The organism is Corynebacterium vitaeruminis (assembly GCF_001054325.1).
GTDB classification, from domain to species: domain Bacteria; phylum Actinomycetota; class Actinomycetes; order Mycobacteriales; family Mycobacteriaceae; genus Corynebacterium; species Corynebacterium vitaeruminis_A.
This window is the reverse complement of sequence record NZ_JVVM01000022.1, coordinates 1-57671: the sequence shown is the minus strand read 5'-3', so window position 1 is coordinate 57671 and position 57671 is coordinate 1. Positions and strand designations below refer to the sequence as shown.

Below are 57671 nucleotides of genomic sequence, written 5' to 3'. Positions count from 1 at the left end.
GTGGCTGGCCACGGCTTATATATTGGGCGCAGCTGTGATGACGCCGACCGCCGGGTTCTTCATCCGTCGCTTTACGACGAAACCCCTGTACTTAATAACGACCTCGACGTGGATCATCGGTGGCATCATCACCGCTACCGCACCCAATTTCGCGGTGCTCCTTATCGGACGCGTCATCCAGTCCGTAGGTACTGGCCTGCTCGTGCCGATTGGCATGATGATTGTTCTGACCGTGGCTCCGCGCCCGAGGTTGGGTACCTTCATGGGACTCATGGGCGCTATGACGACGCTGGGCCCGTCGATCGCTATCTTGGCTTCCGGTATGATTCTGGAGTTTTCGTCGTGGCGCGCCCTGTGCTGGGCGTTCACCATTCTGGCGGTGATTTGTGTTCATCATCGGCATGACCACCGCGTACAACATCTCTGAGAACGTCAAGGCAACTCTTGATGTGCCTTCCGTGACCTTGGTGGCTATCGCGCTGCTCGGCCTACTCTACGGCATTTCCACTATCTTCAGCCCCGCAAAGCTGGTGGCTGTCGTTTCGCTGGTCATCGGCATCGCGACGCTTACGCTCTTTGTGAAGCGCCAGAATTCCATCGATGACCCGCTGGTCAACCTTAAGCCGCTCAGCGTTTTCCCGTTCACTGCGGGCGTGATCATTAATGTCATCGCGCTGATCATCGTCTTCTCCATGAACATCCTGGTTCCGATGCACCTGCAGTCGATTCAGGGAGCTACTGGCCTGCAGGCTTCCCTCGTGTTGTTCCCAGCAATTCTGTTGGCAGTCATTTTCGGCCCAGTTGCAGGCAAGATTTATGACTCCAAGGGCGCGAAAATCATCCTGCCACTCGGCATGCTGTTGATGGCCATATTCTCGCTGACCACCGCGTGGGCAATGGGCCAAGACACCCTGTGGCTTATTACCCTGCTGTATATGCCCGCCATCCTGGGTTCGGCTCTCGCTATCGGGCCAGTGCAGTCTTTCTCCTTGTCCGCACTCCCCCGCTCGTTGAATCCGCACGGTGTCACTATTTTCTCCACGTCATTCCAGGTGGCGGGCTGTGTCGGTACCGCGCTCTCAACCGGCATCTACGGCGCGTTCGTGGCTTCTGGCGCCGGGGCTGCCGACTCTGCCAATGCCGCGAATCGCGGCTTCCTCGTCGTTGGCGCAGTCCTCTTCGTGCTGGCAGCAATCGCCGTGGTTCTTGGCTGGACCGGCACCCGCGCGAAGGTGTCCAACAATGTCGCAGGCACCGCCGCAGAGACCAGCAACCAGGAGGCTACTTCCTTGGCATCCGATTCTTTGGTTGCCAAGCTGATGCAGGAAGACATCTACTTCTTGTTACCGAATAACACGATTCGTCAGGGGCTCCACATGTTCGTCGATAAGCGAATTTCCGGCGTACCGCTACTGAAAGACAGCCGTAAGCTGGCGGGTTTTGTCTCGGACGGCGACGTGCTGGATGTGATTGGCGACTCCGTTCCCGCATTCACGACTCCGTACGCACTGTTGGCGCACAACGATTCGGCGGAGTTTGGAACTGATGTCGCCGAGGTGCTTAACCGCCCGATTTCCTCCATTGCCACCAAGCCGGTAATCACGGTGAATGTCCACGACGACCTTGGGCACATCTCTTCGGTGCTCGCGGATAAGCACCTGAAGAAGGCTCCTGTCGTCGCTGATGACGGCACGGTTGTGGGAATCATCAACCGTTCCGACATCAACCGATACCTCGTATCGACGTTCGTGGACGCGGCTGAATAAGGCCGGGTGGCTAGGAGTTGTTTCAAACAACTCCTAAACAACTCGCTGCAAAATTCGCCCAAAATCAGTGCATCAATGCAGGCAAGAAAGTTGTTTGGAGTTGTTTGAAGTTGTTTATTACTCGACCGTCTACGCAGAAACCCAACGGACACTCGGGCCTCGCGTTGGACTGCCGTCGGCAATTTTCGCTTTGCCCAAATCCCGGAGGTGGCGAAGAATGCGGCTCACTGACTCACGCTCTACGCCTAGTTCACTTGCAACTTCACGAGCGTTTAAGGACTGTCCTTCGCGCAGCTGAGCAATAATCCAGTCCTCTGTCGTCACGGCTGCAATCGCTGTGGAATCTTTTTCTTCAAAGGCCGCTCGAGCTCGGGCGGACAGTATCCATTCCGGGGCATCTCTCAATGGTTCCAGGAAGCCCTGGTTTGCATACCATCCCAAGGTTTCTTGGGCCTGCGCTTCCGAAACTTGCATGAGTCGAGCGGCCGTGGATGTCATTAGAATCTGGTTATTGGCTAGATGACGTGCCACCAAGAGTCCATTCACACTGTTGAAAATCGCCTCTCCGAATTCGGCGCGCAACAGAAACAGCGACTTTATAAAACCCGAATCTACGTTTCCGGCAGGCAACATGACCTCAACAAACGGCCCATCAGCATTCAAACTGGGGGCTTGCCTGCCACTAGCGAGCATAGAAACCCACATACGGTCAAAGCCGCGTGAAGATTCTTCAGCAAGCCCCAACTGCCGCAATGCACCCATCAGAATCGGGTTGCGTGGAATCGATTGGGTAGTCAGAATCCTCTCTTCCGGCACTCCTACGGGGAGACCACCCGGAGACCACACAGTTAGGCTGGTCGGGGACTGGTCAACGACGATTGCCGTGGTTGCTCCCCAATCACGGTGAGCGAATGCATTGGAAATAATTTCGTCTACCGCGGTCGCTGGAAACGCCGGAATAGGAAATTCTTGCCCATTCGGAAGTTGCACTCGCGCAATTTCTTGCGATGTGTGAGCCTTAATCAACACACGTAGCTGCTCAGAGGCGGTAATCAATGGTGCAGAAATCTCAGTTACTTTTGGATCTCCACTCGGCACGTTGCGGAGAAGATGCCGCACTACCGTACGGTTATGAAGTGGCTGCATGAAGAGGATTTCCGCCGCAAATGTTAGCCCACCGTCGGCCGTAAGCAATCCCAACTCACTACAAAGCTCAAGACCTGTCTGAGGCACGGGCGAGCCGTCACCCAAAGCATGCTTCCGGTTGGCAAGAAGGTTTTTAGCCTGCTCAATAGCTTGAGAGTCGAAATCTTCAGTCCCCCGTCGCGAAACAGTAGCGCTTAGGTCCGGGTTCGAACGGGAGAGGTGAATGCGACGGCGCTCGTCCTCCCCCAAAGGCTCACAACTTTTACCGACACGTTTACTTGCTTGACCTTTAGAGCGCTGATACAGCGCCATCCCCCGCGGAATGCGCAAGGCAATCAGGCGCTTACCGCAGCGCTCAATTTCAAAAGCTTCAACTTGGATATGAGGCTGCGTCTTGCTGTAAATCTTTTCCACCAACCAATCACATGAGCGATCAGTTCCAGTGAACGCAGCGGGCCCCGATTGCTTGTCATTAACACCGAGGACAATGTAGGAAACACCACCGTCAGCGTTGGAAAAACAAATAACCTCGTCGACAAGAAATTCCACTAACCCTGCATCGGGATTCTTGCTCTTTGGATGGACAGCAGGGTCTTCTTTGAAATCCAATACCTGGGATTCCCAACTGCCGGCGCTGTCTCCGGTCTCAATCGCCGACAGTGCTTCCTCTACAACCTCAAACGCCGAATCGAGCATGGTCCCAGTTTACCAAAAGTTGTTTTACAGTTGTTTCAAACAACTCTGTAACAACTCGCTGCAAAACTCGCCCAAAATCAGCACATCAATGCAGGTCCGGATAGTTGTTTCGAGTTGTTTGAAGTTGTTTATTACTCGACCGTGCACGTAATTAATTACCGAACACGCGACTCCCGCGCCCCGCGCCAGGTAATAATCGCGCCAGCCGCCGCAATCAACACGATGCCCAGCGCCATAGACCAGGTCACTCGGTCACCGGAAAACGCCCAACCCAGGATTGCACCGATGACCGGGTCCAGTGCAAAGAGCGTGCCGACGACCGCTGCTGAGACAATCCCCGCAGCGATGGTGTCCATCACGTAGGGAATGACAGCGCCAATGAACCCAGAAATAACGATGGTGGCCCACATCGAACCGTCGACAAGCGGTGCGGCGGAAACTGAGAAGGGCGCGAGCACAATTGCTGCGACGACCACTGACAGCGCCAGGTCCGGCATGCCACCGCCCTCCGAACTGCCCATTCGAGCGGAAAAGAGCGTGTAAGCGCCGAAGAAGATCGCGCCGATTGCGGCGTAACCAATGCCGACAGGGTCCAGGTCATTGGAGGGCTGGGCAATCAGAGCGACGCCGATGAAAGCGACGATGGCCCACAGGCGAGAGCGCCACATTTTCAGCCCCAGGAAGGACACGACACAGGGGCCGAGGAAGTCGATGGTGACGGCAACGCCCTGCGGGAGGCGGGCGATGGCTGCGTACACCATCATGCTCATCATGCCCATGGCGACGCCGTAGACCACGATGTTGATGGCGCGGGCGCGGGTCATTCCGGACAGCTTCGGGCGGAACAGGACCACCATGATGATGGCCGCGGCGCTCATACGAAGGCCCGATATGCCCGGCGCGCCGACCGTGGAAAGCATGTCCGTGACCAGCACGGCCGCGGTCTGGGTGCCAAGAGAACCGATGAGGACCAGAATTACGGGCGCCACCGGCAGGGTGAGAAACCTGTTCACACCCTGCAGCAATGGCCCTTGTTGGGGAACCTGCCCAGTCCCCTGCTGGAGAATCTCGGTTTGGCTTTTCTTACGCGACACTCGCGCAATACTAGTGCGGACGCCGCAAGCGGCAAACTAGTGCCCGCGCTCCTGCTCGATTGCTTCGCCGTCGTTGAAGAACGGCGCGACCTTGTTGTCGAACATCGACAGTGCGGAGCCGATGGCCATGTGCATGTCCAGGTACTGGTAGGTACCCAGACGACCACCGAAGAGGACCTTGTTCTCCTGCGCTTCTGCTGCAGCGAGCTTGCGGTAGGCTTCCAACATCTCGCGATCTTCCGGAGTGTTGATCGGGTAGTACACCTCGTCGCCATCGTCGGCAAAGCGGGAGTATTCCTTAACAATTACCGTCTTGTCCTTGACGTAATCGCGCTCCGGGTGGAAGTGGCGGAACTCGTGGATACGGGTGTATGGCACGTCCGCGTCGTTGTAGTTCATCACTGGGGTGCCCTGGAAGTCGCCGGTGTTGACAACCTCCATCTCAAAATCCAGGGTGCGCCAACCCAGCTTGCCCTCTGCGTAGTCGAAGTAGCGGTCCAGCGGGCCGGTGTAGACAACCGGGGCGTCCGGGGAGACAGCGCGCAGCTCGTCACGCACCTCGAACCAGTCGGCATCGACAACCACGTCAATCTTGTCGGAGGTCACCATGTTTTCCAGCCAGGCGGTGTAGCCGTCGACAGGCAGACCTTCGTAGGTGTCGTTGAAGTAGCGGTTATTGAAGGTGTAGCGAACGGGCAGACGGGTGATGTTTCCGGCCGGCAGGTTCTTCGGGTCGGTCTGCCACTGCTTGGCGGTGTAGTGCTTGACAAAGGCCTCGTACAGCGGGCGGCCAATCAGGGAGATGGCCTTTTCCTCAAGGTTCTTCGCGTCCCGCGGATCCAGGCCGTCAGTCTGATCCTTAATCAGCTGGCGAGCCTCGTCCGGGCTGTAGTACTTGCCGAAGAACTGGTTAATCAGCCCCAGCCCCATCGGGAACTGGTACGCGGTTCCCTTGTACATAGCGAACACGCGGTGCTGGTAGTCGGTGAAGTCGGTGAACTGGTTGACATAGTCCCACACCCTCTTATTAGAGGTATGGAACAGGTGCGCACCGTACTTATGCACCTCGATGCCGGTCTCCGGCTCTGCTTCCGAGTAGGCGTTGCCGCCAATGTGGTTGCGGCGCTCGACGACGAGCACGCGCTTACCCAGCTCATTGGCGGTCCGCTCAGCAACGGTCAAACCGAAGAAACCCGAGCCGACCACGATGAGGTCGTAGTTGTTGTCCTTGATGTCCTGTAGGGACTTCGGAGCAAATTCATTGGCAGTGGTGTTCTTTTCGCTACTCACGCCTTAAAACCTATTGCATTTCCATCCGGTTTGCGGGTGTACACGCGGGCTTTACGACGTCCACGTGAGTGCCGCCCAACGTTCTTTTGGTCACATTATTTGATAATTTTCTCAAAATTAACGAGGAAACACAGGGGTCTCACTAGATTTTTTTAGTCACACTGGTAACATCCTTCTCAGTATTTTCCGTTGCTTTGCAACTTTCCTTCCACTCGACCCCGGGGGAGTCCCGGGTTGATAACCCTGTACCCCATTTTTTGGAGCTTTTACCGTGCCAACTCGCCGTCGCATCAATGCCCCGTCGATGGGCCGCCGCACCTTCCTCTATGGTCTGGCAGCTACTACTGCCGCAGCTCCCCTAGCTACATGGGGTATCCGCCAGGCTCCTACCCTGGTTGAAAGCCCTGGCACTGGCCCCATCGCGGCCAAGATCTCGACATCGCCGCTGGTTGACGGTGTCACGATGATGATTGACGACGCAGCCGTCGGCACGCATACCATTACCGACGCCCTGCACCCGCTTCGCGGATTCGTGAAGGACATCACCCGCGACGAACCGTTCTCCCAGTTCGCACTGACCTGGCCGGGCGATGACAATCTGCAGCTCTACGTCCGCGCCGAGCGCGAAGACGGCAGCTTTGGCCCGTGGTTTCACGCTGATTCCCACGGTCCGATGAACAACTCCGGACAGTCCGGCACTGAGCTGCTGTTCGTTGAGCCCACCAAGCGTGTGCAGGTGTCGACTGTCGGACTGAACCTCCTCGAGGGGCTGGATCCGCGCAGCATCATTGGTATCGACAACCTTGACCCCGCCACTATCGGCGGTGCCCTGCAGGACATTGTCAGCGCTTCGGCAGCATTGTCCCTCAATGCTGTCCAGGCAGTTTTCATCGACGGTGTGGAGCAGGTTGGCGAGGTTATTCAGCCGGTTGCGTACGAGTCGTCGATTGCCGGTGCACCGAAGGTGATTAGTCGTGCAGCGTGGGGCGCAGATGAGTCCATGCGCAGCGGCCCGAGCTCTTACAGCACCTTCAAGGGCACTTGCATCCACCACACCGCGGGCTCCAATAACTACTCGGAGTCGCAGGGCCCGGCCATTGTCCGCGGCATTTACGCCTACCACGCAAAGACGCTGGGCTGGGGCGATGTAGGCTACAACGCGCTGGTCGACAAATACGGCAACATCTACGAGGGTCGCTACGGTGGCCTGGACAAGAACATCGAGGGCGCGCACGCAGGTGGCTTCAACAACGGCACCTTCGGCATCTCGGTCATGGGCAACCACGACCAGCTGCAGATTCCGGATGCTGCCATCACCGCACTTGGCGAGATGGTCGGCTGGCGCATGAAGGTCGGTGGCGTCGATCCGATGTCCACCGCCGCGCTGACCAGCTCCGGTTACTCGAAGGCGCGCTACGGCTCCGGTCAGACCGTGAACCTCCCGGCCATCTTCGGTCACCGCGACACCGGCTACACCTCGTGCCCGGGCAACTTCGGCTACCAGCAGATGGACGACATCCGCGCAGCAGCAAAGGCCAAGTTCGACGGCACAGGCGGATTGGGTATTACCGGCCGCTCTGCGGATTCGGATAACCAGGGCGGAGAGGCCACCAGCACTCCGCCGATTCCGGGCACCGGTGAACAGGGCGACAACGGCGGTTCCCTCGGAAACGTGGAAACGCCCACACCAGGACAGGTTCTTGGCGAGTTCCTAACTGATTCCCTGCCAGCCAACCCTGCCGAAGCTACGCAGGCCTGGTTTGCGCCCCAGAACTAAATCGCCCCAAGAAAAGTCCGCATAACCACATCACATTTGTGGCATAGCACCCAGTTTCCAGCTATCACCCAGGAGTTATTACCGTGTTTAGTCGCCGCCGCCGCATTAATCGCCGCGCAGGTGCCAAGCAATCCTTGGTACTCGCTGCCGTGGCGACCCTTGCCCTGACACCAGTCGTCGTTGTCGGCGCTGGAGCAGCTTATGACCTCATCGAGGACAATGGCGCCAGCCCCATCGATCCCGTTGTCCAGAGCAAGTCGCTTGCAGACAGCGTCTCCGTTCTCGTTGAAGACGCAGCGATTGCAACGCAGTCGCTTGCCGACGAGGCTCATCCCAACCGCGGTGTCGTCAAGGAAATTACCTCCGATACCGAGTTTTCCCAGTTTGCACTGACTTGGGCCGGTGACCCTGATATCGCCAGCTTCGTCCGCGCTGAGCGCGCCGACGGCTCCTGGTCCGATTGGTTCAGCGTCGACCCGGAATATCCCGCTGAGGGCAACGGCAACGGCCTGAACGGAACGGAGCTCGTCTACATCGAGCCGACCAAGCGTGTTCAGGTTTCCACCCACGGACTCAATATCTTCGGCCCCGGTTCCGGTGTGGACCTGAAGGACATCAAGGGTGCCGAAAAGCTGGACATGTCCAAGATTAACCTCGATGAGGTTAACGCCGAGGGCGCCAAGAAGGCCGTGGAGGATGCAAAGGAATCCGCTGAGGATGCGGCCAAGGATGTTGCCAAGGCCGCTGAGGATGCCACTTCCGACAACCAGCAGACTCCGGATGCCGCCCCTGAGGACGCACTCGATGACTCGGCTACCCAGAGCGTTACCGGCACCGCAAATCTGGAGTCGCCGAACCTCCCTGTGAAGTGGACTGACATCGAGCCGGTCGCCGATGAGCTGCCAATCGACCAGGTCGACGCAGTGCTTATCGACGGCCAGGCTGCCGCATCCGGCATCGATCCAATTGTGGATGCCAAGAACGTCACGGGCATGCCGAAGGTCATTACCCGTGCCGGCTGGGGTGCCAACGAGAAGAACCGCTGCAAGGGCGCGGACTACGACAGCAAGCTGGTCGGTGCCACCGTGCACCACACCGCTGGTTCAAACAACTACACCGAGAGCCAGTCCGCTGGCATCGTCCGCGGCATTTACCAGTACCACGCACAGACTCTGGGCTGGTGCGACATCGGATACAACGCCCTGGTCGACAAGTACGGCAACATCTTCGAGGGCCGCTACGGTGGCCTGGACAAGAACGTTCAGGGCGCCCATGCAGGTGGCTTTAACACCGGTACTTTCGGCATCTCCATGATGGGTAACTACACCTCGGTTGCCCCGAGTGAGGCTGCGTTGAACTCCGTGGGCAACATGATTGGTTGGCGTCTGAAGGTCGCCGGCGTCAAGCCGACCGGCCAGATTCAGATGACTTCGGGTGGCACCAGCTACTCCAAGCACGGCTACGGCAAGCAGGTCACTCTGCCGACCATCTTCGCGCACCGCGATGTTGGTAACACCACCTGCCCAGGTGATGCTGGCTACGCCCAGATGGGCAAGATCCGCTCGATTGCCGAAAAGAAGTACAACAGTCTGACCAGCGGAAAGATTGACAATGAGGGCCCCAACGGTCTGATTGACCTCCTCGTTCCGCAGGATGAAAAGGGCGATAAGACCGCCGAAGACGCAGATTCGCAGTCGACCGAATCGACCGATTCTACTGATTCGACTTCGCCGACCACCTCCGCCACATCGGATGCGTCGGGTACCACTTCTTCAACGGTATCGACCACCGAGTCGACCACCTCGACCACCTCGACCACCTCGGCATCCGCGGGCGCTTCCACCACGTCGAGCACCGAGAAGTCCTCGAGCGCATCTAGCACCGAGTCGACCACCTCGGCCACCTCGACTACTTCGGAGCCAACCGACGCTACGAGCACCAGTAGCACCGCTACGGCTGAACCCTCCACGCCGTCGGCAAGCGAGCCGAGCGACTCCCCTTCCCTGACCACACCTGACTCCCCGTCCTCGCCGAGCGCACCGCACGAGCAGCAGAAGGCACAGGCTCTGGAGGCAGTCGCGGGTGCACGTTCGATGTTGGCCTCCGCGCTGGGCATGCTAGGTGCGCCTGGTCTGGGACAGACCGCCGATGCGATTCTGGGTGCCGTCGGACGCTCGATTGAAAATGGTCCGTCGATCGCTGACCTGCCAGTTCTGGTTGATCAGATTATGACGATTAACGAGCAGAACGACCTGGCTGCCGAATGGCGCCACGTCACCGAGGAAATGGGCTCTGTCCTCGGCTACGCAATGTCCGGCATTCAGAGCGGTTCCACCGTGGCGAACAATGCTGGCCAGGCCGATGCCGTGCGCTACGTGAAGTTCTCCAACGGTGTGATCACCGACTCCGACACCACCGGCGCCCACGCTATTTGGGGCAAGATTGCCGATGAGTGGGCTCGCCAGGGCTTCGAGGTCGGCAAGCTGGGCGCTCCAACGAAGACCCAGGTGGTCGATGGAAACGTCGAGCGCGCTGAGTTCCAGAATGGTTCGATCACCTTCGACCGCACCACCGGCGAAGTCAAGACCGAGCTGAAGTAAACGCTGCAGTAGACCTGAAGCAGACACGGCCGGGGCGCTGGTGAGCTAGCTAGCGGGGTGAAAACCGCAAGGCTAGCTAGAACCAGCGCTCCAGCACACGAGCAACACCGTCATCATCATTGGTGGCGGTGATTTCGTCTGCAATCTCCTTGACATTGTCAGCCGCGTTACCCATAGCCACGCCCGTGCCCGCCCACGACAGCATCTCGATATCGTTGGGCATGTCGCCGAAACAGACCACATCTTTCGCGGTTGCTCCGACCAGTTCAGAGACATATTCCAGCCCGGCACGTTTGGTCACGCCCGGCGCGGACACCTCTAGCAGTCCATCCGGCATGGAGTAGGTCACGTGCGCCAGGCTCGCGTCAATTGCAGGGGCGACCAGCTCATATAGCCGTGCACTGTGCACATCGGAGTTACGCAGCAAGAGTTTGGTCGCAGGCTCTGACAGCACAGTCTCTTCAGTAAGCTCACCATGCTCATCCGATTCCCACGCATGGTCATAGGACGGCGCCACCACAAAAAGCTCATCGATGGCGTCATTCGCCGACGTCCCAGCGCGCTCTGCCGCAATCCCGATTCCGCCGATGGATCGCGTCGCTTCGCGCGCATGCTTGACGACGTATCGTAGCGTCTCCGGCTTCAACGTGTTGGCGGCAACCACTTCATCACGGCTGGAGTCATAAATCACCGCACCATTGGCGCATACACACAGCGGCCGAACGGGAAGCTGATCGAGCACTGGTTGCAACCATCGAGCCGGCCTTCCCGTGGCCAGCACTAACGGGGTTCCGCGGCGGAGCATTCGGGCGACGGCTTGCCGCAGACGCGGTGTTACCCGCTCCCGTGAGTCAATGAACGTTCCGTCAATATCCGAAGCTACGAGTAGCGGATGTAGTCTCTCGGTCACTTCGAACTACTTGCCGTCCTCACTGTTGTCATCTTCACCGTCGTCGCAGAACCGGTCGTGCAACAACTGCAGGGTCGCGATTACTCCCCCATGCTCGACAGTGTCGATTACCCAATCTGCGTTCTTCAGCAGGGACCAGTCCGCATCGGCCATAACCACCGGCATGCCGACGCGCTGTGTTGCCTCCTCAAAGTTCGAGCGACCGGCAAAGAGCATCGCGGTCTCTTCCTTGCGAGTCTGCTTGCGCAGTATGCTCGCCACCGCATTGGTGACGTCCATCTTGCTGGCGTCCTCCGGAAGTTCCACGACCTGCAGGTCAAGGGACTCCAAAGCCGACAGATTCGGCTTATCTCCCGGTTCGTGCAGAACGACGATTGTGGCTCCGGCATCGCCGAGCTGCTGCAAGACATTCATGGTTTCTTCGCTGATGTTGCCCGCGTCGTCGGCAAGCGATGCGGGGTAATCGAAGATGAACGTCTCCGGCTGGGCGGTGATGAGCCTGTTCAAGCGCTGCGGAAGCTTGTCGCGAATCATCTTCGACTGACCGATGAGACGGTAGACGCTCTGCTGGGTCTGTTCGACACCGGAGGCGGAGGCTTTCTCGAGCTGCACGTACGTTTCGCGGAATGTTACGCGCATCGAATCCGTGGCAGCGCGCACGGAGTCCTTACTCTCTTTGGCGCCGGCGACGACATCGTCAGCCATCTGTTCCACGGACTGACGGAACTGCGTCAACAAGGCGGTCGTCTGTTCTTTTCGGCGAGCGGACTCCGCGCTCATGGTTTGACTCATCGTTTGCGAAGCCCCACTGAACTGCTGCTTCGTCTTATCGCCGAACTCACGTGCGCTATCGCCAAATTCACGTGCGGACTCAGCCAGCTTGTCCTTAAAAGCGGCCAAGTCACTGCGCAAATGACGGATGCGCTGACGCTCTTCCTCGACCTTGAGGTCTTCTTCCTGTGCCTCTTCGAAAGTCGGCGCGCCACCGCCGAGACGTGCCGGCACCCAGTAGGCGCCCTTCGGCAGTGGCCCTTCTTCAGCTGCGTACTCGTCCCAGAGCTGACGAACGCCCTGATCCATGATTTCGTGCAGCTTCTCGGTTTCCTCTACCGGATCTCCCTCCGGGTGCCACGGTGGCAAAACCGTAATATGAATCGGAGTATTGCTGCGTCCGAGATGCTTGGGGTGCCCCTTTGTCCACACGCGCTGGGATCCCACAATCAGCACGGGGATGATGGGCTTGCCGGTGCGCTGCGCCATACGCACTGCGCCGGATTTCAAATTCTTGACTTCGAAACTGCGCGAGATAGTCGACTCCGGGAAGATGCCTACCAACTCGTCATTTTCCAGCTTCTTGCAAGCCTCTTCGAAGGATTTGGAGCCGTCGGTGCGGTCGACCGGAATGTGCTTACAGGCACGCATGATTGGTCCTGCGACCGAGTGATCGAAGACTTCCTTCTTCGCCATAAAACGGACATAACGGCGGTACTTGCGGAAAGGAATACCGACATAGGTGAAGTCCATGTATCCGGTGTGGTTAGTAACCAGAACAGCGCCAGAGTCCTTCGGCACGTTTTCCCAGCCTTTAACGGTGAACTTCAAACCTTGGGCAAAGAAGACGGTGCGCGCCAATCCGATAATCGTAAAGTACACAGGATCCTTGAACATGGCTTTTACTCTACAATCTTTCGCACCCCTTAGCGGGGCAATATGCGTCGGTATCTAACACTCGCCTGATACTCGCGAATAAATGTCGTTACAGACCAATATCCATGTGTAAATCCGAGCGCAGCCCGAGCCGTCGCCCTCACATACACCACGCACCCGACATGCACCCACTGTCCACCCATTAGCCATCTTTGGCACCCCCATTATGGGGGTTTCTATCGCCAGCCGACTTTTATTCTAAAAGCAGTAAACCTCTATTAACATAGCCATCTACCTGCGGAAAATCGGACAACATTTCAGGCGCGATTTTCTTGGCTTTTCACCCCATTGTTTATATCTACGTAACCGTAGGTTAGCGCTTACAAGTAGGCGATTTTTTGGTAACGTGAGCCGTGAGCCGAGAAATTCTCTTCGACGAAAAATCAACGCCCCCACCGGGAAGGATTGGAAAATGTCGTCCTCTTCATCTCTCGCCCCATCTGCAGTTCTAAACAAGGAACAGCACGAAAAGACCTGGGAGAAATTCGGTAACGAGCAATACGATGTCGTCATTATCGGCGGCGGTTCCGTAGGCGCTGGCGCTGCGCTCGACGCCGCTACCCGTGGTTTGAAGACTGCAGTCATTGAAACCCGCGACTTCGCAGGCGGTACCTCCAGCCGCTCCTCCAAGATGTTCCACGGCGGTCTGCGTTACCTGCAGATGCTGGACTTCCGCCTGGTTGCCGAATCCCTGCGCGAGCGCGAACTGTCCATGTCGCACTTGGCGCCGCACCTGGTCAAGCCACTGCGCTTCGTCTTCCCACTGACTCACCGTGTGTGGGAGCGCCCGTTCATGGCATCCGGCTTCTTCCTTTACGACGTCATGGGTGGCGCCAAGCAGGTGCCGATGCAGAAGCACTACTCCCGCAAGGGAACCCTGAAGCAGGCTCCGGGCCTGAAGGAAGACGCAGTGGTCGGTGGCGTTCGCTACTACGACACCCTGGTTGACGATGCCCGTCACACCATGACCGTCCTGCGTACCGCCGCTCACTTCGGCGCTGATGTCCGCACCTCCACTCAGGTTGTCGACTTCGTCAAGGAAGGCGAGCGCATCGTCGGTGCAAAGCTCCTCGACACCGACACCGGCGCTACCACCACCATCCGCGGCAACGTTTTTGTCAACGCCACTGGTATTTGGTCCGATGAGATTGAGAAGCTGGCTGGCGTCACCGGCAAGTTCCGCGTCCACACCTCCAAGGGTGTCCACATTGTTATTCCGAAGTCCGCTCTCGAGGGCTCGGTGGCAATGACCTTCGTGACCGAGAAGTCCGTCCTGTTCGTTATCCCGTGGGGTGAGTACTGGATCATCGGTACCACCGACACCGACTGGACCATGAACCTGGCCAACCCAGCAGCTACCCGCGCTGACATCGACTACATCCTCGATCACGTCAACGCCAAGGTTCGTCGTCCGATTACTTACGACGACATCGTCGGCGTCTACTCGGGTCTGCGTCCGCTGGTGGAAGGTGACTCCGACTCCACCACCAACCTCTCCCGCAACCACGCTGTTGCCCACGTTGCTCCGGGCATGGTCTCCGTCGCAGGCGGTAAGTACACCACCTACCGCGTCATCGGTGCCGATACCATTGACGCTGCAGTCCAGGATGTCCCACGTAAGGTACCGGAGTCCGTCACCGCTGATGTCCCGCTACTCGGCGCTGATGGTTACCACGCACTGAACAACCAGAAGGCAGAGCTGGCCAAGCAGTTCGGTATCACCGAAAAGCAGGTCGAGCACCTGCTCAACCGCTACGGCTCCCTCATCTACGAGGTTCTGGCTCCGGCAGCCGAGGACAAGTCCCTGCTCGAGCCGCTGCAGGCCGCTGAGCAGTACATGCGCGCTGAGGTTCTCTATGCAGTGACCCACGAAGGCGCAATGCACCTCGACGACATCCTGGAGCGCCGCCTGCGTGTCTCCATGGAGTACGCACACCGTGGCGTCGACAGCGCCCGGGCCACCGCGGAACTGGTTGCCCCAGCTCTGGGTTGGGACAAGGAGACGATGGAGAAGGAAATCAAGGTCTTCATCGAGCGCGTCGAAGCAACCCTGGCAGCTGAGCATGAACTGACCGACAAGGCCGCTAACGAGATTGCAGCCCACGCAGTGGAGACTCGCGCAGACGTCGACGTCAGCCTCGACCGCTAGTTCATTTCCCACCCTCCCCTAGGTGGCCATACGAGTTAGCTCTTGAATGGCCACCAGCGCTGTAGCCACAACGAAATAGATTCCTTCTTGGAGAACGGCTTCGCACTTCAAAGGGCTGATGGGGTCGAAATAAAAGTGCCGGCGAAAAATAGTTTCTCGCCGGCATTTCTTATACCTAAAGAATTCTACGTTGCAAGATTCATCGTGACCTTGCCCGGTCACGACTCACAGAGAGTTTCTACATCTCATGGAGACAATCACAGGATCCCAGGCATTCCTCTGGGAGTTTTTCGGAACCGCCATTCTGATGCTTCTCGGTAACGGAGTCTGTGCCTCTATCAACCTCCGGACAACTCGCGCTGCAAATGCAGGTTGGTTGGGCATTGCCTTTGGTTGGGGTATGGCCGTTTTCGCTGGTGCATCTATTGCCGACGTATCCGGTGGGCACCTGAACCCAGCGGTAACCGTCGCGCTGGCCTTCAACGGCACCGTGGGATGGGACCTGGTTCCGTACTACGTCACGGGTCAGCTGTTGGGTGCATTCGTTGGCGCTATCCTCGCTTGGGCTGCATTTAAGCAGCTGTTCGACGCCAATGGTGTCGATGACAACGGCAACCCGACCAATGCAAATGCCGAGACCGGTGGCAACTTCTTCACCGCACCGGTTCATCCAAATAACTTCTGGAATGCCGTCACCGAGTTCATCGCGACGTTCGTTCTGCTCGCATTCATCCTGTTCGGCCCAGCCGGCGGCGAACTTGGTCCGCTGACCTACTTCGGTGTCTCGTTCATCATTGTGTCGATTGGCCTTTCCCTTGGTTCCCCGACCGGTTACGCCATCAACCCGGTTCGTGACCTCGGCCCCCGTTTGGCCTACGCTTTCGTTCTTCCAATTAAGGGCAAGGGCGATCCGAACTGGGCCTATGCATGGGTTCCAATCGTCGCACCGATGCTGGCAGCCGTGGCTGCAGGCGCTCTTGCCTTTGCCATCGGATAACGGGAATATGAGAGTAATCGCACAATAAAATAGCGCAAGTCTGAAAACTCACATCTACACACAATTTCGCTAGGAGTATCCCCCATGATGCACAGCAAATACGTCCTCGCCATTGACCAGGGAACCACTTCCACCCGCTGCATCATCTTCAACCATGACGCAGAGATCGTCACTGTCGCTCAGATGGAGCACAAGCAGATCTTCCCGGAAGAGGGCTGGGTCGAACACGACGCTCAGGAGATTTGGACCAACACCCGCCGCGTAGTCAGCGAAGCTCTCGCTGACGGCGACATCTCCTCCCAGGACATCGACGCAATCGGTATCACCAACCAGCGCGAAACCACGGTCGTCTGGGACAAGCACACTGGTGAACCGGTTTACAACGCCATCGTCTGGCAGGACACCCGCACGAATACCATCTGCAAGGAGCTCATGGGGGATGAGGGCGCGGACCGCTGGCGTGAGACCACGGGCCTGCGCATCAACTCCTACCCGGCTGGACCGAAGGTGCGCTGGATTCTCGACAACGTCGAGGGCGCTCGCGAAAAGGCCGAGGCTGGCGACCTGCTCTTCGGCACCATCGACACTTGGCTGCTGTGGAACCTCACCGGCGGCGCAGAGGGCAACAACGGCGAATCTGCAGTCCACGCAACGGATGTCACCAATGCTTCCCGTACTCTCCTGATGGATCTCAAGACCCTCGAGTGGGATGAGGATATTTGCCGTGAGGTTGGCATTCCCATGTCGATGCTGCCGGACATCCGCCCGTCGGTAGGCAACTTCGGCCGGGTTCGAGCCCGCGATGCTCTGTCTGGTCTGCCCATTACAGGTATCCTCGGCGACCAGCAGGCCGCTATGTTCGGCCAGGGTTGCTTCGGCGAGGGCGATACCAAGAACACCTACGGCACTGGCCTGTTCATGCTGATGAATACCGGTGAGAACCCGAAGTGGTCCGAGCACGGCCTCATCTCCACTGTCTGCTACCAGGTCGACGGCGAGAAGCCGGTCTATGCCCTCGAGGGCTCTGTCTCCATGGGTGGCGCTCTTGTTCAGTGGCTGCGTGACGAGCTGCAGATGATTCCAAATGCCGCTTCCATCGAGAACAAGGCAAAGAGCGTCAAGGACAACGGTGGCGTGTACATCGTGCCGGCCTTCTCTGGCCTCTTCGCCCCTCGTTGGCAGCCAGACGCCCGTGGCGTCATCGTTGGCCTGACTCGTTTCGTCAACCGCAACCACATCTCCCGCGCTGTGCTGGAAGCCGCTGCTTATCAGACCCGTGAGGTTCTCGACGCCATGGTCGCAGAATCTGGCACGGACATCACGACACTGAGCGTTGATGGCGGCATGACCATGAACGAGTTCCTCATGCAGTTCCAGTCCGACATCCTGGATGTCACTGTCACGCGCCCGAACAACATTGAAACCACGGCTCTTGGTGCTGCATACGGCGCAGGTCTGGGCGTTGGCTTCTGGTCGAGCCTGGACGAGGTCAAGGCTCACATCACAATCGACAAGAAGTGGCGTCCGAAGATGGAGGCCGAAGAACGCGATCGTCTGTTCCACCAGTGGAATCGTGCTGTTGAGCGCACCTACGGCTGGGTCGAGGATGGGGATGCTGAGGAGGCACCGAAGCCCGAGTAGCCCCGTAAAAGCTCGGAAAAATCATACCGATTTTTCCGAGCAAAATTGTTATAATAAAATTGTTATAATCACTTACACCTCCTCGATTGAAAATAGAAAAGAGCAATCATGCGTCGCGCATCGATTTTCACTGCGAGTGTGACCACCGCCCTAACGCTGGCACTGGCCACTCCGGCAGCATCAGCAGCCCCAACGGATTTCATTAAAAACCCGCTGGAGCCAACCCCTGACCCTCAGTCCACTGCGATGGTCGAACTGCCAACTACCCCGGCGCCGACCACTACAGTTGACGGTCGCCACGTTACAGTGACCGACGGCTACATGACCTCGGAGGATGGCAAGGGCACTCAGATCTACTGGAAGTCCAACACCATTCCGAACGCCAAGGCCACTGTCGTCGTCGTGCATGGTGCTGCAGAGCACCTGGGTCGCTACGAGTGGGTAACCGGCAAGCTTCTGAACGCCGGCTACAACGTCTACCGCCTCGACCACCGCGGTCACGGCCACACGGGCCAGGTTGAGGGCACTCCAGTTGCTCGTGGCCACATCGATGATTTCCACTCGCTTGTCGATGACCTGCACATGCTTGTAGAGAAGGCCAAGACGGAGAACCCGAGCACGAAGACCTTCCTGCTCGGCCACTCCATGGGCGGTCTTGCTGTGGACTTCCACGGCATCAAGTACCCAGGCAGTGTCGACGGCATCGTCGCCAATGGCGGTGGCGCTCTTTTCAACCCCTACGGCGGCACTGAAAAAGGCGAAACGATTACCCCAGAAGCCATGACCGATGTCGAGCGCGAAGCACAGCCGACGATTTACCAGCGTCTGCCGTTCCAGGACATGACTACTTTCAACACGCGCATGCTCAAGGAAGTACCGAACCGTACCGAGATGCGCGTCCCATCGCTGCCGGGCACTGACCTGATTCAGGTTGGCAACCCGCTGGGTGCGAAAACCTCTTCCTCCCAGGCAGTGCGTGATGAATACGGCACTGATCCGTACAATAACTCCAAGCTCTCGCTCGGCATGGCTCAACAAATGGCGTTTGCCGCCACCTACAACGGCACCAACTCCGTCGACTTCGTTGAGCCGACCCTGGTCATGATGGGTGGCCAGGACGAGATTGTGCCACCGTTCTTCTCGCGCGACTGGTACAACGGTATCTCGTCCACCGACAAGCAGCTGATTGAGTTCGAAGGCCAGTTCCACGAGGTATTCAATGAACCGGCACAGCACGAGGCCATTGCGACGGCTATTGCCTGGCTTGATGCGCGCATCTAATTGAGCGCTAAATAGGAACCGAACCGCTTCCTAGCTGTTACGAGTTCTTCATAGAGCTAACCCGGTGGGAAGAGGGGCGATTGTCTTTTGACAATTGCCCCTCATTTTTCTTTGTTCTGTTCTCTCTACGTGGCATAGGCATGCAGTACTTGGCAATACAAACTACCGGGGGTATAGTTGGCATTACAAGGTACTAGGTATGAAAAGGCTTCTGCTCGAACAGCTTCCTTCTACCGCCGAAAAGAAAGCACAACGCCATGCCCAAACGCCCACAAACCCAACTGAAAAAAGGGGTACTTGAGCTCGCCATTCTCAAGCTGATTTCTCGCGAAGAAGTCTACGGCGCGGCACTCGTCGCAAAGCTCAACGCCTACCCCCACCTCAGCGCGCCCGCAGGAACCGTCTACCCCCTACTCTCGCGGCTTACCACCAACGGCTTGATTAGCAATCGCTGGGAGGAATCCCCCAAGGGGCCGCCCCGCAAGTACTACTCACTAACAGACAAAGGACAGCAAACACTCACGCAGCTACATCAGGACTTCATCGATCTATCCGCCGACATGACCGCACTATTTTCCGAGGAGCCCCAATGAACACCTACCTCACCGCCATTGACCACAAACTGCGCGAAATCGGCATATCGCACGCACAACGTAAGGCGATCATCGCCGAGCAGGAGAGTCTTCTGCAAGAGCTTAACGACGTCCACGCGGACCTGGCCGAAGAGCTGGGAACGGCGACCGACTACGCCAATTGCGTAGCCGAACAAGTTGGAGAACCAAGCACCTTGCGTAGGTACCTCTCCAAACCGCTTCGGGTATTTTCCAAGCAAGGTCGCGCTTCCCTGTGGAACGTGGACGACCCGCGGATCCTCCAACCTCACCTGCTGGGTTTCGGCTGGTCTATCAATTGGGCTGCAGTAGCGACCAAGCTGGGCGTTGTCCGCCCGGACGATATTGACGGTGAGGTTATCTCTGAAATTCCGGCTCGCGCACTGCAGGCGACCGCTTTTCTCCCCGCAGCCGTGACGGTTGCGCACGGAGTCGCACTGGCCATGTCCTGGAAGCAGTTGCCTTCCGAAGTCCACACAAAATGGAAGCTAAACAGCGAGGCAGTTCAAAAGACAGCACCGAAGGAAACTCTGCTTCTTCCCTTCGTGGTTTCTACAGTCGGAGCTGGATTCTCAGCTGCTTCGCTGCTCAAGGCAGATGACCGCGAAGATACTCTGCGCGTCGCGTCCCTAGGCGCGCTCGCAAGCACAATTGCGCCATCTCAGCTGATCGGCGTTCTCACGGAAGAAAACTCCAAACTCAATCCGGCTCTAATCCAAGCTGGCGTTGCAGTGGCATCGGTCGCGGCTTCGGCCGCATGCCTTGCACTGCCACTCAGAGCTGGGCTGAAGGCCACGTGGCAGAAAACTGGGGTGTCGTAAACCATGTCGATGTAATTCGGGCAGGTCAAAGCGTTACTCCGCAGCCCGTCAGCACCGGCCTGCTCGCTATTGCAATCGAAGTACTTCACAGCTAGGAGCTGTAGGCCAACAGCTCCTAGTAGAAGACGTTGCCTCTCCGCCTAGGATTCCCCTTTTCCCGCCGACGCAACCCGACCGCTTAGTCGGAGCATTGTAGCCGCAGCTCCTACATAATCGGCGCAATCGCCATCAATTCCGATGCAATAGCCGGAATAATCGCAAGACCGCCGGAAAACCAATACCCCAGCTTGCCCATTTCTAATGGTGCGCCCAAACCAATCTCAATCGAGGAAAAATCATTAGTCTCCCGCGGCTTTCCTCGGACAAGCGCGCAATAAACAATTGCCACGGCAGCCCACAGCATGGAATACATGGGGCTCATCGGCATTCCTGGAAGGAATTGTGCGGCCATTCCCAGGACGGTCACAACGCTCAGTATCGCCACTCGCCACGGCAGCTGACCTGGCGCTTCGAGCCTAGTCGCCCGCCATACTGCAGAGGCAAGCACCGCCCAGCAGAGTAGTACAAGTGTGCGCCCACCATTTCCAATCAGCGGGACAACCGAAAACTCCGCCAATGCAATCGCAACAAATAGCAACGGGATATACCCACGCCGCACCAGCCTGCGCAGCATCAACACCGGCAAGGAAGTTTGCGCGAACGACCGCTCCTTGACCTTGGCATTCCGCAGCCAGGAAGCAGCGTAAATATTCGATGCCAGCTCCGCATTAAAGAACATCAGGGTCACACGAGTCATCGATTGTGTCACGCCATTAGAAAGCACCGTCGCCAAACGACGTGGTCGTGCAACCCCAAGGACATATCGGAAAACCCCGCCAATGCCGAACCCAAATACGGTGAACACCAGCACCTGGAGCCAGCCATCGCGGTCAATGCCGGGAAATCGACGTGCGGGGCGATACTCCCATTCCCAGCGGTCGCGGTCAACGGACCTCAGCGGAGCCATTCGTTCCGCAAGGATGGCCAGCAATAAAACAATGCCGACAATTCCCGCTATTTGGTAGGCGCTCGGTAGATCCATCGTAAAGCCTGCGAAACTCACAACCGGATCTCCCTGTCTGCATCCTCAATGAGGCATGGCGAATGCGATGCCACAATCACTGTGGCCCCAGACTGCGCCATGTGACGAAGCTGCGTGCACAGCAGCTGAGTCCAATCCCTATCGAGGTGTCGCTCGGGCTCATCCAACACCACAATCGGAGCCGCGACCGCCAATTGAATTCCCAAGTTTGCCCGCTGCTTCTGACCACTCGAAAGCCGACTGGGCAACGTGTTGGGCAGCTCGGTGACATGCCAAGGCTCCAACCGACTCAGCAGCGTATCCATGTCTACACCTGCGCGCAGTGAAACCAGGCTAATGTGCTCGCCAAGCGTGAGGTCCGGTAGAAATGCTGGATCAGAAATGCTGGTCACACAGCCAGCGCCTTGCGGGCTTGACGGATCAACGAAAGTTTCTTCGCCCTCGCAAGCAACTCGCACAGTACCTTCGATTGGCTCTATCTCACCAGCAATGGTGCTGATCAACGTGGTTTTTCCAGCGCCATTTGGGCCGGTGATACTGACGAATTCCCCCGCACCGACTTTCGCAGTGATTTCACCAAGAATGCTGTTGTGGCCAAACTTGCAATCAACTTCGAGAGAAGTTTTTCCTGGTTCAATCATGCTGCTGTTATCCGCCCTCTTTTTTACCGGCTTCGTGACAATTTATTGGCTCAATCCCCCACCTACTTTTTAGCGCAGCCCCCCCCAGCTACGTCTTGGGAATTGAAAATTGGCCCAGCCCACGCGAACCCAGCGAGCCGACGCGAACCTATCGCCGGCCAGGTCGACAGCATGCTGGAGGATTTCCCTGCCTCCGAGGCCTTGAATCGAGTATGCCGGAAATCGGTATCAAGACCGCAGCACAGATCTTGCTTTCCATCGGTGATGGATCCGACTTCGCATCCTCTGGCCACCTGGCCGCCTATGCAGGAATTGCTCCTGTGACACGAAAATCAGGCCCACCAACACCAGTTGATGGGCCCAATAACCATGCCTAAACCTACCCCTAAGAGTTTCACTTAAAAACTCCGATTTAGGCTTGGCAAGAACATAGGGACACCCCCCTAGGGCACTTCACGACACCTATGGCACCTCATGCCACCTCCACAGCTGGCATGAGGTGCCATAGGTGTCGTGAAGTGAGTGTGTGGCTGTGTCGGGGCCGCACCTACTTAACCGGCTCGAGAACTTCCTTGCCCATCATGAACGGACGCAGAGCCTCCGGAATCACCACAGAACCATCGGCCTGCTGGTGGTTTTCCAAAATAGCGACCAGCCAGCGCGTCGTGGCCAGCGTGCCATTCAGGGTGGCGCAGTACTGGGACTTGCCATCGGCATCGCGGTAGCGGGTCTTCAAACGACGAGCCTGGAAGGTCGTGCAGTTCGAAGTCGAGGTCAGCTCGCGGTAGGTGTTCTGAGTCGGCACCCACGCCTCGGTATCGAACTTGCGGGAAGCGGATGCACCCAGGTCACCACCAGCAACATCGATGATGCGGTACGGAACATCAACCGCGGCCAGCATCTCACGCTCCATGTTCAGCAGCTTCTGATGCTCTTCCTCCGCCTGCTCCGGCGGGCAGTAGGAGAACATCTCCAGCTTGTCGAACTGGTGCACGCGCAGAATACCGCGGGTGTCCTTGCCGTAAGAGCCCGCTTCACGACGGAAACAGGAAGACCAACCCGCGTAGCGACGTGGCCCCTCCGACAGGTCAATAATCTCGTTGGAGTGGTAGCCGGCCAACGCGACTTCCGAGGTACCGACCAGGTAGAGGTCATCTTCCTGCAGGTAGTAAATCTCATCGGAGTGCGCACCGAGGAAGCCGGTACCCGACATGGTCTCCGGACGAACCAGCACTGGCGGCACCATCAGCTGGAAACCGTTCTGAATTGCCTTCTGAGCAGCCAGGTTCATCATGGCCAGCTGCAGCATGGCACCGTAGCCGGTCAGGAAGTAAAAGCGGGAACCGGAGACCTTGACGCCACGCTCCATATCAATAAGCCCCAGCGACTCACCGAGGTCCAGGTGGTCCTTGGGCTCAAAGTCGAACTGTGGAATCTCACCGATTTCCTCCAGCACGACAAAGTCATCTTCGCCACCGGCGGGCGCACCGGTAACGATGTTGCCAATCAGGTACTGCAGACGCTCGACCTCAGCCTCAGCTTCCTTCTGCTCCGCTTCGGCTGCCTTCACGGCGTCGGAAAGCTCCTTGGCCTTCTCCAGCATGGCCGGGCGCTCTTCCTTCGACGCCTGACCAATCTTCTTACCGAAGCCCTTCTGCTCCGAACGCAGCGCGTCCGTGGAGGCAATAACCTCACGGCGCTTAGCGTCAGCTTCCAGCAGCTGATCGACCAATGTCGGATCCTCACCACGGGTGCGCTGGGACTCGCGGGCTACTTCAGGGTTTTCGCGGAGAAATTTGAGATCAATCACGTCCCCCAGAGTACCTGGTTTACGTCGGCAAGCAGGCACAAGGCATGTTAGAGCGCCGCTTCCGCTCCTGAAGCGACCAGCAGCGTGCCGAGGACGAGGAAGATTGCGCCGGCAACGGTGTCAATCCACGGCCCTGCCAGCACCATTCGCTTGACGACGGCATCCGTCGACACCACGATCGCGATAAATAGGAAGAAAGCGATTTGGGAGGCGATTAGCACCAGCGTACAAAGCACGAGCGTCCCCACGGATGCGCCTGCGGGAATGAATTGTGAAAGCACTGCCGTGAGGAAGAGAACAATCTTCGGATTCGACATGTTGGTGAAAAAGCCCTGGCGGAACGTTGCCTTCGGCGACCGGAGCGCCTCGCTTCCCAGCGCTGGTGCGGCACCGGCGCGCAGTTCGCGGAGGGTATTGATGCCTGCCTTGGCCATACTGATGCCCATGTAAATGAGATAACAGCCACCGACAAGCTGGATTACGCCCATCAGCAAAGGATTGGCGGTGATGACAGCTGCGAACCCAAACACTGTGAGGGTCATCCAGATAGTGGCACCAGTACTGATACCCGCAACCGCTGCGATGGCGTGCTTGCGGGATTTGGTGGCAAGGCGCAGGATTAAGAAGACGTCAGGCCCTGGTGAGGCCATACCAATAATGTGGACGCCCAGCAGGCTGAGTAGTGCAGTCCAGGTCAAGACTCGTGTCCTCGGGTAGCGAACAAATACCGGACTATTGTAGTGCTTAAAGCTTTCGAACGAACTCGGGCAGGGCATTGGCGCCAAAGAACCAACGCTTATGGGGCGTTGTCGCATTTGGCGTTGCCTTGTCCACAGGCTCGTTGCCAGTGCACAATGGGGGTCACTATGGCTGATGACAATATGAACCAGGATCGCGAGCACGCTGCCGCCACAGACACTGACTCCGGTAGCGGTACTGGAACAGATGCCAGCGCTGGTGCATCCCCCGCAGCCAGCAACGATGCTGACGTTTCCGGTAACTCGCGTGGAAGCTGGGGAATGCGGGCTTTGTCGACAGCAATGCTGGTCGGTGCCGCGGGCATGGCATTCGCGCTGCAAGCGGGAGTCATCGAGCCACCGAGCGGGCCACTTGGGGGCAAGGGTTCGTCGGCAAGCGCGTCATCGTCGACAACGACGACCATCGTTGACAAGGAGACGACGGCGTTCACCAGCGCAACCGCGGGCAACTGCCTGGACTGGAACCTGGCAGAAGATTTGAATGTTTCTGACTTCCGCGTTGTTCCCTGCGAGCAGCCGCACGCTTATGAGGTCGCCAAGAAACTGAATCTCGCCGACTACGAGGAACATCCGGGGCAATACGCCAAAACTGCCAACTACCCGACAGCGGACAATTTGGTGGCGCTGCAAAATGGCGTGTGCCGCGAGACTGTGACTGAATACCTGGACGGCAAGTACGACCCAGACGGTCGATTTATCACGGCGCCGATTATTCCTTCGCCCAGCCAGTGGGAAAAGGGTGACCGAACCTTCCTGTGCGGTATCCAGATCGTCGATGAAGACGGCAACACGGCGCACATGTCCGGTCCTGCAGCAGGACAGGACCAGTCCCGTGTTTTCGAGGGCGGCCGCTGCGTGACATTGGACGAAAACGGCGCCATCCGCCAGGTGCCGTGCGTGGAAGATCACCTGATGGAGTCGACTGGAATTGTCAATCTTCGCGATCACTTCGGTGAGAATATCCCGACTGACCAGGAGCAAAATGATGTGCTCGCCGAGCAGTGTGTGACTCTCGCACAGAATTACCTCGGTGGCGATGATGCCTTGTACAACTCCACACTGCTGCCATTTTGGACATCACTGTCGCAGGAGTCGCTCAATGCTGGCTCGCGCAGTGTGAACTGCTGGTTGATTAAGGACAATGGCCAGGGCGGGTTCTCCACTCTCAACGGCCACGCTAACGAGTCCTTCACTATCGACGGCCAGCCGCCCGTGGCTCCGCCACCGCGGAATCCACTGCGGGAGGAGCAGGGTGACGCTGGCGCTGGCGCTGGCACAGGTGACGTCGGTGACGCCGGTGCTGGCGATACTGGCGCAGGCGCTGCGGATAACGCAGTCGCGCCCGCAGGCCAGTAGGACAGTCGGCCAGTAGGGCAAGAGGAAAGTACGACAGGTTGCGAGGCAGCACCATAGATGGTTGACGTTAACCCGGAGCGGTTCGATGCACTTGTCGATGAGGCCATCGACCGCATCCCCACGCAGTTTCTCGACCAGCTCGATCAGGTCATCATCCAGGTCCACCCGTATAACCTCGACGAGCCCACACTCCTGGGTCTCTACGAGGGAATACCTCTGACCGAGCGCTCCAACAACCACTGGGGTCCGCCTGACCAAATCAGCTTGTATCGCGACATGCTCTGCCACATCAGTCACACCGAAGAGGATCTGGTGGAGCAGATTCGGGTCACTCTCCTGCATGAAATCGGGCATTATTTCGGCCTCGAGGAAGAGGATCTGGACCGCCTCGGCTACGGATGAGTCCGTCTCCCCTGCACAGCCTCGTCCCTCTCATCTTCTTCCCGGCAGCTTTCTTCCCTGTAGCCTTGACGCATGAGCGACAACGCCAGCGAGAAGCCAGAAATCAGGGTCGGCGATAGGGACCGCAACGCTGCTATGGAGCGTCTCGGCAATCATTTCGCTGATGGCTACTTGGATATCAATGAATTTTCCAAACGCACCGAAGCTGCTGCTGTCGCAAAAACCCGCGGCCAGCTGCAAGCACTCTTTGCAGACCTCCCCGCTGAGGTAGCTTCCGATAGCTCACAGGACGCCCCGGCTACCCCGCAGCGCCAAAGTGCCGATCAAGAGTTGCAAACTCTGATGAAAAAGGGCCGTCAGCTCAACATTGTTGACTCTGCTGCAGGCGTTATCGTATGTATCACTATCGTTTTGATGTTTTTCACCGATATCGATAACGCGTGGCTCGGCTTTATCGTCGCTGCGGCTGTGGCCCTTATCGGGCGCGCTGCACTGAACATCAATGATGACGAAGAAAAACTCCTCAACGAAATCAACGAAGAGGAATCCAAGCGTCGTGCTGACCGCCTCCGCCTGGCAGCTCAAAAGCGCCGCGAGATTCAGGAGGGCCAGCAGTAACTGTCAACAATAACGGTTGCCACCTAGCTGCCCTTTAAGGCAACTCGTTGTCGCCCCAGCGACGCACATCCCACGTGCCCGGTTCAATGCCAGCACGCTTGCCGACGCCCGCAGCGTTCGGAACCAACTCAATTCGTTCGGTATTGGCAATGCGGTATCGCAGTGCGTATTCCGGATCCACCCCGGTCAGATACTGCCCAACCAGACGGATGGCCGCACCGTGGCTGACAATGACGACATCCTTGCGGTCATTGTTCTGGGATTCTCCGTCTACCGCTGCTGCTTGCTCCAGCAGCTGCTGTAGCGTCGGCAGGTAGCGATCCAGCACGTCAGCGCCGGATTCACCGCCGGGAAGGCGGTACTCCAACTCCCCATTGAGCCACTGGTAAAAGGCACGCATGTACTCCATGTGCGCATCGCGGTCATTGCGTCCTTCCAGGTCACCGGCCTGAATCTCGTGAAGACCACCCTCGTGGCGAATGCGAACAGACGTCTCTCCGAGATGGTGCAGACTTGCAACCGCGCCTGCACCGGTTTGGCGGGCACGCAGGGCATGAGATGTGACGATGTCACCGACTCTGTGGACGTCGGGAAGCAAAAGGCGTCCCAGACTGCGTGCCTGCCTCACGCCGAGGTCGGTGAGCGGTGCGCCCGGCAATGCGGTGTCCAGACGGCGATTGATATTCCCTGTGGTCTGCCCGTGACGGATGAAAATGATGCGCTGCGAGTCAACCGGCATGACAGATTCGGGACGGTCGGGGCGGTCATCGAGGAAAGGCAGCTGTCCAACTGGATTTTCGGGCACGGCGGGTGTCATGTTTCTTACCTTCGTCCTTCCTTAAGTGCGTCGACCCATTCGATTGACTGGGAGATGTCCGGTGGCGGGGTCATAATGCTGCGCCGGCCACCCTCAGCGACCGGCCAGGATCCCAGATAACGCAGGTCTTCGGCATATTCGTGCAGTGCCGCGAGAGCGGCGGCAACCTGCGAATCATCAACGTGGCCGTTGCAGTCGATGTAGAAGCGGTAGAGGCCGAAGAGCTCGCGGGTCGGCCGCGACTCGATGCGGGTGAGATTAACCTGTCGCACTGCGAACTCATTCATGGCGCGCATCAGTGTGCCGGGCTGGTTCGGCAGTGTGAAGGAGACAGAGGTGCGGTCGGCGCCGGTGCGCGGTGTCGGCACGCCGGGGCGTCCCACCAGCAGGAAACGGGTGCGGGCGCCACGCACGTCAGCGACCTCAGTGGCCAGCGCCTCCAACCCGAGCAGCTCACCCGCGCGAGCCGGGGCGGCGCAGGCATCGTGGGTGCCCTCCGCGACCTGGTGAGCCGCCGCCGCATTGGAGCTGGCCTGGTGAACTTCCACACCCGGAAGGTTGGCATCCACCCACTGTTTGACCTGTGGATACGCCACGGGATGTGTCGTGAAAGTGCGCACCTGCTCCGCCGCCGTACCGGGGCGAACCAGGATGGAGAACACCACTCCGACCTCAGTTTCGCGGAAAACCTGCAGCTCCGGACCAGCGGTCAGGGCGTCAAACGTTGGTGTGACCGGGCCGTCCACACTGCTTTCGATGGCGACACAGGCATAGTCCGCCTCCCCTCGGCGCACGGCTCCGAGCGCGGCTGCGGGGCTATCCACCGGCACCGCATCGACTGCGGATTCCCCTGCCGGATCGATCTCCCCGGCACGCGCCATATCCCACAGCGCCTGCTCGGTGAATGTGCCCGCAGGACCCAAATAAGTAACCGTCGTCATAAGCTCAGATTAGAGGGCTTCTACACTTATTGCATGACCTCTTCTTCCGAGATGCCCGCCCGTGCCCTCACTGAAGCCGTGCGCAGTGGCGCAATCTCGGTGTCGGAAATCGTTTCGGAATTCGCCCCGCTTGCCGACGAAGCCGCGACCGATCCCGCTCGTTTCGGTATTGTCACGTCCTTGGCCGAGCACGCTGTCGACCGCGTACGCAGCCTCACTGCTGAATCCGAATCCGCCCGGCGCGCTAGCCACGGTCTCCCGCGCGACCTCCTGGGACTTCCAGTGGCGGTCAAGGATCTCTTCACCATCGTCGGTGTCGAATGCACAATGGGATCGACCAACTTGGCTTTCACCGCCACTGAAACCTCCGAGCCAGTGGCGAAACTTCTGGCTCGTGGTGCCGTTCTCACGGCAACCACGCATACCTCCGAGGTCGGGATGACGGCCTACACCGAACCGATCGGCTACGCGTCTCCGGAAAACCCCTACTTCACCGCGCCTGATCAGCTGTCTAGCCCGCCGGATACCACGCCGCGGACTCCCGGCGGCTCCTCTGGCGGCAGTGCGGTGGCTGTCGCAACTGGTGTCGTTCCCGCAGCTCTGGGCTCTGACGGTGGCGGCTCCATCCGCGTGCCAGCCGCCTGCTGTGGCCTCGTCGGACTGAAACCAGCACACGATATTGCGGGTGGGAATCTCTCCACGCCTGCCTTCCTCACTCGCACAGTCGATGACGCAGCGCTGCTGGCCGGGTTGCCACTTTCCCCAACCCAGCATGCTTTCCGACGGTCCCAGCGCCCCCTTCGCATCGGTGTTACTGTCAGCCCTTTTCATGCTGAGGTGGACGTCGATAAGCGATGGGCAAACGGTGCGTGGGCGGCAGCTGACCGTCTTGCCAACGCCGGGTACGACGTGGTGGACGTAGCTAGCCCCTATGACCCGGCAGGTCCGGACGTGTTCAAGATCTTTCGACGGACCATCACGCGAATGGCCACGAAATTACCGCGCGCGGACTACTCCGAGATCGTGCAGTGGATTCGCGCCTGTGGCCAGGAGATTTCCGCAGCGGAGGCGGCGGCGACACATCAGCAGCGGATGGCTCTGCCCGGCGCGATTCGATCGCGTTGGGAAGTCGATGCGGTGATTACGCCAACGCTGGCGTTTGATCCGCCACGTATTGGGCATTTCTCTGCGTTGGCGCCGTGGGAGGACTTTGACGAGCAAACCCGGTGGACACCGTGGTTGTCACTGTGGAATTTGACTGGGTGGGCAAGCGTGTCAGTGCCGATTACTCTGCCGGGCTCCAGCGGTGCCAGCGCGGAGCTCCCCGCCACCAGCGTCAACATCGGTGCGGTGCGGTGTGGTGAGGCAGAGCTGCTGGAGATTGCTAGCGTGCTGGAGGGTTCTAGCGCCGGCTAGCGCACGTACTTCGCCGCCATTGCCGCCGCCTGCCCGGCGTATCCGCCACCAAATAGCACTGCGTGCATGAGCACGGCATAGAGCTGGTGGAGTTCGCAGCTCTCCGCGAATCCCGGCACGGGATGTACGGACTCATAGCCACGCAAGATCTCGTCGAAGTGCGTTGCCCCGAATAGCGCCAGCAGCGCCAGATCCTCCTCGCGGGCTCCGCCGTGCGCCGCGGGATCAATCAAAATCGCGCCATCTGCATCCCACATGAGGTTTCCCCACCACAGGTCACCGTGGACACGTGCAGCGTCTGTCTCGTTGTCGAAATCTCCAGCCAAGAGTCGGTCAATGAGCTGGTCAAAGACATCTAGCTGGCGGTTATTGTAGGAGTTTTCCAACTTTCCCAGCGCAGGCAGCAGACGTCCTTTCGCCCAGTATTCACCGAAGCTTTCCCGTGGAGTCAGGTCCATCTGCAGCGGCTGATCCAGTGGACCGAAGTAGCCGTGTCCCTCCCAGCCATCGGGGCCGGCGCCCCAGCCAGCGGCGCCCAGATTGTGGGTAATAGCCAACGATTTTCCAAACTCGTACGCTGCCTGCGGATCCGGTGCCGTCGACTGAACTCGACGCAATGTCAGAGCATGCCCGTTCACGTCCAGCACATCCACGACGCGCGCACCACCGTCAGTTTCGCCCTCGCGCAGCCAACCCAGCCCCGCCGCCTCACAGGCGAAGAAATCCCTAGGGACACCATGTCGGCTCTTGACATAAACATCCGACTCGTTGATTACACGTTCGTTGTTCTGGTTCATTGCGGACATATTTCCAGCATATTCTTCTTCGTCCCCTACCTCTTTCAGTACCTCGTATGCACGCTAATGCCAGCACTACCAACATTTGTATTGCTGTCTCGGTTCTCTAAGTGCACTGTCGTTGCCTATTCTTAATTGTCATGGAAGGCAACTTCGACGACTCGCGCATTGCCCGCGACCGATACGGTCGGCCGCTTAAAGATCGCTATGGCCGCCCCATCTACCGCCGTGTGGACGAGGCGTCGCCGAAGCATGCCCGCCCCCGTGAGGCCGATTCGCGTGGCGCTTCACGACGGCCCATCCCTCCCCGCCCCGGCTCCTCTTCTCGGGAAGGGGCAGCTCGTCCTGTGCCTACGTCTCCTCGCAGGCCCATGCCTCAACAGAAACGTCGCCACGCGGAACGTAAGCCAGTTGAGCGCCAGCAAACACCGCGCCGACCGGTAGCCCGCCAGCAACCTGAACGTCAACAGGCGTCGCATAGGCGACCTGCGCCTCGGCAGGCGCCACTGGACGAAACGCGTATTGAGTCCCGTCCGCCGATGAACCGCGCAGGCGTCGGTCGTGCCGATAACTATCGCCCCGGCAGCGATCCGAGGTTCCCCCCACCCGGCTATAACCCGGATGCGGAGTTCCGTCCTTCCTCGCGGGGTTCGTCGCAGGACTACTACGGCGCCTCACAGACAGCGGGCTCTGACCGCGGCGGTCGAAATGGCGGTCGTGGTGGCAATCGTGGCAGCGCCGGTGCCAGGTCTGGTTTCCGCATGCCACGCATTCGGCTCCCTCGCATGCGCTTTAAGTCGATTGTCCTAGTTCTCGTCATCTTCCTCGTTGCCATGATGGCGCTTGTCGATATCCGTCTGACCAGAGTGGATGCCTTCTCTGGACTGGCGGACCGCCCTTCCAACACGATGGCTTCTAACTGGTTGCTCGTCGGTTCGGACTCTCGTACGGGCTTGTCGGAGGAAGATGCTGCCAAGCTGTCGACGGGCAGTGGTGATTTCGGCCAGCGCACTGACACCATCATGATTGCCCACATTCCGGTGTTCGGTAAGCCAAAGTTGGTCAGTATCCCGCGTGATTCCTTCGTGGATATCCCGGGCAATGACAAAAACAAGATCAATGCGGCGTTCGCGTTTGGTGGGCCCCAGCTGCTCATCGACACTGTAGAGAAGAACACCGGAATTCACATCGACCACTATGCCGAGATTGGCTTTGGTGGTTTCGCCGGTGTCGTCGACGCTGTCGGTGGCATCGAGATGTGCCCTGAAGAAGCCATTGACGATCCGCTGGCGGGCCTGAATATTCAGGCTGGTTGCCAGAAGTTCGATGGCGCTGGTGCTCTGGGCTACGTGCGCACGCGCGCTACCGCGCAGGGAGACTTGGACCGCGTGCAGCGGCAACGTGAATTTATGGGTGCGCTGATGGGACGGCTGAAGTCGCCCGCAGTGTGGCTTAACCCCTACCGCTGGATTCGCCTGGCCAATGCCGGCACTAAGGCCATGTTTGTCGGCGATGGTGACCATGTCTGGCATCTAAACTGGCTGTTGTTGCGCATGCTCTTCGGTGCCGATTCCCTTACCGTGCCCACCTCAGGCGCCATGGATACCGATTATGCGGGCAATGTGCTGCTCTGGGACGAAATTGAAGCTCCAACGCTTTTTGCGGAGCTGAGGTAGCCAAAAGATAGCTAAAAACAGCTTCTGGCGTCATAGAGACAAACAACGCGTGTGGCTCAGCTTTTCGCTGGGTCACACGCGTTAGCTCTTCAAGCTAGTTAGGACTCGCTGCCTAACCGTCTAGTTCCGAATGGTCACCTGACGCGACACGATGGTCTCACGGGACTTGCGCTCCTCGGCGGTCAGGGGCTCTTCGCTGGCCAGCGCTTCAGCGATACGCTTGTCGGCCTCTTCCACGGCGGCAGTCCAGTGGTCGTACGGCTTGGTGTTGTCCAGGTCCCAGACCGGCACCAGCACGCCATCGGTACGGAAGACACCAGCGAACTTCGTGCCCTCGCCCAGCGAGAGGTTGTCCGCAGCGTGCACGCGTGCCAAGGCATCCAGCAGCGGCTTCTCATCTTCACGACGCACCCAGCGGATGTGAGCGCGCTCGCCCGGATCAATCCACCAGACAGCACCAGCGACCTTCGCGTCCAGGCGGTACGACGGCAAAACTGCGTCGTTAGCCACGGCCAGGTTCTGCTCAATCATTGGGGTGCGCTCGGTGCCCTCAGGAATCCACCACTCAAAGTCCTGGTGGACCTCCATGTTGTCGAGATCCACGGCGGTCAGAACGTCGGTAAGCGGTGCGGCCTCGCCGTCGGTGGCGGCGGAGAGCTGCTGACCCGACTCTGCGTCGCGAGCCCATGCCAGCGCACGGGAGAGATCTGCAGCGCCGTCATTGGTGCGAGCCTGCGTCTGCAGCGCGACGAAAGCCTCATTGCCCTGGTCAGCGGCGCGCGTCAGTGCGGCAACGCCACCTGGCAGCACGGTGCAGAGCTTGATGTCACGCTCGGCGCCAGCAACCGTGACCGGAATGACCACAGCCGGGGCGAACTCGCGAACAGCCACGATGTCGGCCTCTTCATCGTAGTCCTTGAAAGGACGCGGATTGCCCAGCAGTGCCGCACGCTCAGCGGCGCGGGCGGCCAGCTTCGCCTGGCGACGGCTCATGCCCTCCGGGGCCTGATTATTCTTCTTACGAGTTTTCTTTCCCACAAGGCCACAGAATACCTATTCGCCGCCCGTACTTCGCGACTGCCTCGGCTACTTATAAAAATCGTCGACGAAATCGCTCGCCGTTCCTTCGAAAAGCTGCTTGTCGACGGCCATTGCGCCCGCCTCCCCCTGCTCATCGGTAGCTTCGCTGGGGATGAAGCCCTTGGACCAGAAACCGGGCTGAGTGCGCTCGCGACCGGCCCCAACGGGAATGTTGCGATGTACTTCCTCGGGAGCCAACACATAGCGGAGTAGCCGCGCCGTAAGGGCAGTGGCGATACAGGCCAAAACGGTGATGATTCCGGCCTGAAAGTACGTCCGGGATACGTCGGCGGCGATGAACCAACCCACTGCAAGTGGCCACAAAACACAGGCCAGATACCAGATAAAGCGACCTGGCCCCATCACGGCAGTGACTCCTGTCTCTGCCAGAGCCGCTACCGGCCCTGTGATGTTGCGCACTGGCCACATGTGCATTGTGCGCACATCGGTTGCCGTGCGAGAGAGCAGTGGGCGGGCATAAGTGGCGCGGTCGCCCAGCGCCTGGAGGGTCTTGTAGACCGAAAAACCCAGGCCAATCAGGGAAACCATTCCGCAGAGACCGAAAGCCCATGCTCCCAATTCGCCGAGGAGGGAAACCACCAGATCCTGACCTGGACTCAGAATGCTCATCCAGACAAACACGGCAAATGCGGCGAAAACCCCGGCGCCACTCATCGCCCACCGAAAGACACTGTCCGCGCGCTTGCGAATAATCTCATCGGCCTTCCAGCGCGGTGTCGCACCGGTGATGGTCGAATCCGCCACAGGTGGTTGCCAAGCCTGCTGCGGTGGCATCACCACCTGTGGCGGCATCTGCTGCATGTGCTGTTTTGGAGACGGCGGCGGCACGGCCCACCCCGCGTTTTCTGCCTGTTCATTAGACATCTTCCGCAGGGCTCCTCTCTCGCGTCTCTCGCGCGTGGCCGGCTTTCTTCCGCAGTCATTTCGCCCGCGGTGTTTTTAGGTGCGCTCCCCTAACCTACCTAAATTAGCCCGACTACCAGTTCAGCCAATAACTAAGCTACTAGTCCGACCAGCTGCGAATCTTCCGCAGCATGATGCGGCTCTTGCGCTGCGAGCGACCCATCTTCCGTGCCAGGTTGTTCAAAATGGCGATGGCCTCGGTGATGTGCGGACCCTTGTTCAACATCACGCACTCAGCACGCAGGGCGAAGGCCGCGTCGGTAATCTCCGCGCGAGACGGCAGGCCCGCCTTTGCCATGTTCTCCAGCACCTGAGTACCCAGAATGGTCGGCACACCGGCTGCCTGCGCCAGCGTCAGAATCTGGCCTGGAACCTCGCCCATGCGGTCGAAGCCCAGCTCCACAGCCAGGTCACCGCGAGCAATCATCAGACCGGACTTGGCGCGCTTCATGCTGGTGATGATAATTCCGGGCAGATTCTGGAACGCCGGAATCGTCTCAATCTTCAGCACAATGCCCAGGTTACGAGCCCGCCATGCCAGATCCTCACGCCCCTCAGCCTCATGCTCTGCCGCAATCTCGTCGAGCACCTTGTAGACGTACTCTGCATCCTCCTGCGTACGGATAAAGCTCACCGCAGCGATATCCGCATGCTCCACCACGAAGCGCAGGTGCTCGATGTCTTCGTCGGTAAGCGAATTGAGCGGCAGGTCGGTGTTCGGCAGATTGATGCCCTTATGCGCCGCCAGCGGCTGACCATTCGGCTTCGTACGCAGGACACGCAGCCGGGCATCGACGTGACTATCTTCGCTTGACGACGTCTCGGAGACCTCAACCACCTCAGCGCCAAGTGCACCGTCGTCGAAAAGTACCGGATCGCCCGGTTTCAGAGCTGCCACGGCAGACGGCAGCGAGCAGGAGACACGAGGAATCTCGTCATTTGTGCGTGGAATGGTGGTGATTTCCTCGCGGCTGGTGAGAATAAACTCATCACCGGTGTAGAAGCGCAGCTTTTGCACGGTCGGTGGCACACCACCAGCGCGCGTGACCTCGTAGTTGCTGCGCAGGTGTGTGCCCTCGGCGATCCAGGCGTTCTTTTCGCCCTCGGCAAGGACAGCCTCGACCTCGCCCTCGGCGTCGGTGTCGATGCGCACAACGGTGAAGTGACGCTTGGCCGAGCGGGAGTCATGCAGCGTGATGACGTCCTCGAGCTGCAGCTGCTCCAACCAACCCTGATCTGCTTCTAACGGCAGAGCTGGGCGACCCGGCAGATCGCTCGGAGCTGGCTTAGGGTTCTCGTCCAGACGGGGTGTCAGCCAAATCTTGGACTTGGCGATAACCGTGCCGGCGTCGTCACGCATAACGCGAGCACGGCCCACGCGGGGCCCCGGTTCGATGTCGCCGGTGCGCAGCTTCGGGCCAGCCAGATCCATGGACACGAAAATACGGCGACCGACCTTCTCAGCTGCAGCATTGACGTTGTCAATCATGCGACGCCACTGCTCAGGGCCGTCGTGGGCGCAGTTGATACGGGCGAGATCCATACCGGCGACAGCGAAGTTTTCGACCAGTTCGGCATCGTCGGCAGCCTCGGCTGGCAGGGTCACCATGATGTGCGAAGTGACATCCTCGCGCTCCTGGCCGAATAGCTCGGTGGCATTGTTATCCAGAGCGATATCCGCGCCCGCATCATCAGCGATGATGCGGGCAACATCGATACCCGAGGTTCGGCCCGCCAGTGCCAACAGCGCGTTGAGAGCTAGCTCGAGGCGGCCTCGAGTGAAAGTCTCCACCGTAGTCAGGCTGGTCACGCCGAGGTCGTGCAGGCTGTTCTGCAGCTCACGAATGTCAATTGTGCGCAGGTGTGCGTAGTGCAGCAGGTTTTCCGCATGGCGACGGCGCTCTTCCGGCACATCTGAAAGTAATGCAGATGCCTCCGCCGAGACGTCGTCCAACTCTGTAATCAGGTCAGTGACCTTGCTGATGAGGTCATCCAGACGCGGTACGCCCGCATCGCTTTCAATGTTGTCAGTTGCTGGGGCTTGAGGGCTCTGCGCTGCCATAGAGAAAGCACTCCTGTGTTTAAGACGAAGCGTCGGCCAGAGTCGGCCACGCGGGTCAATGAAAGGTAGGCACTCTCATTCTCAAATGAGATGGCCGAAAGCGCATGTCGAGAAGACATCTACTTTCGCTACCGGCACCTACTTCCAGAACGGGTCCTGCACCTCACGGAGAGTCTGAACAGACTTGTCCAACTGCTTCTTTTCGTATTCATCCAGCTCAATCTCGATAACACGTCGAATGCCTCGGCGGTTCACAATGGCTGGTGTGCCGATAAAAACGTCCTCATGACCGTACTCGCCCTGCAGGTATGCGGAGACCGGCAGAGCTACTTCTTCGTTTTGGAAAATGGCGCGGGTGATGCGGGCCAATCCCATACCGATTCCGTAAGAAGTGGAGCCCTTGGCATCGATAATCTCGTAGGCGGCATCACGGGTTCGGATAAAGATGTTCTCCAGCTCGTCGTGAAGCGCGGGGTCGGCAGCGAGCCTCTTGGACAGGCCGACGCCTGCGACATTGGCGCTGGACAATACTGGCAGCTCGGAGTCGCCGTGTTCACCGATGATGTAAGCGTGCACACTCATCGGGGAAACATCGTAGTATTCACCCAGCATGTAGCGGAAACGTGCGGTGTCCAGGATGGTGCCGGAGCCGAAGACACGATTGTGTGGCAGCCCGGAGTACTTCCAAGCGGCGTAGGTGAGTACGTCGACGGGGTTGGAGGCAATCAGCAGGAGCCCATCAAAACCGCTGGCCATAACGGAATCGACGATGGACTTCATGATTTTCATGTTCTTGTCCACCAGCTGTAGGCGAGTCTCGCCCGGCTTTTGTGCTGCGCCTGCGCAGATGACCACCAGCGCGGCGTCGTCACAGTCGGCGTACGTGCCCTGGGTGACTTTGGTGCGCGACGATGCCCACACGACGCCATGGTTTAAGTCCATGACGTTGCCCATCGTCTTCTTCTCGTCGATGTCAATGATGGCCAAATGGTCGACAGTGCCCTGGTTGACTAGCGAGTACGCGTATGCCACGCCCACGTCGCCAGCACCGATGAGCACAACCTTATTTCCTGTGGATAGCTTCATAGCTCTCGGATCCTTCTCAACCGATTCGGAAAAGTTGCGACACTCCACAGGTTACGCGTTGCACAGCCAACTGGCGCGGGATACATAACCCCGAGGAAAAAATTTTGCCATGATGGGAGTCATGGGATTCCTGCGTCGCGCATTTACTTCAATTGCGCCCTCGATTGCGTCTACGAGCAACACAGCTGCAGCTCAGCCAATCGCGACCGCCAGGACAGTGCAAGCGGCACGAGCAGCGCGAACAGGAATTACAGGAATAACCGGCACAGCTGGCACAGCCAAAGCGCTGGGCGCAGTTGGCACCGGTAGCCTGATGGCCGCGAAGGTCTTTCGCGAACGGCTCCTAGGTACCGGCCCTGGCACTATCCGCAGCGCACTACGGGCGGGCATTCCTTCAAACCCCGGTTTGATTGGTGCAGAAATTGCGTCCTGGGCTGCCTTTAGCCCCTCGCTGATGCCGCGCACGCGAACGGCCACCGTTACTGTGACTTTCCTGGCACAGCTGGCGGGCCATGTTACTGGTGTGGCCGTCGGCTATGGCTACAACACGACGATGCGGCGTCTGGCCACCACTCCACTCAGTCGCTTTGCGCTGGCTCCCCGGCACGAACGCGCGCTGGCTGTGACCTGGCATGTGGCCACCACGGCCACCACCGCGGCGCTGTGGCTGCGTTCCATTTCCCAGCAGCGCGAAATCGGCCGACTGGTGGGCAAGGATGAGCAGGAGTCCGCACGTAGCCAACTCGCCTCCACGATCATTGCCAGCGGTCTCTACCTGACCACCCGAGGCCTAACCGCTTTAGCCAACCGCGGCTATGACTTGCTGCGGGACAACCTCCGCCCCTGGCTGCCCCGCGGTCTCGCCCCAGTCCTCAGCGGCGCCATCGTCGGTGGCGCCGTGGCCGCCAGCATTGATCGACTGCTCATCCGTCGGACTTTCGAATCCATTGCCAAGAAGTCTCACTACCTGAACACGCTGGTCGTTCCCGGCCGCATGCAGCCGTGGGAGCCAGAGCGTTCCGGTAGCCCGTGGTCGCTGGAGCCGTGGCACGCACTTGGCGCCGAGGGGCGCGTCTTCGTCGCCGAAGGCCCCCGTGCCCGCGACTTGGCAGCGGTCACCGGCAAGCCACTCTCCGAACTGCAGGAGCCTATCCGCATTTATGCGGGCAAGGTGCCCGGCCGTTCGCTGCGGGAACAAGCGGAGCTCATCATCCGCGAGATGCACCGCACTGGCGCATTCCGGCGTGATCACCTAGTTGTCTTCACCACTACCGGCACTGGTTGGGTGCCACCATGGTCGGCGCAGGCCGCAGAGTTCTTGACGCTTGGCAACTGCGCCACCGTCGCTCTGCAGTACTCCGACCTCCCCTCTCCAGTGGCCTGGCTAACGGACCACGAAACTCCACTCGCAGCCGGTCACACGCTTATTCACCGGGTGTTGCAGGAAGTGGACAAGATGCCGGAAAACGACCGGCCAAAGGTCTATGTCGCCGGTGAATCCCTCGGCGGATTCGGCGGTCTCGGCGCATTCGAGAATTCCGCCGACATGCTCGCGCGTGTCGACGGTGCCGTCTGGACTGGCGCACCACAGTTCTCCGCGATGTGGAAAGAGCTGACGCACCGTCGTACAAAGGGTTCCCCGGAAATCGCTCCGGTGATCGACGAGGGTCGCAACATCCGCTTCGCTACGCGCCCCGACGAGCTGTACTACTCCTTCTATGGCACCAAGTTCGGACCGTGGGAGTTCCCGCGCGTCGCATTCTTGCAGCATGCCTCCGACCCCATCGTGTGGTGGGATTACCCGCTGGCCTGGCGTCGCCCCGACTGGCTTGCCGAGCGCGTCGGCCGTGACGTACTGCCCTCCATGCGCTGGTACCCGTTCGTCACCTTCTGGCAGGTGCTTATCGACGGCCTCGCGTCCGTCACTGTCCCGGGTGGCCACGGTCACCGCTACGAGGAAGAAATGCTGCCGACGTGGGCATCCATTCTCGATATTCCGCTTGCCGACGACCTGGGTGGCGCGGCCGGAATGCGCTTCAAGCGCGTGAGTAAGTGGATTCGCCGCAATCAGCCACCACGTTCATAAACTTGTGACAATTACTCCTGAACAGCGCTTTCCGCGAATTTCGCACTAATTATATTGCTTAAATGGTTGCGCATCTTCACATCTTGAGTACCATCGACGGCACAACCTAAAAACGTGTTGAGGAGGAATTTTCCTAATGACTAAGTACGAACTTCCTGAGCTGGATTACGCTTACGACGCTCTGGAGCCGCACATCTCCGGCGAGATTATGGAGCTGCACCACAGCAAGCACCACGCTAATTACGTCAATGGTGCAAACGCTGCACTGGAGAAGCTCGCCGCTGCTCGCGAGTCCGGCGACTTCGCAGCTGTTACCGGCCTGTCCAAGGATTTGGCCTTTAACCTGGGTGGCCACACCAACCACTCCCTGTTCTGGAAGCTGCTGTCCCCGAACGGTGGCGGCCAGCCGACTGGTGAGCTGGCTGAGGCTATCGAGCGCGACTTCGGCTCTTTCGAGAAGTTCCAGGCTCACTTCAACGCTGCTGCTCTGGGCCTGCAGGGCTCCGGCTGGGCCGTCCTGGGTTACGACACCATCGCAGAGCGCCTGGTTATTGAGCAGATGACTGACCAGCAGGGCAACCTGTCCATCAACCTGAAGCCGGTTCTGCTGCTGGATATGTGGGAGCACGCTTTCTACCTGCAGTACAAGAACGTCAAGGCTGACTACGTCAAGGCTGTCTGGAACGTCTTCAACTGGGATTACGCTGCAGAGCTGTTCGCAGCTGCCAAGTAATCTTGGCTAACAGCGCGCGGCCTTTTTACGCGTCCCTGCCGCGCGCTAAAGATGGCTTACCGGCTCGCTGACGGGTTTACCCTCAGCGGGTCGGTTTCTTATGCCCTGATTCAGACGACTTTTGGTATTTCTTGGGCAGTACCCGTGGCCGTCGTTTAGCGTTAATGCCCATGAGCACCAGCAATAACGTCACCGTCACCTATGAAAACCTCGCCGTGGCTGATGCAGAGACGGCGAAAATCGCCGTCGTCAGTTTGGACCGCGGAAATAAGCTCAACGGTCTAACCCTTGAGATGCTGACCGAGCTGTCCGCCGTCGCCCGGAAGCTGGCAGCCGACCGCGATTTGCGAGGTGTAATCCTGCGGGGCGAAGGCAAGTCATTTTGCGCTGGACTCGATTTCGCCTCAGCGTTTAAGAAGCCCTCGCGTGTTTTGCGCTCATTTGTCCCTGATATTCACGGCACCAACCTGTTCCAGCGCGCCTGCTGGGACTGGCGACGCCTGCCGGTGCCGGTCATTGCGGCGGTACATGGGCATTGCTACGGCGGTGGTCTACAGATTGCGCTGGGTGCCGATTTCCGGATCACAACGAACGACGCCAAGTGGCCGATTCTCGAAGCGAAGTGGGGTCTGATTCCGGATATGTCGGGCATGCGAACCATTCTCGATGAAGTCAGCGCCGATACTGCGCGTTGGCTGACCATGTCCGGCGAGGAGCTCAGTGGCAAGGACGCCACTGAGATTGGTCTGGCGACGTGGGCCGTGGAGACAGAAACTGCCACACTTGAGCTAGCCAAGGAGAAGCTAGCCCAGCTGGCGACGCGCTCGCCGGATCAGCTGGCGGCGACGAAACGCCTCTTCCGCGATGTGCACCGCTCCCCGCGTTCTACATTCCGCGCCGAGCGCACTCAGCAGTTGCTGCTGCTGGCCCGCAAGAACACGGCCATTATCCGCAATGCTGCAATGAAGAAGGTCTCACCGAAGTTCGCCCGGCGCGGCACGTGGGCGCGTGGTTAGAGCTCTAAGGCACCGGCAGGTCATCGCCATGCGGCAGATCTGCTGCCGCGCGCTGTGACTCCAGCCAGTCGCGGACGTGGGCAACCGAGCGGCAGTCATCACCGTTGTAGCGCAGTAGCATGGCGCGAGCCTCGGCTTGTGTGAGCTTTTCAAAGGACTGTTCCGCGACAAAGTCGAGATCGGTGGCCGTCGCAATGCGATACAGGTCCAGCGACGCCTCGCCATCGACATCGGCATCGCGCCAGTGGAAGCCCGACCACGGGGCCACGACTTTAAGCCCCATGCCGACGGTAGAGAGAATCTGACGGCGGGCGACCTTCAGCATGTCCACCCAGTCAGCCGAGGCAATGAACTTGTCCACCTCTTCGCGGGTAGGCACCCGCACAATCTTTGTGGGGCCTCCTACCTCGGAGCCGGAACCAGCCGCCTCGCCCGTGGCCAAATCCGCCGTATCTGCGGGCACCACAAATTCCTGCCCACCAAAACGTCTCGCACTCTGACGCAGCCAGTAGTTCTCGCCCTCCGCCGCCCAACAATAGGCGCGAAAGGTCTTGCCCTGTTCGTGCGCTGCATTGCGGCGCCCCATCAGGTAATCCCAGAAAATGGCAAAATTCCTGGCCTCCGCTGCGCCACCGAGTCCTTCTGGCCCCGGCGGCTCCCAGGTGATGAATCCGCGGTAGTCCTCTCCAGGCACCCATGTTCCCCACAGGTAGGCGCCGTCATTGGGGTAGGCCTCCATATCGATGTCCATCTCAACATCGCCACGCGGGGCCGATGTCTTGGCGGTTACCCGGAGCGCGTCGACGTCGGCAAGCCGTGCCCGCGCCATCCACACCTGCTCCTTGCTGACGTGCGGAGTGTTGGTACTCGCCTGCGCCAGTGCCGTGACCGTGTCGATGCCTACGCTGCGCAGCCGCATCGACTTATCGCCTGGTAGGAGGAGGGAAATGTCGTCACTTGCGGTCAGCTCGTCGAAGCAGGAGTCGTGGTGACGGCAGGTTCGACACTCTCGAATACGCCGCGGCGCCAGCGGCCAGATCCCCGGCGTAAACCGTGACGGTCGCCCCTGAGTGGCAGCGACGGCATCGCGCGCGTCCCGCAACGCCATACGGTACGACGCCACGCGCGAGCCCTCATCGGCAATCACGATATGCCGTGTATCCAGGTTCATTCCAGTGGCGCTAATCGCCCCTACCAAGCCACAGCACACGCCCAACCGATGCAGTATCGCGGCCGCCTGTCCGAGCTTCACAGCGTCAGGTCCGTAATGCCGCAACTTCCACTCGTCCGTGACGACCATCGCCTGACGCAACGTCCGCCCCATCACGCCATCACGCCCAAGACGATCAACGCCCAACAGTCGTACCTGCATCGCCGCCGCACGCGCCGCATTGCTTGACGACGGCTTACGCCGCCGGCCCTGTTTGCGCGCAGAAAGCAGGTGCCGTGTGACAACAAGCACCGGCATATACGTCGGGGAGGTCGTCTGTGGCACATCATCAACCTTGACCAGCAGATCTGGGTGGCAAATCTCGTCGATTCCCGAGTACACCCCACCGGGAATAGGACGCTCATGCATGAGCACGCCACCGGCGATGATGTTTTCTCCACGGGCGATGGCCTCGAGGGTATCCAGGTGTGCGTCCGCCCCCGGGGTCACGGTGTACAGGCCGGGGATGGACGCGATGGACGTCGGCAAGCGGTGTTCGTGGTGGGAAGCGGGTTCGACAAGCCGACCCTCGCGGAGGTCGAGGCTCAGCCGATAGCGGCAGCCGATGAGGTCGCTCGCGTGGAGAAGCGGGCGCGAAACGGATGAATCAGTCACAATGAGAATTAGCGTATCGCCACTCGGTAGGAAGTTTCACGTTAAGCTGGGATGGCAAGAATCGTGATGCAGCCACTGCATCTGGCAAGCGCACTCTGGTGCGGTTGGGGTCAAGGGTTTTCCGCCCCGCCTTTCCGGAGGAACTATCTGCGAGCAACTAGGCGAAGGAAAAAATGAGCTTCTTGGGTGACATCCGTGAGCGTCGGCGCGAAACCGCCAAGCAGGTTAAGGCTGCCAAGGCGAAGGCCAAGGAAGAGGCTCGCCACGCAGCTCGACTTAATCGCAAGGCCCACAAGGCTGAGGTCAAGGCCGCGAAGCGCGACCAGAAGCACCAGCACAAGTTAGAGCTGAAGGAGGCCGCTGACCGCGTTCGTTCTGAGGAAAAGCTCAGTAAGAAGGAACTCAAGCTGGAAAACCGTGCTCTGAAGCGCGCGGAGAAGATGCGCAAGGCAAGTGCCAAGGACGAGAAGAAGGCACTGGCCGCCAAGCAGCGTCACCAGACCAAGATGGCCGAGAAGATTCTGGAACAGCAGCGCAACCAGGGCTTCACCAAGGACAAGGCAAAGTCGTGGATTGGTGGCGCACGCCTGCTGGTGCCGGTTCTGGTTCCGCTGGCTTACCGCGCCATCACTGCCGTTCAGCGCCGTGAGCACTCAGCGGCAGCGCAGAAGTTCGGCGTTTCCGCTGACGATGCCGCTCGCTACCAGGGGCACGGTGCACCGCTACTCGCCCGCATTGAGGCCACTCGCGGTTCACTGACAGAGCTGCGTAAGTCGGGCGCCAAGGGCACTGACGGCTTTATCAAGGATGCTAACTCGCGTCTGGATGTCATGGCTGATGCCATTAGCGCCGCCGAGAAGATGACTCCAGAGCAGCGTCGCCGCGCGCACCACTCCATTACCGCAGAGCTGGATTCGCTGGATCGCCAGATCATTTCGGAGCTGGGCGCGTAAACCTGACCGGTTCGGATTAAGGCCGTAAGCCTAGACGCGTCGACTTAAGCGCGACTGTTGTTGAGCAGCAATAGTCGCGCTTTCGCTCTTTATACCCCCGTATCGGGGTAATTTTTTCCACCGATGGCGTCATGAACTGAGAGGTACTGTAATGAGGGCTATGCCATCTTCAGATAATTCTCAGACTGCAGCCTCGAACCCGAACGGCGTGGTCTCGAATAGCGACGCAACAGCCCAAAAGCCTTTTACCCCTTCTCGTCGTACCGTACTGCGCGCCGGTGCTACCGGTGCCGCAGCCGGCGCTATCGGCCTGGCAACCGCTACCAATGCGGCGGCAAATGTCGAATCCCAGCCACAGTCTCCAGCTAATACTGGTGAATCCGGTGGTTTCCAGGTCTTCCAGCACAGCGTGGCCTCCGGCGATCCGCTGCCGGACTCCGTTCTTATCTGGACCCGCGTAACCTCGCACCCAGGCGATACCGCAGGTGCTAACCAGGGCCGTCCGGTTGCCCTGAAGTGGGAAGTCGCTTCCGATGAGGGCTTCGGCAACATCATTGCCTCTGGTGCCCTGAACACCGACCCGGATGCTGACAACACCGTCAAGATTGATGTCAAGGGTCTTTCCGCTGATTCCTACTACTTCTACCGCTTTACTGTCACCGCTGGTGACTACGCTGGTCAGGTTTCCCCGGTTGGTCAGACCCGCACTGCTCCGCCGGTGAACTCTTCGCCGGATCACCTGGGTATCGCGCTGACTTCCTGCGCTAACTGGGAGAGCGGTTTCTTCTCCGCTTACCGCGATATGGCGGAAAATGACCGCATCGACATCATCATGTGTGTCGGCGACTACATCTATGAGTACGAGGCCGGTGGCTACGCCGGCAAGGGCCCGGTTCGTGACCACAAGCCGGCTCACGAGATTATCTCTCTGGCTGACTACCGTCTGCGCTACGCCACCTACCGCACCGACGCAGACCTGCAGGAAGCTCACCGCGCAAAGCCGTGGATTGTGACCTGGGATGACCATGAGGTCGCCAACGACGACTGGCGCAGTGGTGCCGAGAACCACGACCCGGAGACCGAGGGCGACTACATTGCCCGCCGCGATGCCGCTATCCAGGCTTACTTGGAGTGGCTGCCGGTCCGCGCTGTCCCGTTCTCCAAGGGTGGCAAGCTCTACCGCAGCTTCCGCTTTGGCGATCTCGCAGATTTGACCATGTTGGATCTGCGCACCTACCGCGACGAGCAGCTGAAGTTCATCCGCGCTGGCCAGACCGATGACGAGAATCGCACCATGCTCGGCTCTGAGCAGTTTAACTACCTGCTCGGCCAGTGGCGTTCCTCGAGCGCAAAGTGGCGTGTCGTGGGTAACTCGGTCATGTTCACCCAGTGCCTGGTTCCGCCGCTGGATCCGGAGGCCACTCGCGCTGTCACCGAGCTGCTGAGCCTGCCGCAGGACGGTCTGCCGTACAACCTGGATCAGTGGGATGGCTACGCTGCTGAACGTCGTAAGCTGATTGACATCATGGATAAGGAAGGCTACGACAACGTTGTCTTCCTCACCGGCGACATCCACTCTTCCTGGAGCTGCAACGTGCCGAAGGTTCCGGGCCAGTACCCGAGTGGCGGCATTGCCGCCATTGAGATTGTCTGTACTTCCGTCAGCGCCCCGAACGTCGACGACATCGTGATGCTGCCTCAGGACAACCCGATTTCCCTGGCTGCTACCGCTGGTCTCAAAGCTGCAAACCCGTACGTCAACTACCTCGAGTTCGACCGCCACGGCTACGCCGCTGTCTACTTCGGCCGCGAGGACGTTACTGCTGAGTACCGCCTCGTCGAGGTCAAGGAGGAGCCGAACCAGCCACTTTACGTTGCCGCTACCTATCGCGGCAAGCCTGGTCAGGGCATGACTCAGGCTTAATCGCCCTCCCACCCTTTCGCTTTACGACGATCACCGAGAGCGCATCCTACACTGCCCTCGGTAGCATAACTGCTGTCTAAGACGGCCCTGCTTATTACGCAGGGCCGTCTTTTAATTTTCTCAATTACCCTGCACTATTAATCCAATTATTAACAAACCATGTATTTAATATAAGTTGCACAATCTAACTTAATTATCGTCAATGGACATTAAAATTCTTTGCACTTATACTGTGGGGGAATGAAAATAGGACTTGATATTGTTTGAAGTATCACGGTATTGAAGTTTCACCGTAAGCTTTCTTCATTATTGCAAGTTCAGCACCAAGTTTAGACAGGGATTCTATGGCACGCCGCGAGCTAATTCAGTACATCGACGACCTCGATGGGACTCCGCTTGATTCCGCGGATCACCAAGTCGTTCGTTTTTCCTTCCGTGGAAAAAACTATATTCTCGACCTTTCTCAGGAAAATGCTGAGAAGTTCGAGCAGGTATTAGAACCGTATATTGCGAAGGCATCTATTGACCACAGCACGGTTGTGGCTCCACGTAAGCGCTCTTCCGCCGCTAACCCCAATGCCGCTGAGGCTCGTGATCGCAATCGTAAGATTCGCCAGTGGGCACGAGAGAACGGCATGGATGTAGCGGATCGTGGTGCTCTGCCGAAGCACATTATTGAAAAGTACGAGAGCGCTAATTAGTTCCCCCTCCCCAGGTTCGCTTACCTTCCGCTGGATTTCATCCAGCTTTCCCAACTTAAAACAGGGTTCCGTCTCAGCGGGACCCTGTTTTAAGTTGGGGCACGTGATTCGAGTCGCTAGGATAGCGGCTGGAATCGGCACACCGGGCTTATCCGGTTGTCTTTCTTTTCTAGTCCTTGACATGGAGGAGTCGGCCCGTGGTTATTTTGGAACCATTTGTTTGGCTGGTCTCGTTTGTCCTTAAGGTGTGGCACCTTTTGCTGGCCTCAGTGCTTCACCTGCCGTCTTCCCTGTCCTGGACACTATCCCTCTTCCTGCTGGTGTTTACCGTGCGTAGCGCACTGGCATTCCTCGCGTTTCAGCAGTATGTCTCGGCGCGTAAGACGGCCAATCTGCGGCCGCAGCTGTTTGTGCTCAAGGAGCGCTACCGCAGGAGCATCGAGCCGAACTCTCCACAATACGTCAACTACGCCAGTAAGGAGATGCGCAAGAACGAGGGCATTAAGACCTCCGTTATGCTGGCACCGCTCTTTGTCCAGGTTCCTGTGATTATGGGTCTGGTTCGCATGTTGCGACAGATGCTGAAGGCCTCTGAGGGACCCGGGCTGCCTGCATCTCACAATGTCGGATTTATCTCCAAGGATGAAATCTCGAATTTTCTGAGTGCGACATTCTTGGGGCAGCCTCTACCCGCGTATCTGCGCATGAACCAGGAGCAACTGGAGATCCTCGGGGGCAATCGAGATTCGCTGTTGACTTTTTGCATTATCGGCATCGTGGCAGCAGCCATTTTTACCTGTTTTAACTTGGTCGTTTCCTACCGCCGGTTGCAGCGCACTCTCGACTATTCCAATAGCGTCAGCGTATTCCTCAGCAAATTCATGCGCGTAATGCTTATCTACGCACCGCTGATGATTCTTTTCGCGGGGTTCTTTGGCCCAACACCCGTGGCCCTAATTGTCTACTGGGTCACCAATAACTTTTGGACACTGACCCAAAACATTATTCTTACCCGTCATGTGGAGAAGATTTACCCGCTCACAGACGATTTCCAAACTCTGCAAAACCACCAAAAGGGTGAATACGAATCGGAGCGGGACGAAAAGAAGAAGTTAAAGCAGGCCAAGCGTCGCTTTTATATCAAATCCGCATTCGCTCCGTGGAAGATGAAGCAGTATAAGAGCGAATATGCCGCAATTGAGAAGGCTTCACAGGACCGTCGTAAAGCAAAACAGGAAGAAGAATATGCCCAGGCTTTGAAAATTGCGAAGGTTCGCTACATGGTGACCCAGATGCGGCCTGGCGCTCAGGACAATTTGCCGTCCCTGACGCAGGATATGAAGATTTCCTCGGGTATAGTTCCGCCGCTTCCCGGCCTGGCTAAAGTGCGGGACGACATGAAACGACAAGCCGAGAAGGCTCAAAAAGCACAGAAACGGCCGAAGCCAATCCTGATTGCGCAGAACCTGGGAATCATGCTCGGCCAGAATACGAAGAATATGGTTAAGAAAGCCACCGGCTCGAAGGAGTCGGACTGGAAACGCTTCCGGGATTAGCCCGTGAGTAAAAAGGCGCGAACTAGGGCGCGTTAAAAAAAGGGAATTAAGTATTTACGTGACCAGGTCACGAGCCAGGTCGCGCGCCATCTGCAGCGGGTTCAAGTCCTTGGACATCTTGGCACCCGCGAGTCCGCCGTCGAGGTAGAGCAACAGCATATTTGCGTGAGCGGACGGCATACTAGATTCATTTTCAGTCAGCAGCGTGTGTAGCTGTTGCCAAACCCAGGAACGGTGATTGGCTGCGGCCTGACGGATGTCCTGCTCCGACTCCGTTTCCGGCCGTGGATATTCACTTGCTGCGTTCTGGAAGTGTGAACCACGGAAGTCAATCGCCGGTTGTTCCGCAATACACTGATCGAAGAACGCGAGAATCTTCTCCGCCGGGGTATCCAACGAGGCCACTCGCTGCTCCCAAGCCTCCCGCCATTTGGCGTCGAGGTCTTGCAGATACGCGATGACTAGCTTGTCCTTGGATCCAAACAGCGAGTACAGGCTGGCTTTGGCGACATCAGCTTCCCGCAAGATGCGGTCAATGCCGACAACCCGGATGCCCTCCGTTGTAAACAGAGCTGTCGCTGATGCCAGGAGACGCTCCCGCGGACTGGGGCGGTTACGACGGCGAGAGGAAGCGCGGCCGCCTTTTACGCCCTTGCCCGTTGTCGCTTCTGCCACGGCAGTACCTCTCGTCCTTCCAAAGTCGCACCCTGTTTTAGCAGCTGCTTTATCGCAAATTCCGGCAATAGCGCCAATGCTTGAGCGACACTGAACAGGGCGTTCATAGTCTGTGATATTCCATTGTAGGCGTATCTGCGACTGTGATTTTGTAAAAGAACAAACTAGTCAGTCTTTCAGCCTCTAGTCCTACTTTAGCGTGCGATGATTGCTGCCCCCAACAGATGTCGCGACAACCGCAGAACGCCAACTTCACGACAACCGCACAACAAAAAGGGGCATCTCAATGTTATTGAGATGCCCTGCGCTGTTTGTTCAGTTAGTTGGTTTACTTACGCTTCTGAACCAGGCCGACAATCCACAGCAAAATCACGGCGCCGAGCAGACACGTAAGGAAGCTGAAGATCATTCCACCACCGGCGACATCAACGCCGAACAGGGTGAGCAGCCAACCGCCGAGGAAGCCACCGACAATACCGACGACAATATTCAGGGTGACACCCATCGAAGCATCGGTGCCCATAATCTTGGAACCAATCCAACCGGCAAGGCCACCGATGATAATCCAACCGAGGAAGCCCAGAGAGGGGCTAAAGGAGGCAGCAAGAAGAATCTCGTTCATGATAGATATTCCTTTCCGAAATCGTTCTGACTCAACTATAAGGCTTTCCAAAATATCTTGCACCTACTGCAAGCACTATCAGGCCATTTCGGCCACTGGGAAACTAGCGAGATAACAGTCGGATAACCACGGGAAAACCCTTATAGGATCTGTACTTTCTGCATGAAAACGGGGTTTATGCAGACGAGAGGCCCCATTTATATAAACCGAAGCCGACCTCCGAGACATGTCGGAAACCGGCTAGGTTCTACTTATAAATATTCGGTAACGGTTTCTGTTCTCGGCGCTAAACGCACCTCCACGACCGGTACCGCGTCTTTTCTCAGTCTCCTCGGAGTGCGCTTTAAGCGGCGTCAGTTTCCGGGCGGACAACCATCATCGGGCAGGCAGCAGCCTGCAGCAGTGCACGCGAGGTGGAGCCGAGCAGCATGCCCTTGAAACCACCGCGGCCATGGCTACCGACGACCAACAACTGAGCGCCTTCCGATGCGTCAGCCAGTGCACGAACCGGACGGTCACGGGTAACAACCTTCTTGATGGCTACATCCGGGTACTTCTTAGCGTACTTTTCCAGACGGTGGCCGAGCAGAGCCTTCTGCTCCTCTTCCACAACCTGCCACTGGCTCTGAGCTGCAGACAGACCGGCCAAGGAAGCCTGTACCTGCATGTCCATCCAGGTGTGAACTGCGATTAGCTCTGCACCGCGGGCATCGGCCTCACGGAATGCGTACTCCGTTGCCTTTTCGGAAATATCGGAGCCATCGACACCGACAACGACCGGGCCGTACTTGGTCTCATCGGTAACCAGGTTGTCCTCTCGGACAACAACAACCGGGCAGGATGCGTGGGAAACAACAGCTGCGGAAACCGAACCCATGACCATGCCAGAGAGCCCACCCAGACCGCGGGAACCCATAACCACCATGGTTGCCTGCTCAGACAAGTCGAGCAGCATGTCAATCGGGCTGCCCTCTTCAATCTGATGGCTGACATCAACCGACGGGGCAAAGTCGAGGGCAATCTTCTTGGCCTCGTTAATCTTCTCCAAGGTCTCGGCCTCAAGATCGTCGTAAAGCTCTTGCGGCGGAACCATGCCCTCTGCGTAGAGGAACTGCGGCATTGAATAGCTGCTGACCAGACGGAGCGGCTCACCGCGCTTCACTGCAGTGTTAGCGGCCCACTTGACGGCGGTCTTGGACGCCTCTGAGCCATCGACCGCGCACACAATGATGTTCTGCCTTGGCATTGATTGCCTCCTTATTATGCGATCCATAAAAATTGGCTCTCCGCGGCCAGACCGCAACGCAGCTACACCTATCGCACCTGCTTGGACGCCATTTTAATGGACAAGCGTTGCTATATGGTCAGCTCTTTCGAGCCAACCCCTTTATTACTTTCACCTCCACCCTACCCCCAATATGTCGAGACCAACAGGTCAAAATGTTGTCCGCCTACGCTATTAGGGGCGATACCAATACGACCGTGCGCTGGCAGCTCAGCTGGCACACCAGGTGAATCCGGAGCACCTGTTAAAGTCAGCCGTATGCGTCGCATGCCACTGCCCATTCGCGATGGGCTCAACCCATCCCGCATCGCCGCTCCCGGGCGCCGCGGCGATGCTCCTACCCGTGCGTGGGATCTGCTCGCAGGCGCTATCGCAGGTCAAACGCACCGCCATCCGGACGACGATGAAGCGGCTGTAGCTAAGCGCTTTGCAGATGGGCTGGTCGTTCGCGCAAACTCGGTGCCGTACAGCCCCGATGATCTGGTGAAGCCCGGCGCCGAAATGTGGTTTTACCGCACCCCGGCACCGGAGCGAACAATCGCGGGGCCGATGCCGATCGTCTTTCAGGATGACAACCTTGTGGTCGTCGACAAGCCGTCGTTTTTGGCAACGATGCCGCGCGGCCGACACATTACGGAGACCGCGGTGGTGCGCCTGCGGCGGGAGCTGGGGAATCCGGAGTTGGTTCCGGCACATCGCCTGGACAGGCTGACGTCGGGGTTGCTCATCTTCACTGCCCGGCGCGAAGTTCGCGGCTCCTACCAGGGGCTTTTCGCATCTGGGGAGGTTACAAAGCGCTATCACGCACTGACATCACCCACGCCCATTGCCGGCGCGGTCAGTAATTCTCTGCCCGAAACCCCGCTGGAGCTGCGCACGCGACAGCACAAAATTGCAGGCCAGATGCAGGCCTACACTCTCGCGGGCGAGCCAAACGCCCACACCACTGTCGAGCGCATTTCGCTTGTCGACGTCCCTTCGGACGCCGACGGCCTCGCTGCCGACAGTGGCCGCGTTGCGCTGTGGCAATTGAAACCCATCACCGGACGCACTCATCAGCTGCGGCTGCACTTGAGTGAGCTGGGCTTTCCCATCCTGGGTGACCAGTACTACCCGGAGATTCTGCCGCTGGAGGCCGAGAATATCTCGGAACCCCTGCACCTGGTTTGCGTAGAAATGAGTTTTGCCGACCCCGTGACTGGTGAACAACGAATGTTTCATTCCCGCCGTAGCGTGTTCAACCCGCTTTCGCTGCCGGATAGTCCCACCGCGCCCGATATTAATTAGACGTTAATCAGAAGTAATTAGAAGAAAGCCCTTTCCCCATGCCTGCTAAGCACGCAAAGTCATCCGCTATAAATCCCTCTAGTTCTTCTTCTGCGCACTCCGCCCCGCAGGCAGCTGCCTATGCCGAGGGGCTGACTAAGAAATACGGCATCGGCAATGCCGCAGTTACCGCACTGGACCATGTCGATATCTCTTTTGCCGCCGGTGAGTTCACCGCGATTATGGGCCCGTCCGGGTCGGGTAAGTCGACTCTGATGCACTGCATGGCCGGCTTGGACTCCGCGACGTCGGGAAGCGCGTACATCGGCACGACGGAACTGTCCAAGCTGTCGGATAAGGAGATCACAGCGCTGCGACGTGATCGCCTGGGCTTTGTGTTCCAGTCCTTCAACCTGGTGCCGACGTTGACTGCGGCGGAGAATATCACCTTGCCTATCAATATCGCTGGTCGGAAGGTGGATAAGCAGTGGTTTGAGGAAATCACCACGCGCCTCGGGCTGAATGAACGGCTTACGCACCGCCCCTCGGAACTGTCCGGTGGCCAGCAGCAGCGTGTCGCCTGTGCACGCGCCATTGTCAGCCGGCCGGAGATCATCTTCGGCGATGAGCCAACGGGCAACTTGGACTCGAATTCGTCGCGTGAGGTGCTGACAATCCTCCGCGATGCGGTTGATGACATCGGCCAGACCGTCGTCATTGTGACGCATGATGCCACTGCCGCATCCTACGCAGACCGCGTGGTATTTCTCGCTGACGGTCGTGTAGTTGGAGAGATTCGCAATCCCACGCCCGCCGATATTTTGGCGCGCATGGCCGATATTGAGAATCTTTAGGAAGGCAGGTCGTCTCTCCCCATGGCATCATCGTCTTCCACGCTCGGCCGCGTCGCCTGGCGCAATATTACCTCACACAAGCTACGCCTCGTGCTCACGATTATTTCGGTCGTGCTGGGTACAGCCTTCATCACCGGCGCATTTGTGTTCACATCTTCGCTGGACAAGGCCTTTAAGGGCGCGCTCAGTACCGCCTATGACGGCGTCGATGTGGTGGTGACGGCCCCAGCTGACAATCCCGGTGCGCTCACCCAAGAAACTGAGCAAGCAATCGAGGACTTCCCCGGGGTGCGCGGCCTCAACATTGGCAACCCCAGCAATAGCATCACGGCCACGGGAGCCGACGGCAAGCCGATTCAGACCAATGGTTCGCCATCGATGGGTCTTCCCTACTATCCCGCGCTCGAAGCGGTGGGCAACAAGGTCACGGTCACCGAGGGGCGCGTGCCGGAAGCACCCGGTGAGGTGGTCATTAACCCGACTACCGCCGAACTCGGCGACCTCCACGTCGGCACTGAAATCAAGGTGGCCACCCGCCTCGAGCGGGCGACGGTGAAGGTCGTTGGCATCGCTGATACCTCCATCGACGAAACCGGCTATCTCGCAGTATTTTTCACTCAAGATCAATGGCGCGAGCTCTACGGCAGAGACCGTCACGTGGATATGTTCACTCTCGCCGCCGATTCCACCACCGACGCAGCCACTCTCATCCGCGACATCGCGGCCGCATTCCCCGAGCTCAAGGTAGAGGCCGGTTCCACACTCGCCGACGAGGCCTCCGAACGCGTTTCCTCCGCCCTGAGCTTCGTCAACTACTTCCTCATCGCTTTCGGTCTCATCGGTCTGTTGGTCGGTATCTTCCTCATTTCTAATACCTTCACCATGCTGGTCACTCAGCGCATGAAGGAATTCGCGCTTCTCCGCGCCCTAGGTGCTTCACGACGACAACTCACCGCGTCCGTCCTCTTGGAGGCATTCATTGTCGGCCTCATCGGTTCCACACTCGGTGTAATCACGGGATTCGGGCTGAGCCAAGGATTATTCATGCTCCTCGATGCAATGAATATCTCCATGCCCGGCGACGGTCTGACATTCGAACCGATGGCAGTCATCGTGCCCCTCATTGTCGGCGTCGCAATTACCATGATTGCTGCCTGGACCCCAGCCGCCCGAGCTGGCGCCGTTCCACCTGTGGAGGCCATGCGCTCTGGGGATCAAACTACTGACAATGGTCTCAGTCAGCGTACCCGGACCGGCACTATGCTGGCAGCTGCTGCCATCGCCATCATCGTCTTGGCACTGCAGTGGAATGATGCGGAAACCAAGATCCGCGCCATTTGCGTTGGCACCGGAGCGGTGTTGGCCGTTGCCTCCGTCTGGCTTGTCGGCCCCGCGCTGTCCAAGCCTCTAATCGGAGGGTTGGGGCGCATTGTGGGTGCGCCTTTTGGAGCCGTCGGCAAGCTGGCGGCGACGAACTCCCACCGCAACCCGCGTAGGACGGGAACCACGTCGTTCGCGCTGACTCTCGGACTTGCGCTGGTGACCGTGATTGGCATGTTCGGCGGATCCATGAAGGCGGCGGTCAATGAATGGTCAGAGACCAATCTGACGGCTGACTTTATGCTCTCTCCGCCTCTGAGCGCCCATTCAGCTCTCCCCATCGGGGTCGAGGATGCGGTGAAGGACACCGATGGCGTCGAGGACACCGCGACCTTGTCGATTGGTGCGCTGATGGTTGTCTCGCCCGCAGAGGCCGACACGATGATGGCTTCCGACAGCGAACAAACGGAAGTCGGACAGGAAACTAGCAATGTGTCGGTGTTCAACTCCAACGTCGGCAAGTGGTACGGCACTCGTGCCATCCGGGGATCCCTTGACCTGGCGAAGCCGGATGCTGGCATTGTCATCAGCGAATCAACGGCGAAAAAGAACGGTTGGGACGTTGCCACTGAACTCGCAGTAGTTGCCAAGAGCGGCGTAACGCTGCTCCCCGTCACCGGCATCTTTGCTGACACTGGTGATCCAGGTCAGTCAATTATGTTGTCCTACAAAACCACCCAAAAGCATATTAAGAGCAGTCACCTGTTGCCGTTCCAGACCTACGTGGACGTTTCCGATTCCATCGCTGCAGATGACAACGCTATGGCTGAGATGAAACAGAAGCTTAGCGACGCCGTTGCGGACTACCTCATAGTGCAGGTGATGACTGCTAAGGAGTTTGCGGGCGTGGCTAATGCCTCTATCGATGTCATGCTGGGAATCGTCTACGCTCTGCTGGCGTTGGCGGTCATCATTTCCATTCTGGGCATTATCAATACTGTGGCGCTCTCGGTTGTCGAGCGCCGCCAGGAGATAGGTATGCTTCGGGCCGTCGGCATGCAGCGCTCAGGAATTCGCCGCATGATTCGCCTGGAGTCTGTGGAGATCTCCATTTTCGGGACGGTTATGGGTATTGTGCTCGGCTTGTTCCTCGGCTGGTCACTGCTGACCGTGCTGAAGGATGAGGGTCTTAGTACTATCGCGGTGCCGTGGCTGCAGATTGTTTTCATGCTGTTTGGTTCCGTGCTTGTGGGCGTTGTCGCTGCTCTCGGCCCTGGTAAGAAAGCCGCGAAGACGCCACCCCTAGCCGCTATTGCGGACGAATAATCGCCATTACATCAAAGTACCCCGTGCAGATACTGGTTCTGCACGGGGTTTCCTATTTCGTCTGAATGTCTTCGCCGAATCAGTTATCCGGCTTCGGCATTTCCGCTGGACGTTTACGCGGCCGCGTTGGCCTTGCGGATATCTCGCTCACGAATCTTGAGCGCCTTGTTGAGCAGTACAAAGAACCACACAAAGCCAACTGTCAGAATAATGTGACCAAGGCCTGCAATTCCCGAGTACATCGCACCCCAGGCCTCTGGGCCGGAAACAACGTGGACAATGCCATTTGCCACCATCATGCCAATCGTCCAAACAATGCCGACATTCTGAATGATGAACCAGCGATCAAAGCCCTTGATTGCTGAGATATTAAATTGGCCATCCAATGCCAATGCAAGCAGGAAAAAGATTGTGCCGAGGACAAGGAAATGCGTGTGCAGCGTATTGAGCTGCGTTTTATCCGTGAAATCCATCGCACGGGTGAATTCACGATAAAAAACGCCGGAGAGTAGACCAAAACCGAGGTAGACCGAAGCAGCAGTGAATAACTTACGCATACTCCGTAGCCTACTCAGCTAACACCGGTTTCTAAATAGGCTAGACCCAGGGGGTTAAACAAAAGTTTGATACTGCGAACTTACGTGGGCCTCAGACCAAACTTCCCATACGGGCAATCGCACGTCTCGGTAAAACCTTAAACAGCGCCATTACCAGGCCATAAATACCAGGTGCCACTTCCGCTTGCCCCCGCTCCGCCGCACACAACGTGCGCTGCACGAAATACTTGAGGTTCTGGTTCGGCATAAGACGCAGCTTCACCGACCCCGACTGCTTCACGACGTCCCGGAGAGCCTTAGTCTCAACCTTTCCCGGGTAACAGATGGTGACACTTACCCCATAAGGTTTTAATTCCTCCCTCAGACTAATCCCCCAATGTCGAATAAATGCCTTCGATGCCGTGTATACCGCTAATCCCGGCGTCGGAGCTACAGTAGAGATCGATGAAACCAGAATAATATGGCTATTCTTCTCGAATAGATCTCTAAGGGAATAGACCGCTGCGACTGTTCCACGAATATTCGTCTGAATCATTTGATTAACGTGGGCAAAGTCTTGGCGATTAATATCGCCAAAATTCGCGTAAGCAGCATTGAGGATTAAATAAACTATCGTCGCATGTTGTTGCTTAACATAGCTCTGGAGCTTATCCCCGAAATCTTCATCGGACTGGTCTAGACGAAGATAACGGAAGCGCGGACCTTGATTAGGAAAACCCCCGGCCTTCTTGCTGAAAGAACCATCCTTGCAGCTACGAGAAATACACCAAATTTCATCTACGTCAGGACGTGTCTCGCCAAGATGGTTGGCAAATGCGGCGCCTATACCGCGAGATGCTCCAGTAACGATTGCCACACGCATGTTCTAAAGATACAGCCGGCCGCGTATAGAAATAAAACGAACGCCGACAAACAGCTCGGCGCAGGATTAATAACACACCCAAGAATAAAACGCGCCAAATAAGTGACTCCCGTTTACTGTTGGGTGTAAAAAAAAGGGGCGCGCAGCACCCACCCCACA

47 protein-coding genes and 1 pseudogene (1 of these 48 running past the window's edge) are annotated in these 57671 nt (G+C 58.3%); 26 read left to right on the top strand and 22 right to left on the bottom strand.

Annotated elements, in window-relative coordinates; genetic code table 11:
* On the top strand, positions 1-427 hold the 3' portion of the coding sequence (locus ADA16_RS11400) for an MFS transporter (protein ID WP_239659372.1). It extends 209 nt beyond the left edge of the window; 427 of the gene's 636 nt are visible here — the last part of the coding sequence; its start codon lies beyond the left edge, outside the window; it ends in the stop codon at positions 425-427.
* Positions 387-1766: an MFS transporter gene (locus tag ADA16_RS06230; protein ID WP_239659371.1), complete on the top strand. Its 1380-nt coding sequence runs from the start codon at positions 387-389 to the stop codon at positions 1764-1766. The genes ADA16_RS11400 and ADA16_RS06230 overlap by 41 nt, the downstream gene beginning before the upstream one ends.
* 129 nt (positions 1767-1895) lie before the next feature.
* Here ADA16_RS06230 and ADA16_RS06225 read toward each other — a convergent pair whose 3' ends face one another.
* The 3 genes from ADA16_RS06225 to glf all read right to left on the bottom strand — a co-directional run bounded on the left by ADA16_RS06225 (position 1896) and on the right by glf (position 5935).
* Positions 1896-3608, bottom strand: a complete 1713-nt coding sequence (locus tag ADA16_RS06225) for an RNA-binding domain-containing protein (RefSeq protein ID WP_048760156.1) — start codon at positions 3606-3608, stop codon at positions 1896-1898.
* A 155-nt stretch (positions 3609-3763) separates the two neighbouring features.
* Positions 3764-4702, bottom strand: coding sequence for an EamA family transporter (locus ADA16_RS06220; RefSeq protein ID WP_239659370.1), 939 nt, complete (start codon positions 4700-4702; stop codon positions 3764-3766).
* 36 nt (positions 4703-4738) lie between these two features.
* Complete coding sequence (gene glf, locus ADA16_RS06215) at positions 4739-5935, bottom strand: UDP-galactopyranose mutase (protein ID WP_048760526.1); 1197 nt, start codon at positions 5933-5935, stop codon at positions 4739-4741.
* Between the two features lie 328 nt (positions 5936-6263).
* Here glf and ADA16_RS06210 point away from each other — a divergent pair, with 328 nt between their 5' ends.
* Together ADA16_RS06210 and ADA16_RS06205 are read left to right on the top strand one after the other, a co-directional pair.
* A complete protein-coding gene (locus ADA16_RS06210) occupies positions 6264-7769 on the top strand; it encodes an N-acetylmuramoyl-L-alanine amidase (RefSeq protein WP_048760153.1) in 1506 nt (501 codons plus the stop codon).
* Between the two features lie 83 nt (positions 7770-7852).
* Entirely contained in the window at positions 7853-10369 is a 2517-nt protein-coding gene (locus tag ADA16_RS06205) for an N-acetylmuramoyl-L-alanine amidase (RefSeq protein ID WP_048760150.1), read from the top strand.
* Positions 10370-10445: 76 nt separating this feature from the next.
* Here ADA16_RS06205 and ADA16_RS06200 read toward each other — a convergent pair whose 3' ends face one another.
* Positions 10446-11279: a Cof-type HAD-IIB family hydrolase gene (locus ADA16_RS06200; RefSeq protein ID WP_048760149.1), complete on the bottom strand. Its 834-nt coding sequence runs from the start codon at positions 11277-11279 to the stop codon at positions 10446-10448.
* A gap of 6 nt (positions 11280-11285) precedes the next feature.
* Positions 11286-12947, bottom strand: a complete 1662-nt coding sequence (locus ADA16_RS06195; protein WP_048760147.1) for a lysophospholipid acyltransferase family protein — start codon at positions 12945-12947, stop codon at positions 11286-11288.
* A gap of 451 nt (positions 12948-13398) precedes the next feature.
* Here ADA16_RS06195 and ADA16_RS06190 point away from each other — a divergent pair, with 451 nt between their 5' ends.
* From ADA16_RS06190 to ADA16_RS06165, 6 genes are all read left to right on the top strand, one after another.
* The gene (locus tag ADA16_RS06190; RefSeq protein ID WP_048760145.1) at positions 13399-15135 is read left to right on the top strand and encodes a glycerol-3-phosphate dehydrogenase/oxidase; all 1737 of its coding nucleotides are present in this window, start codon (positions 13399-13401) and stop codon (positions 15133-15135) included.
* A gap of 247 nt (positions 15136-15382) precedes the next feature.
* Positions 15383-16132 carry an MIP/aquaporin family protein gene (locus ADA16_RS06185; protein WP_414629652.1) on the top strand — a complete coding sequence of 250 codons (750 nt, stop codon included), beginning with the start codon at positions 15383-15385 and terminating at the stop codon, positions 16130-16132.
* Between the two features lie 84 nt (positions 16133-16216).
* Complete coding sequence (gene glpK, locus ADA16_RS06180; RefSeq protein ID WP_048760143.1) at positions 16217-17773, top strand: glycerol kinase GlpK; 1557 nt, start codon at positions 16217-16219, stop codon at positions 17771-17773.
* 108 nt (positions 17774-17881) lie between these two features.
* Positions 17882-19054 carry an alpha/beta hydrolase gene (locus tag ADA16_RS06175; protein ID WP_048760141.1) on the top strand — a complete coding sequence of 391 codons (1173 nt, stop codon included), beginning with the start codon at positions 17882-17884 and terminating at the stop codon, positions 19052-19054.
* A 257-nt stretch (positions 19055-19311) separates the two neighbouring features.
* Positions 19312-19647, top strand: a complete 336-nt coding sequence (locus ADA16_RS06170) for a PadR family transcriptional regulator (protein ID WP_048760140.1) — start codon at positions 19312-19314, stop codon at positions 19645-19647.
* The gene (locus ADA16_RS06165) at positions 19644-20486 is read left to right on the top strand and encodes a DUF5808 domain-containing protein (protein ID WP_048760138.1); all 843 of its coding nucleotides are present in this window, start codon (positions 19644-19646) and stop codon (positions 20484-20486) included. Before ADA16_RS06170 ends, ADA16_RS06165 begins: the two co-directional genes overlap by 4 nt.
* Before the next feature lie 205 nt (positions 20487-20691).
* Here the strand turns inward: ADA16_RS06165 and ADA16_RS06160 are convergent, their stop codons facing one another.
* Positions 20692-21588: a hypothetical protein gene (locus tag ADA16_RS06160; RefSeq protein ID WP_048760136.1), complete on the bottom strand. Its 897-nt coding sequence runs from the start codon at positions 21586-21588 to the stop codon at positions 20692-20694.
* Complete coding sequence (locus ADA16_RS06155) at positions 21585-22208, bottom strand: ABC transporter ATP-binding protein (RefSeq protein ID WP_048760133.1); 624 nt, start codon at positions 22206-22208, stop codon at positions 21585-21587. The genes ADA16_RS06160 and ADA16_RS06155 overlap by 4 nt, the downstream gene beginning before the upstream one ends.
* Before the next feature lie 192 nt (positions 22209-22400).
* On the opposite strand from ADA16_RS06155, the pseudogene ADA16_RS10985 reads away from it, so the two are divergent.
* Positions 22401-22546, top strand: a pseudogene (locus ADA16_RS10985) (transposase); the annotation flags it as partial.
* Positions 22547-22755: 209 nt separating this feature from the next.
* Here the strand turns inward: ADA16_RS10985 and serS are convergent.
* Positions 22756-24018 (bottom strand): serine--tRNA ligase, encoded by a 1263-nt coding sequence (gene serS / locus ADA16_RS06145; protein WP_048760129.1) that lies wholly within the window; start codon positions 24016-24018, stop codon positions 22756-22758.
* 47 nt (positions 24019-24065) lie between these two features.
* Positions 24066-24716 (bottom strand): LysE family translocator, encoded by a 651-nt coding sequence (locus ADA16_RS06140; protein ID WP_048760125.1) that lies wholly within the window; start codon positions 24714-24716, stop codon positions 24066-24068.
* Between the two features lie 168 nt (positions 24717-24884).
* Here ADA16_RS06140 and ADA16_RS06135 point away from each other — a divergent pair, with 168 nt between their 5' ends.
* From ADA16_RS06135 to ADA16_RS06125, 3 genes are all read left to right on the top strand, one after another.
* On the top strand, positions 24885-26132 hold the full coding sequence (locus tag ADA16_RS06135) for a septum formation family protein (protein ID WP_239659369.1): 1248 nt from the start codon (positions 24885-24887) through the stop codon (positions 26130-26132).
* Between the two features lie 57 nt (positions 26133-26189).
* A complete protein-coding gene (locus tag ADA16_RS06130) occupies positions 26190-26534 on the top strand; it encodes a metallopeptidase family protein (RefSeq protein ID WP_048760121.1) in 345 nt (114 codons plus the stop codon).
* 72 nt (positions 26535-26606) lie between these two features.
* Entirely contained in the window at positions 26607-27152 is a 546-nt protein-coding gene (locus ADA16_RS06125; protein ID WP_048760120.1) for a DUF1707 SHOCT-like domain-containing protein, read from the top strand.
* A gap of 34 nt (positions 27153-27186) precedes the next feature.
* Here ADA16_RS06125 and ADA16_RS06120 read toward each other — a convergent pair whose 3' ends face one another.
* Both ADA16_RS06120 and pheA read right to left on the bottom strand, forming a co-directional pair.
* Positions 27187-27969, bottom strand: a complete 783-nt coding sequence (locus ADA16_RS06120; protein WP_048760118.1) for a histidine phosphatase family protein — start codon at positions 27967-27969, stop codon at positions 27187-27189.
* A gap of 5 nt (positions 27970-27974) precedes the next feature.
* Positions 27975-28910 (bottom strand): prephenate dehydratase, encoded by a 936-nt coding sequence (gene pheA / locus ADA16_RS06115; RefSeq protein WP_048760116.1) that lies wholly within the window; start codon positions 28908-28910, stop codon positions 27975-27977.
* Between the two features lie 33 nt (positions 28911-28943).
* Between pheA and ADA16_RS06110 the strand changes: the two genes are divergently transcribed.
* Positions 28944-30326, top strand: coding sequence for an amidase (locus ADA16_RS06110; RefSeq protein WP_048760114.1), 1383 nt, complete (start codon positions 28944-28946; stop codon positions 30324-30326).
* On the opposite strand, the gene ADA16_RS06105 is transcribed toward ADA16_RS06110, so the two are convergent.
* A complete protein-coding gene (locus tag ADA16_RS06105; protein WP_048760113.1) occupies positions 30323-31132 on the bottom strand; it encodes a fructosamine kinase family protein in 810 nt (269 codons plus the stop codon). The two genes, ADA16_RS06110 and ADA16_RS06105, sit on opposite strands and share 4 nt — an antisense overlap.
* 131 nt (positions 31133-31263) lie before the next feature.
* Between ADA16_RS06105 and ADA16_RS10980 the strand changes: the two genes are divergently transcribed.
* Entirely contained in the window at positions 31264-32799 is a 1536-nt protein-coding gene (locus ADA16_RS10980; RefSeq protein ID WP_239659368.1) for an LCP family protein, read from the top strand.
* A 120-nt stretch (positions 32800-32919) separates the two neighbouring features.
* Here the strand turns inward: ADA16_RS10980 and ADA16_RS06095 are convergent, their stop codons facing one another.
* From ADA16_RS06095 to ADA16_RS06080, 4 genes are all read right to left on the bottom strand, one after another.
* Entirely contained in the window at positions 32920-33837 is a 918-nt protein-coding gene (locus ADA16_RS06095) for a DUF5926 family protein (RefSeq protein WP_048760112.1), read from the bottom strand.
* A gap of 48 nt (positions 33838-33885) precedes the next feature.
* A complete protein-coding gene (locus ADA16_RS06090) occupies positions 33886-34764 on the bottom strand; it encodes a hypothetical protein (RefSeq protein ID WP_048760111.1) in 879 nt (292 codons plus the stop codon).
* 139 nt (positions 34765-34903) lie between these two features.
* Complete coding sequence (locus ADA16_RS06085; protein WP_082150670.1) at positions 34904-36865, bottom strand: pyruvate kinase; 1962 nt, start codon at positions 36863-36865, stop codon at positions 34904-34906.
* 138 nt (positions 36866-37003) lie between these two features.
* Complete coding sequence (locus tag ADA16_RS06080) at positions 37004-37951, bottom strand: L-lactate dehydrogenase (RefSeq protein WP_048760110.1); 948 nt, start codon at positions 37949-37951, stop codon at positions 37004-37006.
* Positions 37952-38060: 109 nt separating this feature from the next.
* Between ADA16_RS06080 and ADA16_RS06075 the strand changes: the two genes are divergently transcribed.
* The 3 genes from ADA16_RS06075 to ADA16_RS06065 all read left to right on the top strand — a co-directional run bounded on the left by ADA16_RS06075 (position 38061) and on the right by ADA16_RS06065 (position 41786).
* The gene (locus tag ADA16_RS06075; RefSeq protein WP_048760109.1) at positions 38061-40037 is read left to right on the top strand and encodes an alpha/beta-hydrolase family protein; all 1977 of its coding nucleotides are present in this window, start codon (positions 38061-38063) and stop codon (positions 40035-40037) included.
* A gap of 136 nt (positions 40038-40173) precedes the next feature.
* Positions 40174-40770 (top strand): superoxide dismutase, encoded by a 597-nt coding sequence (locus tag ADA16_RS06070; protein ID WP_005510435.1) that lies wholly within the window; start codon positions 40174-40176, stop codon positions 40768-40770.
* A 170-nt stretch (positions 40771-40940) separates the two neighbouring features.
* On the top strand, positions 40941-41786 hold the full coding sequence (locus ADA16_RS06065) for a crotonase/enoyl-CoA hydratase family protein (protein WP_048760108.1): 846 nt from the start codon (positions 40941-40943) through the stop codon (positions 41784-41786).
* A gap of 4 nt (positions 41787-41790) precedes the next feature.
* Here ADA16_RS06065 and ADA16_RS06060 read toward each other — a convergent pair whose 3' ends face one another.
* Positions 41791-43611 carry a ribonuclease H-like domain-containing protein gene (locus ADA16_RS06060; protein ID WP_048760107.1) on the bottom strand — a complete coding sequence of 607 codons (1821 nt, stop codon included), beginning with the start codon at positions 43609-43611 and terminating at the stop codon, positions 41791-41793.
* A gap of 173 nt (positions 43612-43784) precedes the next feature.
* Between ADA16_RS06060 and ADA16_RS06055 the strand changes: the two genes are divergently transcribed.
* The 4 genes from ADA16_RS06055 to yidC all read left to right on the top strand — a co-directional run bounded on the left by ADA16_RS06055 (position 43785) and on the right by yidC (position 48745).
* The gene (locus ADA16_RS06055) at positions 43785-44564 is read left to right on the top strand and encodes a DUF6474 family protein (RefSeq protein WP_048760106.1); all 780 of its coding nucleotides are present in this window, start codon (positions 43785-43787) and stop codon (positions 44562-44564) included.
* Between the two features lie 160 nt (positions 44565-44724).
* Positions 44725-46488 carry an alkaline phosphatase D family protein gene (locus ADA16_RS06050; RefSeq protein WP_239659367.1) on the top strand — a complete coding sequence of 588 codons (1764 nt, stop codon included), beginning with the start codon at positions 44725-44727 and terminating at the stop codon, positions 46486-46488.
* 344 nt (positions 46489-46832) lie between these two features.
* Positions 46833-47189 (top strand): histone-like nucleoid-structuring protein Lsr2, encoded by a 357-nt coding sequence (locus ADA16_RS06045; protein ID WP_048760105.1) that lies wholly within the window; start codon positions 46833-46835, stop codon positions 47187-47189.
* A 197-nt stretch (positions 47190-47386) separates the two neighbouring features.
* On the top strand, positions 47387-48745 hold the full coding sequence (yidC, locus tag ADA16_RS06040; RefSeq protein WP_048760104.1) for a membrane protein insertase YidC: 1359 nt from the start codon (positions 47387-47389) through the stop codon (positions 48743-48745).
* A 54-nt stretch (positions 48746-48799) separates the two neighbouring features.
* Here the strand turns inward: yidC and ADA16_RS06035 are convergent, their stop codons facing one another.
* The 3 genes from ADA16_RS06035 to ADA16_RS06025 all read right to left on the bottom strand — a co-directional run bounded on the left by ADA16_RS06035 (position 48800) and on the right by ADA16_RS06025 (position 51288).
* On the bottom strand, positions 48800-49420 hold the full coding sequence (locus tag ADA16_RS06035; protein WP_048760102.1) for a TetR/AcrR family transcriptional regulator: 621 nt from the start codon (positions 49418-49420) through the stop codon (positions 48800-48802).
* A gap of 328 nt (positions 49421-49748) precedes the next feature.
* Positions 49749-50042: a GlsB/YeaQ/YmgE family stress response membrane protein gene (locus tag ADA16_RS06030; RefSeq protein ID WP_048760100.1), complete on the bottom strand. Its 294-nt coding sequence runs from the start codon at positions 50040-50042 to the stop codon at positions 49749-49751.
* Positions 50043-50385: 343 nt separating this feature from the next.
* Positions 50386-51288, bottom strand: a complete 903-nt coding sequence (locus ADA16_RS06025; RefSeq protein WP_048760099.1) for a universal stress protein — start codon at positions 51286-51288, stop codon at positions 50386-50388.
* A gap of 297 nt (positions 51289-51585) precedes the next feature.
* Here ADA16_RS06025 and ADA16_RS06020 point away from each other — a divergent pair, with 297 nt between their 5' ends.
* From ADA16_RS06020 to ADA16_RS06010, 3 genes are read left to right on the top strand one after another with little or no spacing between them, the layout of a single operon-like run.
* Complete coding sequence (locus ADA16_RS06020) at positions 51586-52614, top strand: pseudouridine synthase (protein ID WP_048760097.1); 1029 nt, start codon at positions 51586-51588, stop codon at positions 52612-52614.
* Between the two features lie 38 nt (positions 52615-52652).
* Entirely contained in the window at positions 52653-53447 is a 795-nt protein-coding gene (locus tag ADA16_RS06015) for an ABC transporter ATP-binding protein (protein WP_193387492.1), read from the top strand.
* Positions 53448-53468: 21 nt separating this feature from the next.
* Positions 53469-56093 (top strand): ABC transporter permease, encoded by a 2625-nt coding sequence (locus tag ADA16_RS06010; RefSeq protein WP_048760096.1) that lies wholly within the window; start codon positions 53469-53471, stop codon positions 56091-56093.
* Between the two features lie 113 nt (positions 56094-56206).
* On the opposite strand, the gene ADA16_RS06005 is transcribed toward ADA16_RS06010, so the two are convergent.
* Complete coding sequence (locus tag ADA16_RS06005) at positions 56207-56650, bottom strand: DUF2871 domain-containing protein (protein WP_048760094.1); 444 nt, start codon at positions 56648-56650, stop codon at positions 56207-56209.
* A gap of 91 nt (positions 56651-56741) precedes the next feature.
* Positions 56742-57512: an SDR family NAD(P)-dependent oxidoreductase gene (locus tag ADA16_RS06000; RefSeq protein WP_048760093.1), complete on the bottom strand. Its 771-nt coding sequence runs from the start codon at positions 57510-57512 to the stop codon at positions 56742-56744.
* Positions 57513-57671: the final 159 nt, after the last annotated feature.

Coding starts and splice junctions, on each gene's coding strand:
- ADA16_RS06020 (WP_048760097.1), top strand. CDS start 51,586: ATGCGTCGCATGCCACTGCCCATTCGCGATGGGCTCAACCCATCCCGC.
- ADA16_RS06170 (WP_048760140.1), top strand. CDS start 19,312: ATGCCCAAACGCCCACAAACCCAACTGAAAAAAGGGGTACTTGAGCTC.
- ADA16_RS06120 (WP_048760118.1), bottom strand. CDS start 27,969: ATGACACCCGCCGTGCCCGAAAATCCAGTTGGACAGCTGCCTTTCCTC.
- ADA16_RS06110 (WP_048760114.1), top strand. CDS start 28,944: ATGACCTCTTCTTCCGAGATGCCCGCCCGTGCCCTCACTGAAGCCGTG.
- ADA16_RS06050 (WP_239659367.1), top strand. CDS start 44,725: ATGCCATCTTCAGATAATTCTCAGACTGCAGCCTCGAACCCGAACGGC.
- ADA16_RS10980 (WP_239659368.1), top strand. CDS start 31,264: ATGGAAGGCAACTTCGACGACTCGCGCATTGCCCGCGACCGATACGGT.
- ADA16_RS06055 (WP_048760106.1), top strand. CDS start 43,785: ATGAGCTTCTTGGGTGACATCCGTGAGCGTCGGCGCGAAACCGCCAAG.
- ADA16_RS06000 (WP_048760093.1), bottom strand. CDS start 57,512: ATGCGTGTGGCAATCGTTACTGGAGCATCTCGCGGTATAGGCGCCGCA.
- ADA16_RS06185 (WP_414629652.1), top strand. CDS start 15,383: ATGGAGACAATCACAGGATCCCAGGCATTCCTCTGGGAGTTTTTCGGA.
- ADA16_RS06030 (WP_048760100.1), bottom strand. CDS start 50,042: ATGAACGAGATTCTTCTTGCTGCCTCCTTTAGCCCCTCTCTGGGCTTC.
- ADA16_RS06010 (WP_048760096.1), top strand. CDS start 53,469: ATGGCATCATCGTCTTCCACGCTCGGCCGCGTCGCCTGGCGCAATATT.
- pheA (WP_048760116.1), bottom strand. CDS start 28,910: ATGACGACGGTTACTTATTTGGGTCCTGCGGGCACATTCACCGAGCAG.
- ADA16_RS06070 (WP_005510435.1), top strand. CDS start 40,174: ATGACTAAGTACGAACTTCCTGAGCTGGATTACGCTTACGACGCTCTG.
- ADA16_RS06015 (WP_193387492.1), top strand. CDS start 52,653: ATGCCTGCTAAGCACGCAAAGTCATCCGCTATAAATCCCTCTAGTTCT.
- ADA16_RS06175 (WP_048760141.1), top strand. CDS start 17,882: ATGCGTCGCGCATCGATTTTCACTGCGAGTGTGACCACCGCCCTAACG.
- ADA16_RS06225 (WP_048760156.1), bottom strand. CDS start 3,608: ATGCTCGATTCGGCGTTTGAGGTTGTAGAGGAAGCACTGTCGGCGATT.
- ADA16_RS06190 (WP_048760145.1), top strand. CDS start 13,399: ATGTCGTCCTCTTCATCTCTCGCCCCATCTGCAGTTCTAAACAAGGAA.
- ADA16_RS06130 (WP_048760121.1), top strand. CDS start 26,190: ATGGTTGACGTTAACCCGGAGCGGTTCGATGCACTTGTCGATGAGGCC.
- glpK (WP_048760143.1), top strand. CDS start 16,217: ATGATGCACAGCAAATACGTCCTCGCCATTGACCAGGGAACCACTTCC.
- ADA16_RS06075 (WP_048760109.1), top strand. CDS start 38,061: ATGATGGGAGTCATGGGATTCCTGCGTCGCGCATTTACTTCAATTGCG.
- ADA16_RS06085 (WP_082150670.1), bottom strand. CDS start 36,865: ATGGCAGCGCAGAGCCCTCAAGCCCCAGCAACTGACAACATTGAAAGC.
- ADA16_RS06105 (WP_048760113.1), bottom strand. CDS start 31,132: ATGTCCGCAATGAACCAGAACAACGAACGTGTAATCAACGAGTCGGAT.
- ADA16_RS06125 (WP_048760120.1), top strand. CDS start 26,607: ATGAGCGACAACGCCAGCGAGAAGCCAGAAATCAGGGTCGGCGATAGG.
- ADA16_RS06135 (WP_239659369.1), top strand. CDS start 24,885: ATGGCTGATGACAATATGAACCAGGATCGCGAGCACGCTGCCGCCACA.
- ADA16_RS06165 (WP_048760138.1), top strand. CDS start 19,644: ATGAACACCTACCTCACCGCCATTGACCACAAACTGCGCGAAATCGGC.
- ADA16_RS06080 (WP_048760110.1), bottom strand. CDS start 37,951: ATGAAGCTATCCACAGGAAATAAGGTTGTGCTCATCGGTGCTGGCGAC.
- ADA16_RS06005 (WP_048760094.1), bottom strand. CDS start 56,650: ATGCGTAAGTTATTCACTGCTGCTTCGGTCTACCTCGGTTTTGGTCTA.
- ADA16_RS06155 (WP_048760133.1), bottom strand. CDS start 22,208: ATGATTGAACCAGGAAAAACTTCTCTCGAAGTTGATTGCAAGTTTGGC.
- ADA16_RS06045 (WP_048760105.1), top strand. CDS start 46,833: ATGGCACGCCGCGAGCTAATTCAGTACATCGACGACCTCGATGGGACT.
- ADA16_RS06090 (WP_048760111.1), bottom strand. CDS start 34,764: ATGTCTAATGAACAGGCAGAAAACGCGGGGTGGGCCGTGCCGCCGCCG.
- ADA16_RS06195 (WP_048760147.1), bottom strand. CDS start 12,947: ATGTTCAAGGATCCTGTGTACTTTACGATTATCGGATTGGCGCGCACC.
- ADA16_RS06065 (WP_048760108.1), top strand. CDS start 40,941: ATGAGCACCAGCAATAACGTCACCGTCACCTATGAAAACCTCGCCGTG.
- ADA16_RS06025 (WP_048760099.1), bottom strand. CDS start 51,288: ATGCCAAGGCAGAACATCATTGTGTGCGCGGTCGATGGCTCAGAGGCG.